Below are 57671 nucleotides of genomic sequence, written 5' to 3' on the forward strand. Positions count from 1 at the left end.
CCGAAAGGCATGACTTCCTTGGCTTCAACAACAAACCGCCCCTGCTTGAGCCAGATATTTTTAAGCACCCTTTTATCCAGCATGCTTTTGCGGACATCTTCTTTCCAGATGCGATAGGCTTCCTGCTCTCCATAAACACCTATAACTTGTGAAAAAAGCAGCTGCCCGAAAGACCAGATAATAGCATAAACCACAAAAAATTTAAGGAACCAGATCAGCGAAAGCCCTCCGGTCCGTAACGCCAGCAATTCCTTGTTACGGGCCATTACACAAAGCTGCACGATCATGGAGATCAAAAAAACAGCGGGCAGAATCTGAGAAAAAATGAGCGGCATCTTAACCAGAAAATACTTGAGAATCGTGCCCATGCCGAGTCCGGCCTCAATAAAATCATCCAGACGATCAAAAAGGTCCGAAAGTAAATATATTCCGGTCCCTACGCCAAGACATACAGACATAAGGAACAGATTCTGCTTCAAAACATATGAGGCAAGGTATCCGGGAAGAAGTCTGCGAATCATGCTTCTTTCCTCCTGAATTTACTAAGGAACGGAATCCTTATGCTAAACGAATGTTCCATAACCGCCATTTTCAGCAGAACTGCTGAAATAATCGCAAAAGTCACATTGGGCAGCCAAAGCCCGATGACCGGCGCAAGCACTCCGCTTTCTCCGAAAGTCACTCCGAGTGAAAGCATCGTGTAATAGACAAGGAAAAGTCCCATGGAGATTATTAATCCGTACTGCTGTTTAAGGCCCTTAAAAATACAGGCAATAGGCACGGCGAATATTCCTAGGACCAGACAGGCCACAGGCAAAGCCAATCTTTTTTGAACTTCTACTTTAACTTTTTGGATAAACCCCGGATCAAGCTCCCCTGCGCGATCACCGGCACGACTGATGCGAACCAGTTTTTCCCATGACATTTCCTTAGGGCGCAGTTCAGCAACATCATAGCCTTGCAGGATATTGGCAAGCGGGATCCTGACATCATAGTTCTTGAATTTAAGAACGCTAAGTTGTTCATTTTCCTGCTGGTAGATGCGTCCATTTTCAAGATGAATAAGGAGCCGGCCCATCTTGGGATCAGTACGAATTTCACCAAGCGGAGCAACAATTGTAGCTGTCATGTCACCACGCGTATTATCACGCACGAAAACCGATCGCATTACTCCGTTCTTCTCATCCACACCGTCAGCATAAAAGACCAGCCCGGGAAAATTCTTATTAAAAACCCCGGGTTGAATGGCCAGCTGACTTTGAGTTCTGGCAATTTCCATGAGTGCGCTCCGAAAATTTTCAGTTCCCCATGAAAGTCCGTAGAGCGAAAAATAAAAATCCGCCCCGGTACAAAGCAGGCAAAAAATTATCGGGGCCGGAAGCAGTTTATACAAACTGATGCCGCCTGATTTTAGCGCTGTGATTTCATTATCAGCATTCATCCTCAAAAAAGTCAGGAAAATAGAGATCATAGTAGCAATTGGAGTAAGCATGAGCAGGAAAAAAGGACATAGATATATAAAAAGCTTACCCATTTCCAATGCGCTAAGACTCTGCCCCATAAAAAGATCCCGGAACTGGAGCAACCGGCCGATGAGGATCAAGCCCATGAATCCTGAAAGACTCAGGGTAAATATTGAAATTAGTTCTTTAAAAATATTGCGATGAAGAAGCTTCAATTTGATTCCCGCAAATTATGCAGACAATAAAAGTTAATCATATAGAAATCAGAACGGGCGGCATACCCCACCCGCTAAACACGAGGAATAATAAAAAATCCAAATTAGCAATCAGGTGCTTCGCCTTTGTTCTCAGCATAAAAACGTTCCATGAATTCCATATCTTTCGGGGAAAGATTGAATCTCATCGCAGCCTCTTCAAGCAGTGATTTCAGAGGTTTATCAGTATCAGCATGCTGCTGGGATATCCATTTAACAGCTTTTTTGATCAATTCACATGGAGGCACTACAGTAGCCATATATTTATTCCTTTGTTTTAGACGTAATTAATTAATATTGCAGTACACCAGCTTGCCGCCCCTTGCAACTTTATGCAGGCTGGCTTACCCAAAGCTGATCTTAATCTAAATTAGGCCAAAACTTTCGGCAATCATAAAGGAATACCCATGTCATCACTAGTTACAGCCGCCATACTCGGCATTGTTGAAGGACTGACTGAATTTTTACCGGTATCCAGTACCGGACATCTGATCATCACCGGACATCTGCTCGGATTTACCGGGGATAAGGCCGCCTCCTTTGAGGTGGCCATCCAGCTAGGTGCCATACTTGCTGTGGTTGTGCTTTACTGGTCCCGTTTCTGGGGACTTATCGTCCCGAACCCAACCCAGCGTTTTTCCGGTATCAGGGGGCTATACCTGCTGTTTCTGACCAGTCTGCCCGCCTCCGTGCTCGGGTTGATCGCCCACGATTTCATTAAACAGCATTTATTTAATCCCTATACTGTAGCATGGGCGCTGGGAGTTGGGGCAATTATGATTTTAATCGTCGAGAAAAGAGACATCCGCCCTTCCTGCTATTCTCTTGATGAGGTCACTCCTAAGCTTGCTCTGGGAATCGGCTGCTTCCAGTGCCTCGCACTCTGGCCCGGTTTCTCACGTTCAGCAGCAACCATTATGGGCGGTATGCTGCTGGGTGCTAAACGCAAAATAGCGGCCGAATACTCATTTATCGCAGCAGTTCCGATCATGTTCGCAGCCACGGGATACGATATGCTGAAAAGCTACAGTTTATTCACCATGGCGGATATGCCCTTTCTGGCGTTAGGATTTATAATATCTTTTCTTTCGGCATGGGCGGCGGTAAAAGGCTTTATCTACCTGCTGGGTAAGTTAACCCTTCGCCCCTTTGCCTACTATAGGCTGGTACTGGCTCCGCTGGTTCTTTATTTCTGGAGTTAGAAAAACGTAAATCTGCCATTTTTTGGATAATTTAAAAAAAATTCTTAAAAAGTTTATTTTTTACTTGCCAAGCATCAGCAGAATGTATAGAAAGTCACCTCGTTGGACGCAAAGTCCAGCACTGAAAAACGTGGCGAGGTAGCTCAGTTGGTTAGAGCATGCGGCTCATATCCGCAGTGTCGGGGGTTCAATTCCCTTCCTCGCTACCACGAAAATTTAAAGACCCTGTAATTCATTACAGGGTCTTTTCTTTATTTAGCCCAATAATCCAACATATAATTATTATACTGTTTTTTTTGTCATTTTTTACTTGCCAAGCATCTCAAGAGTGTATAAACACTTTCCTCGTTGGACGCGAAGTTCAACACCGAAAAACGTGGCGAGGTAGCTCAGTTGGTTAGAGCATGCGGCTCATATCCGCAGTGTCGGGGGTTCAATTCCCTTCCTCGCTACCACGAATATTCATAAGGCTCTGTAATTTATTACAGGGCCTTTTCTTTTTATCTGTCCCGTCCTGAAATAGGTTTACACCCAAAGGACCTATTTTATGAAAAAGGAAGAAAGTCAAAGAGTAAGGCGAAGTCAGCGCGATTACACAATGGGCTTTAAATTAGCGGTTGTTGCGATGGTAGAAGAAGGCGAAATGACCTACAAGCAAGCCCAAAAGACATACGGGATTCAAGGCCGCAGCACTGTTTTAGTCTGGCTGAGAAAGCACGGAACCCTTGACTGGAGCAAACCTATGGTACATCTGAAAAGAATGCCAAAATCTAAAGAGACTCCAGCACAAAAGATCAAGCGTCTTGAAAAAGAGCTTCAGGAAGAGAAGATCAAAACTATGCTTCTCAACGAAATGATTGATATTTCTGACAGAGAACTGGGTACTTCCATAAGAAAAAAACTTACCCCCGAGCTGCACGAGGTCTTCAGGAAACAAAGCAAATAAGTTTATCTGCTTGCTGTAGACAGCTCGGGGTGAGTCGGCAATCGATATATCAGGCTGAAAAACGCCATAAGGTACGGGAAAAACAGTTCCAAGAAGTAAAGAAACTTGTTTTGAGTCTGCGGGCCAGAATGCCTCGGCTGGGAACGCGTAAGCTTTATTTTTTATTGCGTGAGAAATTTGTAGCTCGTGGAATCAAGCTTGGACGGGATGCCTTTTTCGCATTATTGCGCAGAGAGCATTTACTGATAAAAACAAGAAAAAATTACACAAAAACTACAAATTCAAAGCATTGGCTCAAAAAACATCCTAATTTATTGAAGGAGTTTAAGCCTCAGTATTCAGAAGAAGTCTTTGTTAGTGATATAACTTACGTAAAAACGTTAAATAAAACATACTATCTATCACTAATTACAGACTCTTTTAGCAGAAAAATTGTAGGTCACAATTTGAGTTCTGATCTTAGTGCCGAAGGGACCGCTAAAGCTTTAGATATGGCTATCAAAAACCGAAAAACGCGAAACAAAACAATCCACCATTCAGATCGTGGATTGCAGTACGCATCGTCCATTTATCAAAACAAGCTCAAGAAAGCCGAAATGGTCCCATCTATGACAGATGGGTATGATTGTTACCAAAATGCGTTAGCTGAACGTATAAATGGAATTTTAAAACAAGAATTTTTGGTGTTTAAATGCACTAGTTTTGATGAGTTAAATTCACTCGTAAAAGAGTCTATTGAAATATATAATTCTGAACGTCCTCATCTTAGTTTGAAAATGAAAACACCGAACCAAATACATAAACAGGGCTGTGGGGGTACCCCCACAGCCCTGTAGTAAACCAATTAACCGTCAATCTATTTTAGGACGGCTCAATCAGCATTGTTCATCGAACCTTCTTTGAGGAAGAGTCCTGTCTTTAAATGAGAAGAATCATTTGCAAAAGAAACCCTTTATGCTAACAATTAAGGTACAATAAGACTTAAACACAGGACTTATGCTTTGAACAACCACCTAATTAGCTCGAAACATACAGATATACGCACGACTTCTCTACTAGTACCTATATTTTACGCAGTTGCTGCTGTCATTCTCATTACTTTATTTTCCGGCAACAGTTGGGCAGCTAAAAACCTTGATAAAGTAACTCTGCAACTCAAATGGTTTCACCAGTTCCAATTCGCCGGTTACTATGCCGCCCTCGAAAAAGGATATTACAAAGATGAAGGGCTTGATGTAACCTTAATCGAACGGGACCTGCGCTATAGTCCCATTGATCAGGTATTGAGTGGAAAAGCTGATTTCGGAATAAGCAATTCGGAAGTACTGCTCCGCTATATGCAAGGAAAAGATGTCGTCCTGCTTGCATCAATATTTCAGCACAGTCCTCTGGTCTTCATTTCCAAAACAAAGCCTCTGATTCATAATGTGCAGCAATTCAAAGGAAAAACCATACTTATGAATTCAGCTTCACAGGATATTGAGTTAAAGGTAATGCTGGAGACAAATGGAATTTTACCTAATGATATTAAGCTCATAGATAGATTCGCAGTCCCCGAAGATTATTTTGACCCGAAAATAGACTTGATAGCGGCATATATTACCAATCAACCGTTTTACCTGAATAAGGAAAATACACCTTATTCAATCATATACCCTTACACCCATGGTGTTGATTTTTACGGAGACACCCTTTTCACCTCACAGTCACAGATAAAAAAACATCCGGAACGGGTTAAGAAATTCCTAAAAGCCAGCTTGAAAGGATGGCAATACGCTCTCAAGCATCCCGACGAATTAATTGAGATCATCACCGATAAATTCGGTTCCCTGAAATCAAAGGCCCACCTGAAATACGAAGCCGCAACAATGCAAACACTGGTTCTACCAGAACTGGTACGTATCGGACACAGTAACCCCTTCCGCTGGGAAGAAATCGGTAAAGAATTTCAGAAGCAAGGGTTGATAAAAGAAACCAAAAACCTTTCAGCATTCTTTTTCAACCCGGCTGAGGGAAAAGTAACCATCAACAAAAAAACAGCCTTAATTACAGCCGTTATATTTGCGATAATTATTATCGTACTACTTGCTTCAGTCTTTATTGCTAGAAAATTCCAGAAAGAAATCGAAAGCCGCAGAGAGGTAGAGGAAAGGCTGAAAAAGAGCGAAAGGTATTATCGGAGCCTCTTTGATAATACGGGAACTGCAACCATTATAGTCGCCGACGATTTTACCGTAAAACATTGCAACGAAAATTGTGCGCAGCTCTGCGGAATCACAAGAGACGAGATTGAAAATAAACTTAAATGGACGGCTTTTATTGCACCGGAAGAAGTGGACAGAGTTACCGGATATGCAAAATCAAGGCATAGCGTGAACAATTCCGCTCCCAGATCATACGAGACAAGGCTCTTACGGAACAACGGAGAAATCAGATATATTCATGTGAACGTTGAGGCAATTAACGACAGCACGGACCATGTTGTTTCAGTTCTTGATATGACAGAAAAAGTCAAAACACAGGAACTGCTTATTCAAACAGAGAAAATGGTTTCTGTAGGAGGACTGGCTGCCGGCATGGCCCACGAAATCAATAATCCGCTTGCCGGAATACTGCAGGCTGTTCAAAATATTTACCGCAGGATTTCAGCTGACGTACCTGCCAGCGTTAAGGTAGCTGAGAAGCACGGCTGCACTTGTGAGCAGATAAACGCTTTTCTGGAAGAACGAGGTGTAATAAGGATGCTTGCGGGTATACACAGCTCAGGAGAACGGGCAGCAAATATAGTCCGCACCATGCTAAATTTTACCCGCCAAAATGACGACGGCATGAGCAGCTGCAACTTGAACCTGCTTTTTGATGACATCATAGATATCATCACCTGCGATTATGACCTGAAAAAGAAATACGACTTCAAACATACTAAAATAATAAAAGAATATCAAAAAGATCTAGGCATGGTTCTTTGCCGCAGGACAGAAATCGAACAGGTGCTGCTTAATCTCGTTAAAAATGCCGCTCACGCAACAAACGATGTAGCTGAAATCAGAAAACCGACCATAACGCTAAGGACTAAAAATGATGGTAAATTTATCATTGCCGAAGTGGAGGATAACGGTCCTGGCATGACTGCTGAAGTAAAAAGACGTGCTTTTGAACCCTTTTTCACGACAAAATCTCCTGGTTTAGGTACCGGGCTTGGACTTTCTGTCTCATATTTTATAATAACCCAGAACTATAACGGGGTATTTGATATAGAAACCAAAATTGGGCAGGGAACAAAATTTATTATCAGAATGCCTCAAATTTAATTAACTTGGACGAAAATTATGACTAATAAAATCATATTCTTAACTGTTGTAATTATGATGCTGGCATGCTCTGCATGCGCCAAAAAACCGGTTCTTTACCCCAATGAACAATACAAAGTCTCCGGAAAGACCAAGGTTTCCGAAGATATTGAGTACTGCCTCGCCCTTGCGGAAAAAAGCGTCGGAAAAGAATCCAGAGGAAAGACATCCGCCAAGACCGGCCTTCAGGGAGGACTTATCGGCGGTGCAATTGGCTTCGGTATAGGAATCATTACAGGAAGCCCGGGAACCTCCGCACTTGCAGGGGCTGCGGGAGGAGCAGCAGGCGGAGCGGCGAGCGGTGCGCTTCAAGACGACTCCAACTCACTCTACAGAAAATTTGTAGAACGCTGCCTGAAAGAGAAAGGGTACGAACCCATGGGCTGGAAATAGCTACGGGATTAAAAAAAATCGAGAACGGGAAGATATCTTGAAGCGATCTTCAAGTATGTACCGTCCAGCTTCATCTTTTTCAGTTCGGCACTTACTTTTCTAAATGCCACGGGGTTCTTTTTACGCGAAAAGGCAAGGTAGGTATCAGACTGTGAGAAAAACACCGGTCGCCCGGTATCGGAATTGGTTATAACCTCTAACTTTCCAAACAGATTATTCTTATTTAGAAAATGGAGCGCAGGATAGTAATCGGCAAAAAAGAAATCAATCCTGTCAAGCAGCAGTTTTTTTGTATTAAGATTAATATTCGGAACTTCTTCAATCCGTTTAAATCTATGTTCATTAATAGCTTTATCTACTTTTTCACCGTAGTAGAAGGCTCTTCCTACTCCCCCTATATATTTTTTTGCGTCTGAAAAATCCGGTGAAAAATACACACCAGATCCGCAATGACGCAGCGCGACAACCTTTTCCGTAATTAAAACAGTATCGGGATAGCGCAAAAATTTATTTCGCTCCTCATTATATCCGGCATTGAAAACAGCATCCACCTGCCCCTTTTCGACCAAGACCATAGCTCTTTTCCATGGTACAATACGAACAACCGGTGAATATCCGGCCCTTCTTGCCGCTTCGGATACGATATCAACCAAAAATCCGGTAGGTTTGCCATCTTTTAGAAAAGTCTGAGGGGGAGTATCAAGAGTGACAAAGACTAACTTTTCAGCATGCAGAATAGAGGGGAAAAACAAAAACAAAAATACAACAGAAATAAAGAATTGGCGCACTAATTATCAACCTCCCATAATAAGCTCATTAATACTAACATAATTAACCAGCTGAAACAATCAACCACCCGGATCTGTAAAAATAAAACCCATTGTACTTGCTGAAAAAAGCAAAATTGCGCTATATTAATACAAAAGAATACATTCCGGTATTAAGTTTATGCTGTATATGCCGATCATATTTTTAATAAGCACTGTATTTAACCTAAAAAAAAGATCAACTTATGCTGAGATTACTAACCATTCTTATCACCATTCTTCTGCTCCCAGCCATGGCTCTGGCATGGCCGGGTAAAATTGTAGCAGTGGAAGGTGCAACGACATTCGTTGTTCTCAAGGATGGACAGACTCCGGTAAAAGTAAATATCGCCGGAGTGAAGCCTTCTAAAAATATGGATCCCGCCAAAGCCCGCATGGAAAGCAGTAATCACGTGCTCATGCGAGATGTGGAAGTCAGAGAACTCAGCAAAGCAGCAGACGGTACAATAATAGGCGATATTACCGTAAACGGAAAGTCTTTATCAAAAGAACTGATTGATGATGGCATTGTTGAAAGTTCAGCTCAAACAGCTCCTGCGATCGACACTGCCCCGGTTGAAATTCCCGAAGAAATCAATAATCCTGTTCAAAAAGATGCGGCAATGCAGCCCGCTGCCGAAGCCAGCGCTTCAAAAATAGTTGATGAACTTTCTCCGCAGGCCGCTCCGCCGAGTCAGCCCGTCATTTCGCAGGTCAGCACCCGGCAAGCTGTAACTCCCCCCGCGCAGACCATGCCTGCTCAAATCCGTTATGTGCAGACCTATCAGGCTCCGCAGCCGCTGGGACTCTGGCCTGGTCGTCCGACTCAGGTAGCAGCTCCTCAGATGGCAACTCAGATGACTCCCGCACAACATTCCGGATTTGAAGCTGCGCCAAATTCAGCACAGGCTATAAATACTCAGCCCACTACGCAGCAAATGCAACAGCCAGGCGACGTGGCCAAGCGCGAATACGACCTCGCGGTTAAGGTTCAGGAAAAATCACGCAGAACCCGTAAGCCGACAGGTTTCTTCACAAAAAAGCGCCAGTCTGAAACTTACCTAGGCCTGAACTCCGGGGCCCACGCAGTCATAAAGCCAAAGTCAGATGTTCCTTATCAAAGCTGGGGCACAAATGACGCCATTAGCGTCCGACATTTTTTCCCTTCAGGTTTCGGAATTGGCGGTGAATTTAAATATTCAGTAAGTAAAGGCCGTTCAATCTCGAGCTATGACAATGCAACGAACTCAACATCGACCTATGATTACAAAAAAAAGGACTTTACTACATATTCACTGACAGCTTCCTTACTTTACCGTTATTACACAGGACGAAATCTTACCGCTTACGTAGGTGGGATTGGTGGATATGCGATATTTTCTAACCCCAGCACAGTGTTTCATCTTTCTGATGGTGCGGCAGTGCTTGGCGGTGAAACCGGGATTCTGTATAAATTTGATTCAGGTTTTACCCTCGGCGGTGACATCAAGTACACAGCCCCGATTGGAACAAAATCTGACGATCCTTCCGGCTATCTCGGTTCGTCGATTAATATAGGCTACACATTTGACTGACCCCCATCGAAAAAACTGTCCACTTAAAAGGCCTTAACTTTTCATAAGTTAAGGCCTTTTTTATATTTTACTATTGACTTCATTATTCCTTCATAATACCACCTTTTAAAAAAGGGTAACACACACTAAGCATTGATTTTCATTTACCATAACCGGAGGAAATAAATGTCGTTGGCAAAACTATTCCGCACTCTGACTGTTATTTTCATAATCCTTACAAGCACGACGGCCTTCGCCCACAGGGTAAATCTATTTGCCTATGTTGAAGGGAATACAGTTTTTACTGAAAGCTATTTCAGCAAAAGCCGGAAAGTCCATCAGGGCAAGCTGGAAGTTTTCAGTACGAAAAGCGGCGATCTTCTTCTAAAAGCAAAAACGAACGATGAAGGCAACTTCAATTTCCCCATTCCCGAAGCAACAAAAAAAGAACGTAGCGGACTTCTAATCTACCTATACGCTTCGGAAGGACACCGGGCAGAATGGACAATTAATGCTGATGAAATATTCCCGGATTCCACTGAGGCAACTTCAGAAGAAATACAGCCAGCCCCTGAAGTTCAAGCCCAACCGTACGACACAGAAACAAAAGTATACTCCACTGATATAGCAAAACTTAATGAACAGCTAAGCACGCTGACGGATAAAGTCGAAACCTTGAAACGACTGATCATAAGCCAGCAGGAAAAGGGCCCCGGTGTAAACGAAATTTTCTCGGGACTCGGCTATATCCTTGGTCTTTTCGGAGTTGCCGCTTTTTTTCTTTCGAGAAAAAAATAGCCTTCCACTAACCTTTTCACACGGAGCTTTTTCATGCGAAAATTAATTGTGTCTACCCTCACACTTCTTCTGATTATGGCCTTCTGCGGATCAGCATACGCCCATTTCGGCATGTTGATCCCGGAAAAATCCGTCATCACCCCCGATAAAAAAAGCGCGGAAATTCAACTTTCCTTTTCCCATCCGTTTGAAATGCACGGCATGAATCTGGTAAAACCGAAAAAATTCAGTGTTTTTTTTAATGACAAGGAAACCAACCTCCTGCCTGCATTGAAAAAAAACAAGGTTATGAATCACGATTCCTTCAAAGCAGAATACAAGTTCAAACGTCCCGGCATGTATACTTTTTTCATGGAACCAACCCCCTATCCGGAACCGGCAGAAGACAACTACATAATCCATTACACCAAAACCGTTGTCTCCGCCTTTAACGAAGGTGAAGATTGGAATACTCCCCTTGGTGTAAAGACAGAAATTGTACCGCTGACCCGCCCGTGGGGAAATTACGCCGGTAACGTCTTTCAAGGCATTGTCCTCTTAGATGGCAAACCCGCTCCCTTCACCCGTGTTGAGGTGGAATACTACAATAAAGACAACAAATTTGTAGCTCCTTATGAATGCATGAATACTCAGGAAGTTCTTTGCGATGAGAACGGCGTTTTCACATTCGCATGCCCCAAAGCAGGATGGTGGGGATTTGCTGGCTTAAATGATGCTGACTACAAGATCAAAGGTAAAGATGTGGAGCTTGGAGCAGTGCTCTGGATTGAAATGGTTCCTTATAAAAACAAATAAATACGGTTTCCGAATTTAATTTAAAGACCGGAAACAATATGTTTCCGGTCTTTACTTTTATCATCAAGGTATTTATGAATATATATGTGAAGAATAACACTCATACCCGCAAAGGTTTGTTTTATAACCAAATTTATCTGTAACCGGAGATAAAATGCTCAACCCTCAAGTTTTGATTGTTGATGACAGCAAAACGATAAGGACAGTTATCAGTTCAGAGCTGAAAAAGCATTCTATCGATGTGACTGAAGCTGTAAACGGCCTTGAGGGACTGAACCTTGCCCGTGAGCAACATTATGATCTGGTAATCACTGATATAATCATGCCGTGCATGGACGGTTATCAACTCTGCACCGAAATTAAAAAAAATCCCAAAACCCAATCCACTCCGGTTATAATTCTTTCCAGCAATGACGAGGATGAACAGATCGAAAAAGGCTTTGAAGTCGGAGCTGCGGCTTATGTAACCAAAAACAAAGCCCGCAAGGATCTGATTCCTTATATTAAAGACATTCTGAATCGATCCAAAATCCTGCGTGATAAAATAGTGCTGGTTGTTGACGATTCCAGATATATTATAAATGTCGTGGAATCAGGACTCTCATCAGCCGGATTTAAGGTGATTACCGCCCGCAATGGAGCAGAAGCTTTTGAAATAGCGTGTGAAATAGCTCCCCATCTGATTCTTTCCGATATCAATATGCCTGAAATGGATGGCATCAGGCTCTGCGAAAAAGTTCAAAACCACCCCGGCCTGTCCCATATTCCATTCGTAATAATGAGTTCAGGCACCGATAGGCGAACCATGCGGGAACTGCTGCATAAAGGAGCTGCTGCCTTTCTGGTTAAACCTTTCAACATCGACCAGCTCGTCATAACGGCAGAGAAACTTTTGAGTGATCATTTTCAGATGGTGCTGCAGCAGCGTGAGCTCTTCAAAAAAGAACGCACTCTGCTCATGGGCAGTATCACCAGTCTTGTTCAAGCTCTGGAAGCAAGGGATTCATACACAAGAGGTCACTCGGATACTGTCTCAAAAATTTCAGTCAACATTGCCAAAAAACTATCTTTAAATGAATTTGATTGCGAAAGGATTGCGTTCGCGGCCAGGCTGCACGATCTGGGGAAAATAGGAATCCGTGACGATATATTGCTGAAAAAATCTGCCTTAACCGAATATGAATTTTCCAAAATTAAAGAGCATCCGGTCCTTGGTGCGGATATCTTAAACCCGATTCCAAGTATGGAAGACATCATCCCGGCTGTACTTCACCATCATGAAAAGATGAATGGTAAAGGGTACCCACATGGACTGTTCGGCAATGAAATTCCTCTCTGGGCGCGTATAATATCAATTGCCGATGTTTATGATGCCCTGACAACAGACAGGCCTTACAAAAAAGCTTTCACCCATCAGGATACAATGCAGTTTATTGCAGAAAAATCTCAGGATGAGCTTTGTCCGGAATGTGCCAAGGCTTTTCAAGAAGTTATGCTTGAAGACAACTCACATCTTTCTTAAAAAATTAAGCAGGCTGAAGTTTATCGAGACCGGAAATTTCCCAAGCCTTATCCTTATCAACTTCCTCTCCGTCTTGTAAGATCAACGTTTGAGTCTCACTGTCTACATCAGCACTCTCATCTACTCCCATCCTGAAAATAAGCTTCTGATTGCTATCATAGATGTAAGCCGCTTCTTCATAAATATAAAACTTAAAAGGATTCTGCATAGTTCCTCCATTAAATTATTGTTAATCAACACCCGGCTTTTACCACTTTGTTCAATGACAAGGAAGGGATATTGTTATAACAATTCAGCTTACTGAAATAAAATTTTACATCAAACATACGAGAGAGACATGAAACGCACCCTAAAAATTCTCATGATCCCCGCAATTTTGATCTTCACGTTTATGAGTACGGCAAGCTACGCAGAGACCAACACATATACATGTGATGAGGGACCATACTGCATTGATGAGCGTGTTAATTTCGGCTCGGTAAAAATTCAATGCATGGACGTTAACGGGGATCTGCTTTCAGACTGGGTTTGCGAATACGAAATGGAATATTCCTGTAAAAATGAACTGACCGGGGAAGTGCGCAAAGGCGGATTCGATCCCATGGAGACGTCACTTTGTTCAGAACTTTGCGGACCATGCAAAGAAGGCTGGAAATAATTCCCGTTATCCGGGTCACAACACTTGCCAAGCACCAGCCAATGATATAGTTAATTTCACTTCACCTGAAGGGGCTGAAATATTTATTTTACATAAACCCCTTGCATCATAGTCCTGCGTACATATTATATGTGCAGGAAGTGTTCTTTGAAAATGGGGGCGCATTGGTTTCGACGGGGGTGAAAGAAGCCAAGATCGCAGGTCGTGGCGCCGCTGGCCACGTAAAAAGCGGCACAATCATAATTGCAAACGACAATTACGATTACGCAATGGCAGCTTAATTAAGCTTGCCATGTCATAGCTTTGATGTCTGATATTAGCTTTGACAACAAACCCATCAGGCTGGCTATCTTTCCGTTGCACGTCCGGAAAGAGGCGAGAACCTAGCACGCGCTGGTCCATTTGTTGCCTGTTCAGGGGCGTTCATTTGGACGAGAAACAATACTTGAACTAAACCTGTAGACATCTTGGTGGAGCATTCTCGGACGGGAGTTCGACTCTCCCCGCCTCCACCATTTCATTGATTTCATACTGTCCCATACAGTTTCACAAAGAACGTTAAACCCTTGTTATTCATACGAATAGCAAGGGTTTTTTCGTTTCTTCTACGTTCGTTATAGTTCGCTTAACACCGTTGACATCCGTGGTTCTATGTGAGTTAGGATGAGCTTACTCACCACCTGCAAGGTTGCCGTACTCACAAAACACATGGAGGTCTCATGGCTTAACTGTGAAGCAGGATCAAACCGTAGAAGATGGCGATTACGGCCCTCCCCTACACCGTTCGGCCTGCGGTCTGTCCGTTAAAGCAGTAACGACCATGGTCGCTCTCGGTGCTGATATTTATGCTGAACCTTCAGACGGAGGATTACCGGCAATATATAACACCTTTCTTTCGGACAACTGCAAAGCCATGCTGCTGGCGTTCATCTCAATGGGCTTCAGTGTTGACGGCATAGAGGGCCACCCCCTGCTTCACTATGCTTACGGGAGTGAGAGACTTGAAGCGGTCAAGTTACTTCTAAAGCTTGGCGCAGACCCTACCCTCAAAGACGAAAACGGTAGAGACTTTGAAGCCTTTAAGGAAATGGTGAAAGAGCGACGGAAAGCAGCCAACAGTCAGTCCACCGAAGCAGAACATAAAGTTAATCCTTTACTTGAGGAATTGGAAAAGCAACTGGTTGAAACCGCGCGACTGAAGGAAGAACTCAACAATTAAGGCTAAAAAGCTCTCGATCAGAAAGTTGACTACAATGTATACAATGTCTACATTGTCTAAAAGGAGTTAACTATGAGCACAGTTACCGCACGAGTTTCAGATGAAACAGCATCAAAGCTTGATGCCCTTGCCAAGGCCACGAATCGCAGCAAGTCCTTTCTTGTTGCAAGCGCGCTGGAGCGTTTTCTTGAAGAACAGGCATGGCAGATAGCCCAGACGGTTGAAAGCCTTGAACAGGCCGATAGAGGCGAATTCGCTACAGCATCCGAAGTGGAAGAAGCTTTCGGAAAGTGGGGATTAGAGGTTGAAGCTGACTAGAATCAATTGGACAAAGAACGCAATTAGAGATCTTAATTCTATCCGCCGCTATCTAGCCGAGCAAGCTGACGAAGAAGTCATGGAGTCCGAAGCAAAACGTATATGGGACGGCTGCCAGCGATTAAAACAGTTCCCAGAAAGTGGCCGTCCCGGTCGAGTTCCAATGACACGAGAAGTTGTTATCTCACCTTACATCATCCCCTACCGTATTCAGGGTGATGCTGTGGATATTCTTAATATTTTTCATTCTTCTCAGAAGACTTAATCAATTGTTGAAAAATATCCATAGACTATGCACAACGTTTTTTGATTAATCGATACTAATACAAACAAAAAGACCCCCTTCAACGAGCTGAAAAGGGTCTCTTAAAATGATTCTTTTATAAATTGTTGTTTGTTAGTATTCAGTACAATACTAACATTTCAAACAATTTCCCAACTACATGCCAGACATACCCTTCACTTCTTTAAGGGACTTCTCCATCTTCTCAAGGCCGTTGTCCATCATCTGGAAACCTTTATCATCGCCTTTCTTGACCAGTCCCATACCTTTCATCATTTCCATCATACCCTTGTTGGCGTGGCCCATTGAGCCTTTAACCATGGAATGATGATTACCGTCCTCGGCACCCTTTTCAATCATCTTCATTCCGTTATGCATGGGCATCATTTCCTTATTCATGAGTCCCATACCTTCTTTCATGGTAGCCGGGTCGTGCATGAGCTTTGCGCCGTGCTTCATTTGGGCGAGACCTTTTTCCATCATGGCAATACCGTCATGCATGGAGCCTTTCATTTCTCCCTTGCCGTGACCGGAATGATTCATATCCATAGCGAAAGCCGCGCTGGACATTACAAGAATAAAGGCCATTACTACGCTGATATTCAAAATTTTCTTCATGTTACAACTCCTATGGTGTTTTGTTTTCTTTCTTTATGACCACTACGGTCAGATCATCTTCCTGTTTAACTCTTCCGGTAAAATCCTGAACAGCAGCAAAAATACCGGATGCTATGGACTCAGCTGAAGAATTCTTCTTCAAATCAATCAAATCCCACAGCCTTTTCTTACCGAAAAATTCGCCATCCTTGTTGGATGCCTCCCAGATTCCATCAGTACCGAGAATGAGAATTTGACCATCCGTAAGCTCTGCACAACAATTCTCGGAATACTCAACATCCTCAAAAGCGCCGAGAACAATCCCTTCTCCCTCAAGCTTTATGAAATCCTTATTTGCCGGATCAAAAACCAAAGCCGGTTCATGCCCAGCCCTTACCCAGCGCAATTCACTTTTGGCAGGATCAAGCTCAACCATGAGCATGGTCATGAATTGACCTGTCTTATATGTATCCTGAGCAACAAGTCTGTTGACGTCAGTAACTATCTCTCCAAGCTGTCCGCCACTAAGTGTCCGCGCTCGCAGATATCCTCGCACAGACCCCATAAGCATTGCCGCCGGAACTCCATGCCCACTGACATCACCGATGGCAAAACGCATGTTATCGCCATCGCGATCAGGCCGGATATAGTCGAAGTAATCCCCGCCCAGCTCATCGCAATATCTGCTTTCTCCATAAATATCATATCCCTTAATGTAGGGAGAATTCTGCGGCAGTAAATTGGTCTGGACTTCCATAGCCACATCAAGGGCACTCTTAATTTCAATGTGTTCCCTTAATGACGGAGCCATCGAGTTGAAATCACGGGCCAGCTCGCCGACTTCATCCTCTCCGGAAATTTCAACACGGGCAGAAAAATCTCCGGAGGCAATACGTTTGACTCCTCTGGCAAGAATCAAAATATTTTCAGTAAATCTTCTTGAAAGCAGAAACGCGAGCAGGGACACCAACAGTACTACAAGGATCAAGACGAAGACCGTTTTCAGATATTGATCATTAATTGCCAACTGAACATAAGATTTTGCTTTGTCAGCCGGAGCCACAACATCGTCATGGGGAAGTATCAAAACCAGTGAGACTCCTCGTTCATCCGGGGCGGAAAATGCCCAGATACTATCCCGTTCTTGGTAAGGCATACTTAGAACACCGGACTTACCGCTCTCCAAATACTTGCGGAATCGGGAGAACAGGTGTGCATCAGTAGAAGAAAGGAGCATCTGAGTAGATGGGGGCTCCCACATATGCATCATGCTTTTACGGCTGGAAGCAGCGACCTCTTTTGCGACCACCTCAACTCCATTGGTCCCATTACCGTTCGGCTTAAGACGCACCAGCAAAGAATCAATGTTATGTGAAAAGACATCAAGATGGTTATAGCCATGCAGAAGAGTATCAAGCGGGACATCAATGGAAACACTCCCAACAGGCACCTTGTTTACAAATACACCTATAGAGGCTGTAAGAACGGTATGGCCGGTGAGAATATCCTTCTGCGGCATAGACCAAGTTGGAACCGGACTCTCATTTATTACCGGAACGGTCTTGTGCATATTCATCCTCATTCCGGTTGTTGCCGGGTAATCAAGGCTTTCACCGGAATTGAACACCGCCCTGATCCACAGGGTGAGTTCTGGATTTTTGAATTCAACAGCTTTCAGTAAAGGCAGAACGGAATCCGATGTTCCATAGGGAAGTATGGGATTCCGGCTGAAACGATGTGCCGCGGTGTAACGAACCGAATCAAAATCAAGTACATAAGATCCATGCATCATGTTTTGATCACTCTGTTCATATTTTTTTTCTAACCGTTCAATATCACCTTGACTTGAGCCACTACCCAAAAAAACTTCAGGAAGACTGAATTCGTTGCCATCTTCAATCCATGCAGAAAGTTCTGCTGAAATCTGCTGTAAGTTCAGCTCAACTATCCTACGCTGCTTGGATAGAACGCGAGCATGGTCCTCAACCAGCCTTTTCAGCTCCACACTGCTCTTATTGACCAGTTCCCTGCGTACCTCTCCCCCGATCTCATCAGAAAGCGAACGCAGGGAATCAAGAACCCCGGCCTGAACTAGCACAAGGGGCAGTATCGATACCGTAAGTAGGAGCAAGAGCAGTTTAAAACGTATCTTCATATATTAACCTTCGAATATGATTATTTATCAAAATAGAGAATTCTAGCAGTCTATAGGATACACTTTTACACGCTTAACTCCCAGAATTAAGGTCAACATTTTCACATTGCATTCCATCATAAAATAAACATTTAATATCGAATAGTTAAACTCAAATTGAGCATCTATAGCAAATAACTGGGCCAACCTATGTGAAAACAATTGCACTTAATTGATCTTAGACAAAACATTCAAAATTTACTATACTATTTTAGTATGATTTTATTGCCATTTATACCGTTGTCATGTGCAAATAAGTGCAACTAAACTCTCCAACAGGCCGCAATTATTAATGATGCACAAACAAATATTGCACAAATATATTCAAAGATAAAAAACGCTCCAACAACAGATGAATTATACTGATTCTTAATGTACAGTATTCGTTATTATCATTAGCATGGAATAGTATTTGCTCAATGCAGAACATCTTTTTTCTCAGCAGGAGAGCTTCATGATCAAAACAACCAACTTTAAATATATAATCACCATCATTTTCAGCGCGCTTATAATTATGCAATCCACCACGGCATCAGCGCAAAAAATGGCATCTAACAGCACCACAAACACTCAAGCTCCTCATACTGAAATTTCTGAATTAACAGATTATCTGGTGGAAGCCGCCCGTAACAACGATGATGTGTATGCAGCTTTTTACAGTTGGAAAGCGGCATTGCAGCGAGAAACAAGCGTTTCCAGCCTGCCTGACCCCAGATTTAATTTTGCATGGTTTATCCAGCCCGTAGAAACCCGGACCGGACCTCAGGAATTCAAATACGGCCTGAGCCAGACCCTGCCGTGGTTCGGCAAGCTCGGCCTCAAGGGTGAACAGGCTCTGCGCGATGCGGACATCAAAAAAGCCCGTTTCGATAATCTCAAACTAAAAATATTCACCGAAGTAAAGAAAACCTACTACGACTATGCCTACCTTGCACAAGCCATCCGCATTACCCACGAAAACATCGAACTTATGAAATACCTCGAAAGCGTAGCTCGAGCCCGCTATACTACGGGAGCAGGCGCTTATGACGGCGTAATCAGAACTCAGGTTGAGTTGGGAAAACTTGAGGACAGACTGCGCTCACTGGAAGAACGCAAAGGCCCAACCGTTGCCAAACTTCTTGCTGCCATGAACAGGGCTGACGATCAGACCCTGCCCTTTCCCAAATCAATACCTGTTATGCAAATAAGCATGTCTCCAGATCAATTGAAGGAAGAATTCAAAACCGGAAACCCCAGATTAAAAGAGCTCGACCATTCTGTTAACAGAGAAAAGATTTCGGTAGAGCTGGCTAAAAAGGATTACTACCCGGACTTTACCTTCGGTGTTGAATACATTCAAACCGGAGAATCAAGATCTCCAAATGTCACCAACGAGGACCGCGACCCGATAATCACTGCAATGTCCGTCAACCTGCCTATCTGGATGGACAAACAGGATGCTCAGCTCAATGAAGCAGAGAACAAAGTAAAATCAGCATCACGCAAAAGAGCCGGTCTTGAGCGCAACCTGACCGCCGAACTTGAACTCGAAATATATAAATATCAGGATGCCATCCGCAAAGTCAGCCTTTACAGGGACAGCCTTACTCCCAAGGCAGAGCAATCCCTTGGCGTTTCAATTGAGGCATTCCAGTCCGGCACAGCCTCATCAAGTGACTTGATTGATGCCGAACGGACCCTCATTGAGTTTCAACTGGCCTACTATCAAGCCCTTGCCGAACAGGCAAAGCGCGTAGCCACAATCGAATATCTGGTCGGTCGGGAAATTCCCTGCAGCATCCACGGCCAGACCATGCCGCAATCAAATATTTCCATCCCAGAAAATTAAATACACGGAACCACCATGAGTAAATTTAAACAGATACTGATCCCGGTCATCCTTGTTGCTATCGCTGCATTTGCAGCCGGATACATCCTTTCCGGCTCAAAGGGACAGCAGGTAGAAAAAGAATTAGTTGCCGAACACGAAGACCACGGACTTGAAGCAACCGTTACCGAAAAAGGCGAGATAGTCTGGACCTGCTCTATGCATCCCCAAATCCAGCTACCTGAACCGGGCAAATGCCCAATATGCTTTATGGATCTCATCCCGCTGGAAAAGGGCGGTGAATCAGGTGATGAAGCAGTCAGCTTACGCCAGATCAGCCTGACCGCATCCGCCCGTAAGCTGGCCGGTATAGCTACTACCCCGGTAACAAGGCAAAGCATCAATGTGCAAACCCGCATGCTCGGCAAGGTGGACTACGATGAAACCCGTATCGGCACCATCACCGCATGGACGGGGGGGCGCATCGACAAACTATACATAGACTATACCGGAAGCTCAGTGCGCAAAGGGCAGGCTACGGCTTCCATCTACAGCCCGGAATTGCTTACAGCACAGGCTGAGTTGATTCAGTCGGTCAAGGCCAAGTCTGCACTGAAAGGCAGCTCCCTGAAAGTGGTTAAGGATACTGCAGCCCGCACCGAACAGGCCGCACGGGAAAAGCTACGCTTGCTGGGACTTTCCAAAAACCAGATAGAAAATATCATCAAACGGGGAAAAGCCGCTGAACACATAACCCTCTACTCGCCCATGAGCGGTATCGTTATCAAAAAGGATGTTGTCGAAGGTGTTTATGTCAAAACCGGAACCCCCATCTATACCATTGCCGACCTTTCAAGGGTCTGGGTAATTCTTGAAGCTTATGAATCCGACCTCCCGTGGATCAAGATGGGCATGAAGGTAAGTTTCAACACTGAAGCTTATCCCGGTAAAAACTTCGAGGGCAAGGTGGTCTACATTGACCCGGTGGTTAATGAGAAAACCCGTACGGTCCGGGTAAGGCTGGAAGTCCCTAACAAGGGACTGAAGCTCAAGCCGGGAATGTTTGTACGTGCTGTAAATACTGACGATAAGCAGACGGCAAAAGAACTGGTCATTCCGGCTTCGGCCCCACTCGTCACCGGTAAACGGGCAGTGGTTTACATTGCCGTTCCCGGTAAGGAAGGCGTCTTCGAAGGACGCGAAATAGTCCTCGGACCCAAGGCCGGAGACTTCTATGTCGTCAAATACGGTCTCAGTGAAGGCGAAGAGGTTGTCACCAAAGGTAACTTCAAGATCGACAGCGCCATCCAGATCATTGCCAAACCAAGCATGATGAACCCTGAAAGCGGCGTAAAAACCGTCGTCCATGACCACAGATCCGACTCTGCAGCCATGCAGGATATGGATCAACAGGCAAAGACTGATCGCACCCTGCCGCCTATCTTTGCATCAAAACTGGTCTTCCTGAAAAATGATTTTGATTCCCTCATGGAGATTGCCAAGACCGGTGACGTTGAGAACAGTCGCAAACAATTCTCCGCATTCTTTGAAAGTCTGGACAAAATTGATGCTTCCGGTCTCAAGGGTGACGCATCCCTTGCATGGAAAGAGCTATCCATGCTGCTCAGGAACGATGCCGTGCTCGGCAGTGGTGTAAAAGACCAACAAAGACTGAAATCAATCACAGCTGAAACTACGAACCACTTCAAGCGACTGGATACAACTTTCGGAATTTCAGCGCTCACCGCCAATTCTGCAAACAAGGCTGAATCTCCTGAAGCCTTCCAGATGCAACTGGGTAAAGTCTTTAATGCCTATTCAGCATTTACTGAAGCTCTTGCAGCCGACAACCTGCAAAACGCTCAGAAGCAATCCGCACTCATGGCTGAAGAACTGAAAAAGATAGATAACACAGCCCTCTCCGGCGATGCTCATAAAATATGGATGGATGCGCTGGCGAATATCAATGACGGCATATCCGCCATCCGCGAGGCCAAGGATATTGTTGGAGTCCGCGCCGGACTGGAACCTCTTTCATACGGCATGATTGATGCGGTTGAAAAACTGGGGATCAAGTCCACCAAACCGGTCTACGAAATATTCTGCCCCATGGCCTTTGATTTCAAAGGAGCCAAATGGATGCAATCCGATGAGGACATCCGCAACCCCTACTTCGGGGAAGCCATGCTTAAGTGCGGCGAAGTTGAACGCCAACTCAAGGCCGGAGAATAAGGTTCGGAGAACGATATGAGCGAAAAGAACACTCAAGATATAAACCGTCCCGAACCGAAAAGCTTCGCAGAGAAAACCATTCTTTTCTGCCTTGAGCAAAAACTTATCGTGGCCATTCTCCTGCTTATGGTTATCGGCGGCGGTATTTTTACCGCCCCCTTCAACTGGGATGTAGGCGGAATTGACCGCTCCCCGGTCCCGGTGGATGCCATCCCGGATATCGGTGAAAACCAGCAGATTATCTTCACCCAGTGGATGGGCCGCTCACCGCAGGATGTAGAAGACCAGATCAGCTATCCGCTTACCGTAGCCCTGCTCGGAATTCCCGGAGTAAAAACGGTTCGCAGCTACTCCATGTTCGGTTTCTCAACCATCTACGTAATCTTTAACGAAGACGTGGATTTCTATTGGTCGCGCTCCCGGCTTATCGAAAAGCTGAACAGCCTTCCTGCCGGGACATTGCCGGAAAGCGTAAAGCCGACCCTAGGACCGGACGCAACTGCACTTGGACAGGTATATTGGTACACTATCGAAGGACGCGATCCGCAGGGTAATCCCACCGGAGGCTGGGATCTTGATGAACTGCGCTCTGTACAGGACTGGTACGTCCGCTACGCCCTGCTCTCAGCAGGCGGGGTCAGTGAAGTCGCCTCTGTAGGCGGTTTTGTAAAGGAATACCAGATTGATGTTGACCCCGATGCCATGCGTGCCGCCAAGGTAACTCTCAATGATGTCTATCGCGCGGTAAAGATGTCCAACCTTGATGTCGGCGCACGGACCATTGAAATCAACAACGCTGAATATGTAATTCGCGGCATCGGTTTCATCAAAAAGCTGTCCGACATTGAAAGCTCGGTAGTCAAGGTGGTCAACAACATTCCCATCTACGTACGCGATGTAGCCCGTGTAACCGAAGGACCTGCACTGCGCCGTGGCGCACTTGATAAGGGCGGCGCGGAAGTTGTGGGCGGTGTGGCTGTTGTCCGTTACGGGGAAAACCCGTTACAGGTCATTGAGAATATAAAAGAAAAGATAAAAGACATTTCTCCGGGACTGCCTTCCAAAATCCTGCCTGACGGTACTGAAAGCAAACTGACAATTGTTCCGTTCTACGACCGTTCCGGGCTGATCCATGAGACTTTGGGAACCCTTAACACCGCACTGACTGAAGAAATCCTGATCACGATCATCGTGGTACTTATTGCGGTGATTCACTTAAAGAGTTCACTGCTGATTTCATCACTGCTTCCTCTTGCTGTACTTATGTGCTTCATGGGTATGCGGATATTCAAGGTTGATGCAAATATTGTAGCTCTCTCCGGGATCGCCATTGCCATCGGTACCATGGTCGATATGGGCATCATCATCTGCGAGAACATCCTCAAGAAGATTGAACACGCCAAGGAGGGAGTAAGTAGACTGGGGCTTGTGTATGAAGGCACAGCCGAGGTGGGCAGTGCGGTTATGACCGCTGTCGCCACTACCATCGTAAGCTTCATGCCGGTTTTCGCCATGGACGGCGCCGAAGGGAAACTTTTCAAGCCTCTGGCCTATACTAAGACCTTCGCCCTGCTGTCATCAATTATCGTAGCCCTGACCATCCTGCCCCCCATGGCTGAACTGCTTTTTACCGCCCGGAAAAAATTCCTCAAGAACAGGCGCACATATGTCACCGCCGGACTTTACCTGCTTTGCGGTATTGCAGTTTCCATAATGCTCAAATGGTGGGTAGGACTGTTCTTTATCTATGTTGGCGTAAAACATCTCGTGCTTCCTTTTGTCCCTGAAAAAATCCACAGATACGCAAACTATGCCGAAACATGGATCATAGTCCTTATGGTTGCCTATGTGCTGACCAAATCATGGTTACCTCTCGGACCGGAAAAAGGAATGGGGAACAACTATTTCTTCGTGGCGCTGGTCATAGGAGGGCTTATGCTCTTCTTCGACCTGTTTCGCCGCGGATATCCCCGTATGCTAGGCTGGTGTTTAAATCATAAGCTGCTGTTCCTGAGCCTTCCGACATTCATTGTCGCGCTGGGGCTTTCCATCTGGCTTGGATTTGCCAACCTGACCGGCTTCTTGCCCGAAGCAGTCAAGTCCTCTTCACCATATGTGAAGCTGGCTCATGTTTTTCCGGGCCTTGGCAAGGAATTCATGCCGGACCTTGATGAAGGTGCATTTCTGTTCATGCCCACAACCATGCCGCACGCCTCAATCGGCGAAGCCATGGACGTGCTGCGTAAACAGGACATGATGATCCAGTCCATCCCGGAAGTTGAATCCGCAGTTGGCAAATTGGGACGCGCAGAAACGCCCCTTGATCCGGCCCCTATCTCCATGATCGAGACAGTTATCAATTACAAGTCCGAGTATATGGTGGATCAGTCTGGAGAGCGTCTCCGCTTCAAATTTGATCCTGACCAGAAAGACTTCTTCCGCAATGTTGCAGGAGAGCTGGTTCCTGCCAATGATGGCTACCCCTATCTCGTGCAGGGATACTTTGAACGGGATGACAATGGGAAACTGATTCCCGATCCTGACGGAAAGCCATTTAGAATTTGGCGCCCGGCACTCAATCCCGGTCTTAACCCGGCCCGCAAATCATGGAAAGGCATAAGCTCACCCAATGACATCTGGGATGAAATAGTAAAAGCCGCAGAAGTTCCCGGCGTAACCTCCGCCCCGAAACTGCAACCGATTGCGGCGCGTATTGTCATGCTTCAATCCGGCATGCGCGCTCCCATGGGCATAAAAGTAAAAGGGCCGGACCTGCAAACTCTGGAAAAGGTCGCTCTTGACCTTGAAAGACTGCTGAAACAAGTCGGTTCGGTCCAGCCGGAAGCGGTTATTGCCGACCGCATTGTGGGTAAGCCTTACCTTGAAATCATTATTGACCGCGAAGCGATTGCAAGGCACGGGATCATGCTTTCACAGGTTCAGGATGTAATTGAAGTTGCTGTGGGCGGTAAGGTGGTCACAACCACTGTTGAAGGACGTGAACGCTATCCGGTCCGGGTGCGATACTTACGTGAACTCAGGGACAACATTGATGCCATCGGCAATATTCTGGTCAGTGCCCCCGGCGGGGAACAAATCCCCTTAAGCCAGCTCACCGAGATCAAATACGTGCGCGGTCCGCAGGTAATTAAGAGCGAAGATACTTTCTTAGTAGGCTACGTGCTCTTTGATAAACGGCCCGGTTTCGCTGAAGTAGATGTTGTGGAACAGGCCCAGAGCTTTCTGGACTCCAAAATAAAATCAGGAGAACTGGTTATCCCGGCAGGTGTGTCATACGAATTCGCCGGTAGTTACGAAAACCAGATTCGGGCCCAGAAGAAGCTGGCTGTAATCCTGCCGCTGGCACTGCTGTTCATCGTGCTGATTTTATATTTGCAGTTCAAATCTATGGCTACGACTATGATGGTTTTCTCCGGGATATTTGTAGCGTGGTCCGGCGGATTCCTAATGATCTGGCTTTATGGTCAGCCATGGTTCATGAACTTCACCATGTTCGGAACGGATATGCGCGAACTGTTTCAGGTCAGCCCCATCAACCTGAGCGTTGCCATCTGGGTCGGATTCCTGGCCCTGTTCGGCATCGCTTCCGATGACGGAGTCATCATGGCTACCTACCTTGATGAAAGCAAAAAAGACCGCAAAATGAACTCCATAACCGAAATCAGACATGCAATCATCTACGGCGCGCAACGCAGAATCCGCCCGGCCCTTATGACTTCAGCAACAACAATTCTTGCCCTGCTTCCAATCCTGACCTCAACAGGCCGAGGCTCGGACATCATGGTGCCCATGGCAATACCTTCATTCGGCGGAATGACTATCGCGATACTTACTGTTTTTGTGGTACCTGTGCTTTATTGCTGGGTTGAGGAGATGAAGATTCGTAAATAAATTTAACTCAACCGATAACTGGTACTCCGCCCCCCGCCGGGGTTCTGGACCAGTATTCCGCGCTCCTTCAAATCCTTGATGTCACGCAGGGCGGTATCTGTGGAGCACTTGGCCAGCTTGGCGTATTTGGATGAGTTCATGTAGCCTTTGAAGTTTTCATCGAGCATACGCTCAAGCACTGACCGCTGCCGGCCATTAATCGGCGACTGCTGGGAGATCCGTTCCCACAGGCTGGCTTTATGGAGTACATGGCTCAGCGTGGATTCGGCATTGATCAGGGCTTCTTTAAGGCAATCCAGAAACCATTCCAGCCATTTGGTGATTTCCTGAGTGCCGCGCTGCTGCCGCTCCAGATGGGAATAGTAATCCTTGCGCTTCAGCTCAATCTGAGTGGACATGCTGTAATACCTCTCCGCTGCCCCATCAGCACGGGCCAAGGCCATATCCGCGATGGTACGCGCAATACGCCCGTTACCGTCTTCAAAGGGGTGAATGGTAACAAACCACAGGTGAGCTATTCCGGCCCGCAAAACCGGATCAGTATCATCTTCGCGCTCGAACCATTCCAGAAATCTAGCCATCTCATCTTCAAGCCGATCAGCATGCGGTGCTTCAAAATGGACTTTCTCTCGTCCCATTGGACTTGAGATTACCTGCATGGCTCCAACCTCCGCAGGCCGCCAGTCTGCAACGGTAATACGCTTTATGCTGCTGCGTCCGGTCGGGAATAGAGCCGCGTGCCAGTCGCAGAGCCGATCTTTGGTCAAAGGCTCCGCATATCGCTGTGTAGCGTCAAGCATCATTTCAACTATGCCGTCCACATCACGCCCTGCCGGTTTCAGTCCGGCAATGTCTATTCCCAAACGCTGGGCAATAGAGGACCGTACCTCCTCAGGATTGAGGAGTTCCCCTTCTATGGCTGATGAATGAACGATGTCATTGGTGAGAGTCTTCAGGCCCGCCTCATTTCTCAGGTCAAAGCCCAGATTCCCGATATTACCCAGCAGCACGCCCTGCCGATGGCGCACGTCTGCCAGTTTGGAAATGAGTTTTTCAGCGTTCCATGAGAAGTTCGGCCAGTCTTGATGTTGATGGAGGGGCATTGCTTTTGGGGTTGTTTGCGGTGAATGCGAGAGTTATTCGCCGCATCTTTTGCGGTGATTGTAGGGGGATTTGGAGCAAAGGCAATGGAATCCTTACTTGGCATTAGGACTCTTCCCTATAACGCTTGACGTGACACCCTATGCGTTATATGCTTGGTTCATGATTAAGTCATTTAAGAATCGTGAAACAGAAAAGTTGTTTAAACGCGAGTATTCACGGATTATCCCTAATCAACTAGCTAGAGCGGCTTATAAGAAATTAATTCAGATTGATTCAGCTCATGATCTTAAAGACTTAAAAGTTCCTCCGGGCAATCGGCTTGAACTTTTACAAGGCAATAGAGCAGGACAATATAGTATAAGAATTAATAATCAGTACCGAATCTGTTTTGTATGGGAAACGGACCACGCTTTACAGGTGGAAGTAACAGATTATCACAATTAGGGAGGTAAATATGGCAGATTTTAGCCCAGTTCATCCCGGTGAAATTTTACTGGAAGAGTTCATGGAACCATTAGGACTAAGCCGCAACAAGCTTGCAGCGGCTCTTTGTGTCCCTGCACAGCGCATTGGACAGGTGGTGAAGGGACAAAGAAGCATCACAATTGATACCGCTATGCGGCTAGCTAAGTTTTTCGGAACAACTCCGCAATTTTGGCTTAATATTCAGCAGCGGTATGATCTTGAAGTCGCAAAGGATGATCAGCTTGTTACCCGCATTGATAGAGAAGTGCGGACTTGTGAAGAGCTTCATTTGTGCGCTTGAATTAAAGGTAATTAAACACAATAAAACCGGGGTTATCTGCTTAGATAGCTCCGGTTTTTTATTTGGAAATAAGCTTTTCAGCGTTCCATGAGAAGTTCGGCCAGTCTTGATGTTCGTGTATCCACATTGCTTTTGCCCTTCTTTGCGGTGAATGCGGTGGCTATTCGCCGCATATTTTGCGGTAATTATAGGGAGTATTTGAGGCAAAGGCAATGGACAAAAGAGAACTAGCTCGTATAACGATCCTCATCACTTGGTTCAAGCGACTCAGTAATCCAAGTTGTATCTGGACCTTGCGTTTCAGTATGGCGACTTAACAAAAACAGATCAGGATCAACTGGCTCAATCGTAAATGTTTGCATAGTTCCTTCAGCAAGTATTAAATCAGGATCTCCAGGCTCAATTGTCCGAGTCTCAACCGTTGAATCACTCAAATACAAATCTGGATCAGTTCCTTCAATAGATTTTGTCATTGTAGTTTCTAAATTTGAATTAGTTTGGTTTGAAGGAACCAACTTTACTGTCTGTGAATAGTTCATAATATAAGGCTTCATAATATATCTCCTAAAAATTTAAAATAACATTAAATGTATTGTTAACATCAACTATAAATATTTTTTTTACTAAATATGAGGTTGCTGCAGTTATAAAAAACCAAAATATTTTTTGTTCTAAATTTAGTACATAATTTGAAATACAATAATTCTGAGCTTCATTCATTACTTTGTTTGCGTAATACATTTCTGAAAGCTTTTGCTTAGAAGGATTTGTTTTCAGCTCTTTAAAAGCTGGCTTTTCATAACTTTTTGAAGCCATGTATTTAATTAGAAGATTTATTATGCCTACTAAAAAATATACTCCATACATTGATAGTGCAGCAAAAATGAAATCCCAAACAGAATCGAAATTATTTCCAAAAGCACTAGGCAACAAACTAATAAACAGAGGGATAAAGATTGAAAGAATAACGAGATATATAGATACTTTTGTATGGAAATGATTCTTGGTGTCTGTGGCTAAGCTAATTGAATTTTTTATGTAATCTAGCTCCGCTTCAACTCCTTCTTCATCTAGTCCCATTGAATGTTCTTGATATTTAGAAATTGCTTCATCGAATTTAGATAAGTTAGGCCAAGGGCAAATATCATCCAATGCTAGGCTCTTGAAAAATGAAAATTTTTTTTCATAGAAAGAAAAGAAGTAATAGATTTTAGTCCCAAATGAAAATCTGAGTAAAGATATCCGCAGCTTTGCCCCCAGACTATAATCATCATAAAGACGATCACAAGTGAAGGAAATTACAGGGACTGCACGTAGCAAAAGCAATAAAACTTTTTTAATAAATCTAAACATCGACGTAATCACTTTAGCAATTCCTTTATCAACTCTCCTGAAATATTCACACCAGTTTCAAATTCAAGCCAAGCCCATTGGCCATTCGCATTTAGCTCTAAGAAATAGTAATCATCATCTTTAACAACAAAATCAAAACAGCCAAATTGCATATCTACCTCATCCAGCATCTGGCAACATTTCAAATAAATATCATTAGGTATTTCTACGACAGAATATTTATTCTTAGCTTCCGGCTTTCTCCAATCAATATTATTAGTTGAATGTATTGCAAATGAAAGAGCCTTTCTGCCCACAAAAACGATTCGTACATCAAAGTCCTTAGCAACATAATGTTGAAAATAAGCCGGGCAAAACTTTAGTTGTTCTAAAGAAACAGAAGGATCAAACAAATTAGTTTGCACAAACTCTTTTTCATCTAAATGTATAACTTCACCATAGGAAATAGGCTTCACTATCGATTTTGTAGCACAAATATTTTGTACAATATCAATAGAATTAGTTATTGCCATATAAGGCAAACTCAATTCACATTTGCGGGCAATTCCAACCTGATATATTTTATTATTCGCTCTTCTAAGTATACTTGGTTTTGTTATACACATTCCAGTATGAGATTCTATAATTCCATCAATTACAGAAAAAATTTCTCTATAGGCAAATTCATGATATTCATTGCTCAAAACGTTATTAAGATCTGGCAAATTCGGTTTTCTATAGTAAATGGCATCCTGACAACTCAAAGTATATTCAAATTCATTACATGAAATTTTTATACTATCATTTGTGACAACAATTTTATATTCATAAAACAAGTCAACATTAAATCGAATAAAGCAAACATCTTTAAATTTAGACTGGATATAGTCAACCGTTCTATCGTTGGAACTTGTGACAACTAATATTTTTTTCATTATGTATATTAAGATTTAATCATATTTTCATTAACTAAGGGAGGAATTTGCCTTTTATCTTCCTCCACAATGCATTTATATTTATCCCTATGCCACAAAAATTTGGTTTAATATCTAAAACATCTTCTTGTACAATAGCATAATTAACTTTCTCTTCATTAGAAGAATACTCTAAAACATAAACATTTGACTGTTCAACAATATATTTATTGTACCCTTCAACATTATGAGCAACATCTCTAGCTTCTCCTTTCGTGAAACCATCCCCCATTAGCGATCGATCAACATCTACTGCCCTAATGTAAGCCCTTTGAACTAGATTATTCAATAAAGCAACAACTTCAGCAACACTCTGTTCAACAGAAACAGATGTACTCTTAGCAAGTTCAGCAGTCTTTTTTAATTCCTCACGAATCGTATGATCTAAAAGTGTAGGTAAAAATTCAAACCAAAAAATATGCTGTGGACTTCCATGGTATCTAATCCCTCTGTACTGAATATGCCTCCCATTGGGCAATTTAATGTCTAACCCCGGCCTTTCTGACATGAAAAGCCAACTTGTAATTTGGCGCTGAATTTCAGCATCTTTAATGATAAGTCTATCTAATACCCTGGGATATATCGACGTAGGACTAATACCTACTAATGGCAAAATTGGTAACGGCATAAAATGAAAACTCTCCAAGCCCAAACTCAGCTTTTTAATTTGCATTATCGAACAACAACTACTATTTTAAAGCAATAACAAAATCAACACACCCCATACAAAACTATTTCCCAAATTAAAAAATATGTTTTCCCGTACGAGTACCCACACGAGTACACCATTTCAACCAGCATAAAAAATCAATACATCCCGGGAACATACACCATCAATTCTATGCCCCCCGCCTCCACCATTTTTATTTAATAATTTATCCATGTTAGACATGACGGCAAGTTATTAAGCTTGATTTGGCCCCACTATAGCCCCACCTTTTTTAAATTGGTGGGGCTAACTTTTTTTACAGATTCACCTTCGGAGTTGTCCGTTTAACCTCGGCAATATGATCACTTCATGTGACATCAAACTGCATTTCGTTTTGACTTTCCCATGATCCGTACCGAGCCTTGCGGACCTTCTGCCAACTACAGCCTTGCTGAGACCAATCAATTTTATGTATGACCTGCGGCAGTTCATCCGGTAGATAGGAAACTGGTACTTCGCCTGTAATTCTCGCAATTCGAAGTGCGTACGTTGGTTGAATTCGCGGAACGGATTGATCTGGAAGGTATGTATGCAGTATTTCACCTTGCAGTCCTTGCGTATTCATGCAAGTTCCTTTTTTGCGACGCATTAAATCGTAATGGCAAGACGACAAGGCTAATTAAGGTTACTATATTAAAACTTACAGGAGTACGTAAATGACAAAAGCATCTGCACGCCATCTTTTGGTTAGTGATGAACAGACCTGTCTGGACCTGAAAAAACAAATTCAGGACGGCGCAGACTTTGGTGAACTTGCAAAAAAACACTCCAGCTGTCCTTCCGGTCAGCGCGGTGGCGATCTCGGTGAGTTCCGCCCCGGCCAGATGGTCCCGGAATTTGATACCGTTGTGTTCAATGAAGCCGTTGGCGAAGTTCATGGCCCCGTAAAAACACAGTTCGGTTACCACCTGCTGATCATCGATAGCCGCGAAGATTAAACAACTCTTCACCGCTATAATAAGAAAGCCCCCCTACTCAGAATTAAGTTGGGGGGCTTTTATACTAGCTGATTCAGTTAAATTCTATGTTGCCTGTTCAAGCGGCTTTTTGGCTATAAACAGAGCCCCGGCAGTGACTATTGTTCCGGCGATGATAGCTATGGTGTACGGAATCAGACCGGTAACGGCATTGGGAATTGGCAGCACAAAAATCCCACCATGAGGAACCATCAAGGTGCACTTCATGGTCATGGAGATGGCTCCTGTCACAGCAGAACCCAGCATGATGCATGGGATTACCCGGAACGGGTCACGCGCAGCGAAAGGAATAGCACCTTCGGTGATAAAGGATATTCCCAAAACAAAGGCAGCCTTGCTCGCTTCATGTTCATCTTCGGTAAAACGATTTTTGAAAAGAGTAGCAGCCAAAGCCAAACCAAGAGGCGGAGTCATGCCCGCAGCCATCACCGCAGCCATAGGACCGTAAATTTTTGCAGAAAGCAGCCCTACAGCAAAAGTGTATGCAGCCTTGTTTACCGGACCACCCATATCAAAAGCCATCATAGCACCAAGTAATAATCCGAGAGCTAAAGCACTTGTTCCCTGCATGGATTGCAACCATTCGGAAAGGGATGTCAGGGCAATTTTTACTGGCGGACCAATTACATAAATCATGAGCAAGCCGACTACGAGGGTAGATAAAAACGGCAGAATCAATACCGGCTTGAGTCCCTGCAAATTCTGGGGGAGCTTAATCTTATCATTGAGGAACTGGGTAAGGTAACCGGCAATAAAACCGGCAACAATACCGCCGAGAAATCCGGATCCGACATTGGTAGCCAGCAACCCACCGACCAGACCTGGTGTGATACCGGGTCTCTGAGCAATGGAGTACGAAATGAATGCGCCAAGCACAGGAACAAATAAGGAAAACGCCCCTGCTCCACCAATCTGCATAAGAGCCCAGCCAAGGGTTCCCTGTTTGTCTCCAGCGTAAATACCCCCGAAAGCAAATGCCAGTGCAATGAGCAAACCACCGGCAACAACGACCGGAAGCATGTAGGAAACACCGGTCATAAGATGGCGATATGGTCCGCTCCGTGCGGCGGAACGTTCTTTCTTCAGTTCCTCAACCTGTCCGGCAAGATCCTGCTGAACTACAGGAATAGCTGCCAACGCAGACTTGATGACCTGCTCCCCTTCCCTGAGAGCAGCCTTGGTTCCGGTCTCATAAAGTGGTTTACCGGCAAAACGCTTAGGATCAACAAACGCGTCAGCTGCAATTACAACAGCATCAGCACGCGCTATATCTTCTTCCGTTAGAACATTCTTGGCACCAACAGAACCTTGAGTTTCGATCTTGACTTCATAACCGAGACCCTCGGCAGCCTTGCGTAATGCTTCTGCAGCCATAAAAGTATGGGCTATTCCAGTCGGGCAGGAAGTTACTCCTACGATATATTTGCTACCACCCTCAGCAGCAGAAGACACCGTTTGTGCACTGAAATCCTCAGCTTCCTTCAAAGCGGCTTCGATAATTTCCTTTGTCTTGCGAATAGCATCACTGGTAGAAACCGCATGCATGGGCTTACCCTGAAATCTTGCGGGATCCACATGAATATCTGCGGCAATGATGACCACATCGGCTGCCTCAATGGCCTGCTGGCTAAGGACATCCTTTGCGCCTTCCGCTCCTTGAGTTTCCACTTCAACACTATGTCCCATGTTGGCGCCGATTTTCTTCAGAGCTTCGGCAGCCATAATGGTATGAGCAACACCGGTAGGACATGCCGTTACGGCAATGATCTTTGACATAAAAGTTCTCCCTTACAAGCTTATTGATTCAACAATTACCTGTTCTTCCAATCTCTTAGCAACATCAAGACTTTCCAGACTGGGACCAGCCTGGGCCACTGTAGCGGCAGAGAGGGATGTTGCAAGGCGCACCCGTTCCTTTAACGAAAGACCAAGCGCAACTCCCGCGACCAGCCCCCCTATCATGGCATCACCGGCTCCCACAGTGCTGACCGGCTCTATTTTCGGAGGTTTAGCCAAAAGTTCCTCTTCGCCATCAGTAAACAATGCTCCCCGCTCTCCCAGAGAAACTGCCACATTGGCAATGCCGGCCCTGTTCATATTCCTCATTTCATCAATAATGTCTCGCCTATCCCGAAGTGAACGACCGACCAACTCTGCCAACTCATCATCATTGGGCTTAATCAACCAAGGTCCGGACTTGATCGCACTGACAAGAGCCGGACCGCTGGTATCAACAACCGCCTTTGCTCCCTTGCTCTTGATGACAGCGACCAGCCGCCCGACCACATCCGGAGAAACACCGGAGGGCAGACTTCCGCCTATTACAACTATCAATGCATCCTCAGCCAGTTTACCGACCCTATGCATCAATTCCTCAACATGCTCCTCATCTGGAGACAAACCGGGGAAATTGATATCCGTGGTTGACTCCGTACTCGGATCAAGGACTTTAATGCCGATACGCGTTTCACCCGGAACACGGACAAAATCATCAACAAGCCCTTTCTCCGAGAATAAATTCTCAAATATACCAGCATTGTCCCGGCCGAGAAATCCAGTAACAATAACCGGCAGATCAAATTTACGTAGCAGAACGGCTATGTTTACGCCCTTGCCTGCCGCATCAGTCTGATACTGTGTGACCCTGTTGACCTTTCCAGCAGTGAAATCCGAAACCTTGCAGGCCAAATCAATGGCCGGATTCATAGTCACAGTAACTATATTAGATTTTATGGACATGTGCTTCTCCGCATTAAGGCAAGCTTAAAGCCCGCACTTCCTTGCCGTTGCGGCAGGCCAATGCTTTTCGGGCCAGTTCACGGGCCGAGTCCATACTCATGGAACGCATACGGGCTTTTACTGCGGCAATACTGGGCACAACCATGCTGAGTTCTTTAACACCCAGCCCCGCAAGGATAGCTGCTCCAAGCGGTTCCCCGGCCAATCCACCACATACGCCGGTCCATATTCCGGCTTCATCAGAGGCCTTGACCACATGCTCGATGAGACGCAGCACTGCAGGATGCAGGCTGTCCGCTTTGGCGGCCAGAATCGGGTGAACACGGTCGATAGCCATGGTGTACTGAGTCAGATCATTGGTACCTACAGAGAAGAAATTCACTTCTCTGGCAAATTCACGGGCCATAGCGACAACAGACGGGACTTCAACCATAATTCCGATCTCAACAGGCTCGGCTCCCACCTCAATACGAGCCTTCTCCGCAAGGCGTTTTGCCATATCAAGATCTTCGAGAGTCGTGATCATAGGGAACATGATCCTTACTGGGCCGTACTTGGAAGCACGATAGATAGCGCGCAGCTGGGTCAAAAACATTTCGGGTCTGTTCAGACAAAGGCGAATTCCGCGCTCACCGAGAAACGGGTTATCTTCCGGTGGAAGATCAAGATACGAAACAGCTTTATCCCCACCGATATCAAGAGTACGAATAATAATGGGCAAACCATTGAGCGCTTCAACCATAGCTTTATAGTTCTGGTACTGCTCTTCTTCATCAGGCGGGGTATCACGTTCCAGAAACAGGAATTCCGTACGCATTAGCCCAACACCCTCTCCACCTGCATTAACGGCCTTTTCCGCTTCGCTAACCTTGCCGATGTTGGCAACGACCTCAACTCGCTCACCGTCGGTGGTCAGTGCAGGTTCAAAACGGGTCCGGTATTCTTCATTACGCAACTCTTGCAACCGCAGCTTGGCCTCATCTGCTGTCTTGATGTCTGCTTCGCATGGTTCAAGGTAAAGATTACCGGAATCCCCATCCAGAATTGCCATAGTGTCATTAGCCACTTCAAGCAAACGGGGACCGGCGCCCACTATGGCCGGGATCCCAAGTGAACGGGCAATAATGGCAGAATGAGATGTCGGCCCGCCACTGGCGGTACAAAAACCAAGTATGAAAGCAGGATCAAGTTGTGCTGTATCTGATGGAGTTAAATCATCAGCGATGAGTATCACCGGGGATTCTGGAGTAAATGGTTCATCCTGAACAATTCCTGCCAAATGCTTCAGCACACGACGCCCAACATCACGCAAATCCATAGCCCGGGCTGCAAGCAACTCATCCGCATGCTGCTCCATGACATGGACACGATCATCAATCACCTGCCGCCATGCGTAACCTGCGCTTTTACCCTTGCGTATCAGGTCATGAGTTTCGGCAAGCATTTCAGGATCGTCGAGAAAAGCTTCATGAGCCTTGAAAATAGCCGCACGCGGTTCACCGGACTTGGACCGTACTTCTTCATATAAATGATGCAAATTCTGACGTGCAGCATTGATTGCATGGTTCAATTCATCTGATTCATGCTGAGGATCTTTTGCCAGTGCTTCGACCACAATACGCCTCTGCGTCAGCTGATGCACCGGACCTGAAGCAAGGCCGGGGGAAGCAGTACAACCGGGAATTGTTTTCTTTACATTTTCAGGAACCCAGCCATGCTCAACTTGCATATCAACAGTATCATCAGCCTCTTCACCGAGACCGGCATCCACAGCTTCCTTTAATGCAGAAAGAGCAATTCCGGAATCAACACCCTTAGCGTGGATACGAATAGTTTTTCCGCCGGAAACACCGAGCTTGAGCAATGAGGCAAGACTTTTTCCGTTGCCGGAACGACCATCAAACTCTACCTGAATTTCAGCATTGAATTGCTTGGCTATATCTACAAAAAAAGTTGCAGGACGGGCGTGCAATCCATGCTCGCCCATAACGGTCACATCAATAGACGAATCGAAATCTGTTATATCAAGAGTCGGAGCCGGACGGGATTCCGATTTGCACTCCCCGCTGAGAACACCCACGATATCTGCCGCATCATTGGTCACAACAAGGCGGGATACAGTCTCTTCATCATCAAGTACGTGGGTTAGGTTGGTAAGAATTTCGATGTGCTCATCAGATTTGGCAGCTATGCCTATGACCAGATTTACAATTTCTCCGGGATTCCAGGCTACTCCTTCCGGAACCTGCAAGACAGCGACACCTGTCTTAATAATTTTATCCCTGTTTTCGGGCAGGCCGTGCGGTATGGATATGCCGTTTCCGAGAAAAGTATTCGCAACGCCTTCCCTGCGTTTCATACTCTCAATATACTCAGGCTCAATATATCCCTGCCGCACCAGAATTTCACCCACTTTTTCAATAGCTTCAGTCTTTCCTGAAGCGGTTGCTCCCAACTCAATGCTTGTCTGGTCAAAACGGATCATGCCTGCCTCCTGTATCAATTCATACTTTTGAAATTTTTTTGTAATCGATTACAATTTGTTTCTAAAATACTTTCCCTTTTCCCTTCTCACTCACCGAGTAGAAAAATATCTTTTATTATACATACAATTTAAATCTTGTAAATAGGTTGATTATTGCAAATTAAAAAGATCAAAAAGTATTTTTATATAAGACGTTAGAGAAAAAATACCGGTGTTCTTGCATTGAAAAATTGTAAATTTCTATGAAATCGATTACATTAAATACAACAACGAGGTAAGATATGAGAATTAAAGATATTGCCGACGCTGCAGGAGTTTCTACTGCCACGGTTTCGCGGGTTTTGAGCGGTAAACCGAATGTCCGGCAGGAAGTCCGTGATAAGGTACTGAAGGTAGTCGCCAAAACTAATTACAGACCAGACAAGGCTGCCCAAAGGTTGCGCTCGAAGAAATCAACTTACATTGGACTCATCGTTGCAGATATTCAAAGCCCGTTTTTTGCTTCGGTGGCAAGAGCGGTAGAGGATGTAGCGCAAAAAAATAATTACAGCGTAATCTTATGCAATACTGATGAAAATCATGAAAAAGAGCGTATGTATCTTGAAATGATGCAGAGTGAAAACGCTGCCGGAATTATATTGGCTCCCACCCTGCGACTTTCAGACAATTTTGAGCTGACCAGATATTACACCTCGCCTATTGTCGTTATCGACCGACAGGTTAGCGGACAGGCTGCCGACATGGTTCTTATAGATAACCATCAGGCTGCTATGGAATTAACCCAACATATGCTTGCACATGGTTACAAACGCATTGCTGCTCTTTTCGGCGATAACAGCGCCACAGGACAGCAGCGTAAATCAGGTTTCGCCGAGACGATACGTGAAGCGGGACTTACTGAAGAAAACGTAATTATAAAGACCCTCCCAGCCACAGATCAAGCTGCCCATGAAGCTGTCACCGAATTATTGAATCTTGATACCCCTCCTGAAGCTATCATCACCAGTAACGGTAGACTTGGAGCTGGAGCATTTAGAGCCATAAGGGATAAAGAACTGCCCGTCCCCGAGTCTGTGGCTTTTGCAAGCTTTGACGAATCAATCTGGACTTCCATGACCCGGCCCTCCATCACTGTAGTGGAACAACCGACCTATGCCATTGGGCAGACTGCCTGCGAATTACTGCTTAAACGCATTGACGACCCTAAACGGCCGACACGGAAAGTGGTTCTCGAAAGCAGACTAGTGGTAAGGCAATCCTGTGGCGGAATAATCTAAGAAGAACGCTCAAAAACCTCTATTCAGCGTATCCCTGCGTGGCATGGAGAATTCATTTTAACCATACCTTCAACATCACGTTCGACCAATGCCGGATGTCCTGCCGTTTGGAACTGAACGATTCAATGGCTGATGATAATTTCAGCCAATCCTACTCTCCAGAACTTCATCTGCCTTTATACTGCGACACTCTCTCAATAGATTTTATCTATATGTCACATAGATAAAATCTATCAAAAATCTCTTAAAATCTTACATGTTAGCTCCAAAATGGAGCCAATTTCAGATAACACCTTTCCATTTTTTTTATACATGTTATTTTTAACATATTGTAATAACTGTATTTTTTGTTAAAGTTACCTCCCACATAAATGCATATTTATAATATAGCAGTGGCAATTACGCTACTGCTTAATCAAGGAGGCCATCCAATGAAATGTGACCGCCGAAAATTTTTGAAGCTCACAGCCTCGTCAGCAATGTGCCTTTCGCTGGCACAATTAGGAGTCAGCCTGACTCCGATTAAAAGCTATGCTGCCAGCCTAAAAATCGACGGAGCAAAAGAGGTCTTTACCGTCTGTCCATTCTGCTCAGTTAGCTGCTTTGCTATCGGCTATGTAAAGAACGGCAAATTAGTTGGGGTCGAAGGCGATCCGGACTACCCGATTAATGAAGGATCTCTATGCGCCAAAGGTGCAGCCATGTTTACCATGACGACTTCTCACCATCGGCTGCAAAAACCCATGTACCGCGCTCCGTACAGCGACAAGTGGGAAGAAAAAAGCTGGGATTGGATGATCGACCGCATTGCCCGCAAGGTCAAAGATACCCGCGACAAGAACTTTATCCGCAAGAACAAAGCCGGGCAGAAAGTCAACCGTCTGGAATCAATGTTTCTGATGGGCACATCACACGCCAGTAACGAGGAATGTGCGCTGACCCACCAATTTGCCAGAAGTCTTGGCGTGGTACACATGGACCATCAGGCCCGCGTCTGTCACAGCTCCACTGTTGCTGCACTCGGAGAAAGTTTTGGCCGTGGTGCCATGACCAACCACTGGATCGACATCGGCAACGCCGACTCCATTTTGATCATGGGCAGTAACGCCGCGGAACACCATCCTATTTCTTTCAAATGGGTACTCAGGGCCAAGGATAAGGGCGCAACCGTAATGCATGTTGACCCTAAATTCTCCAGAACCTCTGCACGTTCAGACTTTCATGTTCCTTTGAGATCAGGAACTGACATCGCTTTTCTCGGCGGTATGATCAAATACATCATTGAAAAGAAGAAATACTTTAATGAATACGTAGTGGAATACACGAATGCTTCATTAATCGTGGGTGAAGACTTTGATTTCAAGGATGGGCTTTTCTCAGGGTTTAACCCAAAGACACGATCTTATGACAAAAGCAAATGGGCTTTGGAATTTGATTCCAAAGGTAATCCTAAACGCGACAAATCTCTAAAGCATCCCCGCTGTGTTTTTCAGCTGCTGAAAAAGCACTACTCCCGGTATTCTCTGGACAAAGTAGCATCGACCACAGGTGTTCCCGAGGAAACCCTTTTGCGGGTATACGATACTTTTACCGCAACAGGTACCGGCAAAAAAGCAGGTACCATCCTCTATGCCCTGGGCTGGACCCAGCATACCGTCGGGGTGCAGAATATCCGCACTTCCGGAATCATCCAGCTCCTTCTTGGCAACATCGGTGTAGCCGGCGGAGGAATCAACGCACTACGCGGAGAACCCAATGTACAGGGCTCCACCGACCATGCCCTGCTTTACCACATCCTTCCCGGCTACATGGCCATGCCTCATGGTGAATGGTCAACCTACGAGGAATACAACAAGGCCAATACTCCGGTAAGCAACGATCCCAAGTCTGCCAACTGGTGGCAGCATAAACCGGAATACTTTGCTTCGCTGCTCAAAAGCTGGTTCGGCGATAACGCAACTCAGGCCAACGGTTTCTGTTATGAACTTCTGCCCAAAGTGGATAAAGGGGTGGATTATTCCTACCTGTTCATGTTCGACCGCATGTACAGGGGCGAAATGACCGGCGGTTTCTTTATGGGACTCAATCCCATGAACAGCGTCCCCAACACCCATAAGATTCGTAGGGCAATGGATAACCTTGATTGGGTTGTCTGTGCTGAATTGCACAACTCCGAAACAACGGAGAACTGGCATCGCCCCGGTGCTGATCCTAAGAAAATCAAGACAGAGTTCTTCCTGCTGCCCTCGGCCCACCGTCTGGAAAAATCAGGTTCCGTAACGAACTCAGGACGCTGGCTGCTTTGGCACGGTCAGGTAATACCACCGCAGTATGAAACCCGTCCGTTCGGCGAAATGTACATCCCGATCATGAACAAGATCCGGGAACTCTATGCAGAGGAAAAAGGAGCTTTCCCTGACCCCATCCTTAAAATCGATTGGCCCAAAACATTTGATCCCGACGATTTGTGCCAGCGCATCAACGGACGCTTTACCCGCGACGTAGTCGTTAAAGGTAAAAAATACAAAAAAGGACAGCAGGTACCGAGCTTTGTTTCCCTTGCTGACGACGGTTCAACTTCCAGCCTGAACTGGCTCTACTGCGGAAGCTGGACAGAAGAAAGTGGCAACAAAAGCCTCCGCCGTGATCCGAAGCAGACTCCGATGCAGGCGAAGATCGGTCTATATCCCAACTGGTCATGGTGCTGGCCCGTCAACCGCCGCATTCTTTATAACCGCGCATCTGTAGATCTCAACGGTAAACCGTTCAACCCGGATAAGGCTGTCATCGAATGGAAGGACGGCAAGTGGATTGGCGATATCCCCGATGGCGGATGGCCCCCGCTTTCCACCGGAAAAGGAAAATATCCTTTCATCATGCAGCAGCATGGTCTGGGACACCTCTTCGGTCCGGGCAGACAGGACGGCCCCTTTCCTGAACATTATGAACCGGTCGAGACCCCTGTTAAGAGCAACCTCTTCTCAAAACAGCTCAACAGCCCTGTGTATAAGTCAACAAAGAGTGCTCCGGACGTACTCGCTAAAGCAGCAGATCCGAAGTACCCCATTGTTCTCACAACATACAGTCTCACCGAACACTGGTGCGGTGGAGGTGAAACCCGCAACGTGCCTAACCTCCTAGAAGCAGAACCGCAGCTCTACGTTGAGATGAGCCCGGAACTGGCGAAGGAAAAAGGCATCAAGAACGGCGAGGTCATTAGCGTTGAAAGCGCCCGAGGCAAAGTTGAAGCCGTTGCCATGGTCACCGTGCGCATGCGTCCGCTCAAGGTCCATGGCCGCATCATACATGAGATAGGTATGCCTTACTGCTTTGGCTGGACCACTCCGGGATGTGGTGACTCCACAAACAGACTCACACCTTCAGTGGGGGACCCGAACACTACCATTCCGGAATACAAGGCGTGTTGCGTAAATATCCATAAGGTAAAGAAAATAACTGAGCTGGCTACGCCATAATATTAGGAGACTGTCATGTCCAAAACAATACTGATAGACACCTCTCGCTGCACGGCATGCCGCGGGTGCCAGATCGCCTGTAAGGAATGGCATGAACTGCCCGCAAACAAAACCTATCAGGTCGGCTGGGGCAGCCATCAAAATCCACAGGATTTAAATCCGAACAACTACAAACTGCTTCGCTTTAACGAACACCTGACTGACGGCATTATCCGCTGGAACTTCTTCCCTGACCAGTGTCGGCATTGTGAAATTGCCCCCTGCAAGGAAACAGGCGACATGTACATTGAAGAAGCAATCGTACAGGACGAAGATACTGGTGCAATTATCTTCACCTCCAAGACAAAAGGTTTCGATAAGGAACAATTTGAGGAGATTAAAGAAGCGTGTCCCTATAATATCCCGAGAAGGGATGAAAAGACCAAATTGCTCGCTAAGTGTACCATGTGCAACGACAGAATTCACAACGGTATGCCTCCGGCCTGCGTAAAAGTCTGCCCCACCGGAACTATGCAGTTCGGCGACAGGGAAGAGATGCTTGAACTGGGCAAAAAACGTCTGGCAAAGTTGAAAAAAGACTGGCCCGAAGCCCAGTTGGTTGATCCTGATTCGGTCAATGTCATCTATCTGATCATCGACAAACCGGAAAACTATCATGAATATGTCGTTTCGGAAGCTAAAATCGGTCCCGTGTCGAAGAAGCAATTCTTAGCCACACTGGCAAGGCCCTTCAAAGCAATGAAAGGATAACATCTTAAGCTGGTTAACGCACAGGGCGTCAAACAATGGCGCCCTGTTTCACCAAAAGATACGGAGCAACCGCATGGAAATAACTTCCGACCTGAAACAAATTGAATCCACACTGGAAAACATCAAAAAACGTGATACTTCATATGGTGAGCTTGTTGGCAGATTCGGTTCACTTTTTAAGAAAATTGATCAGGTCCGTACCCATCTGTCCATGACCAATCTGCACTATCCAGGCATCGAAACCGAACGTTTGGCTGCCGGTGTTCCAATCTTTGCCGAAGCTGATCTCTACTATTGGTCTGATGCTTTCAAACAGTCAGATGAAAGCCTCTTACCCGTTATTGCAGAAGTCCTGCAACTGGAACCCGATACACACCGTAAACTACTGGCCTATATGGATGTAACCGAGAACCTTCTTGGTCTTGCCCAGGCCAGTATAGACAAAAACCTGGACCATTTTGAGCAGATATCCGCACAACTCGGCATCAATCCGCCGACTATGCTGCTCTATATTTCTGATACTATTTCGGCCCCGGTATTAAACGCGATTGCGTTAAGTATGGGCGAAGAGCTTTCCTCAATTTCATGGGAACATGGCTACTGTCCCGTATGCGGCTCATCCCCCTCAATTTCACAGCTATCTCTCAAAAATATGGCTGATTCTGAATATCTTGTCGGAGGAGGGGGTAAAAAGTTTCTGCACTGTTCTCTCTGCGGGCACGACTGGCACCATAAACGAAACACCTGTGCTTCCTGTGGAAACGATGACAGCGACACCCGTGAATTTCTTTTTATGAATGATGTGGAACATGAAAGGATTGAAGTCTGTCATAAATGCGGTAAATATATTCTCAATATCGATATGCGCCAATATGCATCCCGGCCACATTTAGATACAATACAGATGGGTCTCATTCATCTTGATGTACTGGCGCGTGATAAAAAATTGGTCCCTGTTTCACCTACTCTTTGGAATAGCATCACATAGCGGAGAGACCAGCGGTATCTCAGTAATATCATCCATACTATTTATCATTTAACCCGTGTAAAATTTTACATCTTTAGGCTTACACTGTTATCTAAAATGAACATAAAAGAAGGGGCTGAGTCTATTCGACTCAGCCCCTTCCTTTTACGAGGTGACAGGGAATGAGGACCCTGCCGGCAGGTATATTATGGCTTACGCTATTCAATCATCTTACCGGTTACCTGTGACCTATTCAGCAGATATAAGATAAGATGCTCTCTCCAGTTTAAACTGAGCTTTAAGCAGGGGCTGGACCTTATGGCCCAACCCCATCTTTCACGAGGCGACAGGTAAGAGGTAACCTGTCCAGTAGGTGTTTATGGCTTACGTTATTTCTTCATCTTACCTGTGACCATGCTACGGACGAGTGCGAATATGCTCTCTCCGGTGGTGCAGAGATAGAGATGGATTACGATGAATAGGATCATCAGGAATGCTGCTCCAGTGTGAACCAGAGAAACAAGATGTTTGCCGTTCATGCCCATCAGTTCAGGGGGGATAACTTCAGGGATAAACAAAGCCAGCCCGGATGCAATCAGTACAGGGAACAGTACCAAGAGTACGGACAAATAAGCAGTCTGCTGTAAGGGGTTCAGGCGCTTTGCAGGATCATGTCCGGCCGGGTTCTCTTGTCCCCTGTAAATACCCAGCATGTAGTATTTGGCCTGCGCAAAGCTTGCGGAAATAAAATCCGCACGCGGCAGATACTGCATAAGCTGTCCGCTAAGGATCAGATAGAGTAAGTACAGAATCCAGAGAGCAACAAGTCCCAGTGCAAAGTAAGCGTGGGTGGATTGCGCAGGCTCAAAACCCATACCGACCCCGAAGTGCATGGCGAATCCACTCACAATCAGGATGGCGAACAGAATTGCGTTGATCCAGTGCCAGAGTCTTACAGTAAACGGGAACATGGTCACAGTTTCACCATGAACATGAGTAGCTTTAGATCCCATCATACGTAGTGCTGCATGAACTGCGATTAAAAGCAGCATAGCCGCCAGAATCTGGACAAACTTAGCATTCAGCCACGGAGTCTGGGTTACACCGAGTACGTACTTGTTCTCAAGCAGACGAGCATTCATGAAACCGAGCACAGAGTCAGCTTCACCCATGGACGCTTTGATGGCTTCAGCATTTTTGGCCTTCAATTCAGTGTCGTTAAAGAGACCTTTGTTAACCATTGCAAAGGCACGTTGTTCACTGCGGTATTTGTTGAGCTTGGTAGTCATGGCGGATGACTTGGAATGACAGCTCTCGCAGTTAACTTTGGTGTCTTTGACTTCCATGATTACGTGTACTTCAGTACCCTCTTTTCCTCCGTGGCAGGCTACGCAGCTAACGGATTCAAAATGCTTTTCCTTATTGGGCAGAAACCAATGGCCCATCTTCTGGTCGAGCAGTTTTTTATCAGTCAGTTTCTGGTATCCGCGCAGGTCGGAATGGCACTTGAAGCAACGTTCGTTTGTCTCAACAACAACGGATGCTATTTCTTCAGTCCTTTTCGGGAGATGGAAAGTATGGGCATCATGACAGGATGCGCAGCTGAATTCCTTACCCTTCTTAACGATGGCTTTGGTATGGTAGCTGTGGTCAACCTGTTCGTAGATATCCTTGAAGTAATCTCCGTGGCAGGACTTGCAGTCCTTAGGCTTTTGGGTTTTGAATTTATGGGGTGCGCTTGCAAAAGCGTCTTCAGTTGCACCTTCGTGACAACTTTGGCAGCTCTGCCCGCTATGCACTGAGTTGCGGTAGTCCACTTCATCAACATGCAGCTGAAGAGTGCGGCCCCGGTCAGTTACCCATTTTGCGGTAATATCAGCCTTGCCATGGCAGGAGAAGCATTTCTGATTCTGCTTCAGCGCACCTTGGCGCAACTGGGCGGCTTTTGAGTACAATTGCTCTGAGTGGACGGCTGTATCGTCCGCTGCATGGACTGCTCCGGCCATAAACAAGGCTAGAGCCAAGACCAGGCAAACAGAAGCCTGTTTAATAAACATACGAAATTCCTCCTGATTAATTCTTAGGGAACCTGGTAATCAAAGTGGTGGCAGTTTTTGCAGTAGAACTCAGATTTACCGTGCTCTCTATGACAGGTGTCACAGGGGAGTTCCGTCGCCCAGTGCGGGGATTTATGCGGATTTGGTTCAAGTTTTTCAGTGCGTTTGGCAACATCTTCGGGAGTGCCGTGGCAGTTGGCGCAATTGCGGGTATCCGGCGGTGCGGTGGGTGCTTTTACACCGTGGCATAATTCGCAGTTAGCACCGTTCTGGTGAACTTTCTTGTGGTAGCTTTTGACCGGAAGTTTGCCGAAGACGACATCGTCAATAATGTCGATGGTAAACTGTTTGGCCTTGTGCTGCTCCATATCAATTTCGGCAACACTTTTTTCTTTTTCAGCTTTATCCTGTGCGCGCAGTGCATTTGGCGCAAGGAAAATTCCCATTGCAAACAGAAGTAGAATCGCTCCGAAGGCGAATTTTTTACTATTTTTCATTTTCATGTCCTTTTTAACTAATAGGGATTCCAAAGAGGCTTAACTTCTTTGGCCGCCGAAGGCGAAATGCGTGCATCTAAAACGCGAAACGCATCAAATTCCTAGCTCGGCTCATTGCTGGCAACGCTGTTACCAGCGGTGCGTCCCATGACCAGGCAGTCGGTAATCGCGCAACTGCCAAGACGGCTCGCCCCGTGGGGGCCGCCGGTTACTTCACCTGCGGCATAGAGGCCGCTGATAGGCTTGAAGTTCTGGGAGTGAAGGACATGGCCTTTTACGTCGATTTCGACGCCGCCCATGCAGTGATGCACTTTAGGCCAGCCGCGAACAGCGTAAAAAGGAGCTTTAACAATGGGGGTTGCGGTGCTCAGGGGCTTACCGAATTCGGGATCGTGCTTGTCCGCAACGTATTTATTGTAATTGTTGATGGTCTCGGTCAGCTTTGCTGCCGGAATCTTATAGAAATTAGCAAGCTGCTCAATGGTATCAAAACCGTGAACAACCTTGTACTTGAGGCAACGGTCCAAGGTAGGACATGCTTCAGCACCCTTGCTGTCTACAATGATGATCGGGTAATCAGGATTACCGTTTGCATCAAGCTTCTTAAGCATAGCATCAGCACGGGTCTTACGGTCTGCCAGTTCGTTTACAAAACGGGTTCCTTTTGAACGGTCTACCATTACACCGTAGCGGAATCCGGACTGGATGTTAAACATGGAAGCAACACCGAATCCCTTTTCGTCCGGGGAAGCCCAAGGACCGAGCTGGATAAGGGAAATCTGTACAGGAATAGCCCCGGCACGAAAGGCCGCGCGCATGGCTTCACCTGTTGCACCGAGTTGGTTGGTACTGTCGATCTCACCGGCCAGACGGGGGTCCTGAGCAGCACGGTATTTTGCATCCTGACTGAAGCCGCCAGTAGCGAGGACCACTCCTCTACGGGCGCGGAACATGCGGACCTGTCCACTTTCTTCGTCCGGGAAACGGTATCCGTCGCGGACGCGGACGCCGACAATGCGCTCATCGTCGTTGACGATAAAATCAAGCATTTTGCAACCGGTGCGCAGGACTACGCCTTCAGCACGGGCAGTATCCACCAGCGGACGGACAATACCGGAACCGGAAGCATTGTGGGTCAGGTAGGTACGGGCTACAGAGTGTCCACCGAGCCATGAAAGTTTGGGCTTGAACACAGCACCGCACTGGATAACGAAATTGTAGGCATCCATGGAGCCTTCGGCAATGGCTTTGGTAAGTTCAACATGGTTGATACCACGTCCGGCCTTGAGCATATCCTTGACCATGGTATCGATGCTGTCTTTAACGCCTTCTTTCTTTTGCAGCTCACTACCTGCCACAGCAAAAAGACCACCGTTAATGCAGGAGTTACCGCCCAGCACTCTCATTTTTTCGACGACCATTACATCAAGCCCTTTGCGGCGTGCTTCAATGGCTGCGGACAAAGCGGCAAAACCACTACCGATGACCAGCACATCAAATTCGCCGTCCCACTTGGTGGTCGGAAGCTCGGAACGAACCGAGGGGGCTTTCTCACTGGCAAGACTGCCGGTAGCACCAAAAAGGACAGCTCCAGCCGCCATGGCGCCTCCATTCATGAGCAGCTTACGACGGGACATCATGGCTGCTTTTCCTTTTGTACCCTTAGAATCAGGCATACACTTCATCTCCTTTAAAATTGCACTCTAATTTTCAGGCTGCGGACGCTGTCACTACAGTTCCTCCGACTGTGCTTCTAACGCGACATCTCCCGCAGGCCCGCTGGCAAGCTCCCTGAGGTCTTCGAAATCTGCTGATCCTAAAAAACGGCGTTGTTCCGCGCCGGAAAAGAAAAGCAGAAAGGTCGGACTTCCATCCAACTTCAGACTCTTCTCAAAGTACGCACCGTATGCGGGATTCAAAATCGCACAGGTCACGCGCTTTGCAGCAGATTGCGCAAAATCCGCAAGGATCTGCATCTGCCTGCTTGAGATCAGGTCATCCGAAAGATACCCTACAACCAATAACCCCATGCTCTCCTCAAGCAAGGAGTGGTACTGGTCGGGAGTCAGCATTTTACATCTGTTAAGAGTCATAATTTACGCTCCTACGTCCCGTTAGCAGTTCGCGTGCCACAATTTTAAAGCATAGATAAGTATTTAATTTTAAAGAACTTATATTTTGTCTAAGCAATAGATAAAGTGTTTTAAACGTTTTGTTTGTTCTATATTTCACACAAAGTGTAACGTGTAACATTACACTTTATTTTACACTTTTCGTTACACAAAATCTGTAACAAACAATCCAAGAATGTCAAAATGCAAAGATAAGTGTTGCGATTTACACTTCAACGATCCCTGCCCTCTTCATCCAGCGATAAAGTGTCGGGCGGCTTATTCCAAGAATTCGAGCGGCCCGGGCCTTCTTCCACTCTGCCTGTTCCAAAGCTTCAAGCACCTTTTGCTTATCAAAAGCATGCTTTTTGGAAGATGGTTCAGAGGTTCCAACAGGCGCTACAGCTTCATGCCGAGCCACTTGTTTCACATCTGAATTGTCACAAAAAAGATTGAAATTATTTCTGAAATTCTGTGGTAGATGAATTGGCTGCAAGACCTCGTCAAGGCACAGGATTGCCGCGTACTCAATGCAATGCCGCAACTCGCGAATATTTCCCGGCCAATCGTACATAACAAGAGCATCCATGAATTCCGGAGAAATGGCTTTTATGGAACGGCCCAGCTCATTATTGAAGGTATTCATAAAACTTTCTGCCAGCAACGGAATATCTTCACGACGCTCTCTGAGCGGAGGAAGCTCAATCTGAAAGACATTAAGCCTATAGTACAAGTCCTTACGAAAGGAACCATCCTTAACCTTTTGCACCAGATTGGCGTTTGTGGCCGTAACCACGCGCACATTAGCCTTACGCGGCTTGGAGCTGCCAACGCGTTCGTATTCCTTATATTCTAAAAAACGCAACAGTTTAAGCTGAATGGCTAGCGGCAGATCGCCGATCTCATCAAGAAAGAGGGTGCCGCCTTCAGCCGCGGCAACACGCCCCTCAGCTTCACGAGAAGCGCCGGTAAAAGCTCCGCGCACATGCCCGAATAATTCACTTTCCAGCAGGGATTCCGACAAAGCAGCGCAGTTTACCTTCACGATCCTTTTCTCCGCCCTCCCCCCGGTGTAATGCAATGCATCGGCAATCAATTCCTTACCCGTACCCGATTCTCCGGTAATCAGCACGGTTGTGGCAATATCCGAAAGACTGTGCACCAACGTAGCAACCCGCTTCATAGCGTCGCTTTGACCAACCATATTGTTAAGCAGCCTGCGGTCTTCCAGCTGTTGTTCCAGAACCGCGAGACGGGTCATATCCTTAATAACCAACACGACACCGCCGAAGGTGTGTTCTCCGGTACGCAATGGTGCGGCATTAAGCTCCAGCTTGCACTCTTTGCCATCTGGTATTTTTGTATTGACTCGGAAGTGTGAAGTAATCCGGCCCAGCTCCAATGTCTGCCGGATAACACTATTATATGGCCCTGCGTTATGCCCGAAACATTGGTCCAGTGTCCGCCCTTTATAGTCAGCGAGAATTCCTCCGTAGAGGGAAAGGAAAGCTGCGTTAGCGGAAAGGATACTCATATCCTCAGCAACAGTAACAATTGCATCTGGAATACTGTTAAAAGAATTCTCCAGATTTAAACGCAAGCGGTAAACTTCATTAGTATTTTTCTGTAACTTCTGATTGAGCAGGAGAAAGGATATAGCACTGGCGCAGCGATCAATAACATATTGCAATATACGCTCATACTTCGGTGCTTGCGGCGAGTCCACCACGAGCGCAAATGAGAACTTTTCGTCTGTGCATTCAGACTGAAAGCTATCCTGAAAGGCTAAAATTTTTTCACTAAAATCTGCTTCTAAATCCAGAAAATCAATATCCTGTTTATTGGAATTTAAGAATGCGTAAACATCTGAATCATCGTTAAAAAAAACAATTTTAAAGGCAGCAGAAGACGGCTGAACCAATTCAACTGCGGCTCTTAAAACCACAGTAACAATGCGATTGATATCTATGTTTCGAGCCGCATCGATACGATTCAAGACATCTATTATTTCTAATTCACTATGATTGGAAAACGCCATATCTGCTCTTGCTTGTATTTTTAAAATTCAAATAAAAAGAATAAACTCCCGCCAACAATTTTCTATGAGACGGAAGGATATCAGTCAAGTTGCAGACACAGCAAATGCAAATGCTATTCCTTTAAATGCCGTATTCACGTTCATCGATGCAAAGCAAAATGTTAAGCCTTTTAACAAAAAGACGAAGCCTTTAATAATTCCATAGTATAGCCGTTTTCAGGAGCGGTAATTATTTTTTCTACCGGTCCGTATTCCACACACTGACCATCTTTCATCACCATCACTGTATGACAAAGGCCACTGACCAAGGCAATATCGTGAGAAATGAAGATCATACTCATATTACATTCCCGAACCAAAGAACGTAAAAGGTCTGCAATCCGTGCCTGAGAAGAAACATCGAGCGCGCTGGTAGCTTCGTCACAAATAAGAAGTTCAGGTTCGGCAATCAGTGCGCGGGCTATGGCTGCACGTTGACACTGCCCCCCTGATATTTCCCATGGATAACGATCCGCCAACTCCGGTGTCAGCCCCACTCTGTGCATTAGGTCGTTGATATACTCATCGGCTGCACTTTTCCTTTTCCGGTCGGTAAGGTTACGAGCAGCATCTCTCATGGTTACTCGAATCCTCTTATTCTGATCAAATGAGGTAAGCGGAATCTGAAACACCATCTGTGCCCGACGATAAAGATTACGCAGGCTCCGCCTGTTCATGGCCGTAACTTCTTCCCCTTCATACTTTATGCTCCCCTCATCAGTATTCTCCAACTGCAGGAGCTGCCTTGAAAGAGTGCTCTTGCCGGATCCTGACTCCCCCACAATTCCTAAAACCTCGCCGCGTGAAAGACTAAAACCAACGTTACGGACGGCATCTATCGTCCGTTCAGCAATACAGTACCGCTTTGTTACACTGCTCACTTCTAGAAATTTAGAAGAATAATTATAAGCAGGATAGGCCGCCCGCAAACAGGGAACATCAGATATCAATTTTTTCGTATATGAGTGCTGCGGTGACTTGAGAACCTCTCCGGTAACTCCACATTCGACAATCTCCCCACAGTGCATGATAGCCACCCTGTCCGCTATATGCGAAGCAAGAGATATATTGTGAGTAACTAAGAGGATTGATGCACCGCACTCTTCACGTAAAATACGAAATTCTTCTATAACCTGCCTCTGGTTCATCACGTCCAGAGCACTGGTCGGTTCGTCAGCAAGGATAAGGGTTGGTTCCATGACCATAGCCATAGCCAAAGCAACGCGCTGGCACATTCCCCCTGAAAGTTCAAAGGGGCAACAGTCCAGCACTCGGTCAGCATCACCCAGACCTATTTTTATGAAAGCGGTTCTTATTGCAGCGAGAGATTTTTCAGTATCAAACCGTTTATGGCTGCGCATGGTATCCAGAAACTGACTGCGTATCTTCCGTATGGGATTCATGGAAGTGGCAGGATTCTGAAATACTGTGCATAGCTTATCACCCAGCAATTTCCTGCGTTCTTCGGCGGATAGCTCAGTTAAATTCCGTCCGTTGAATTTTATAGCTCCGCCGGAAGTCCTTACTCCATTGGAAGGAAGTCCCATTATAGTCTTTAGAACCGTAGACTTACCCGAACCGGATTCACCTACCAACGCAAAGATCTCTCCCGCACCTACATCAAAGGAGATGTCGCGGATGACATTCTTCCCATTATATCCAGCGCTAAGTTTCTGCAGCTCCAACACTGTATTTTTCATACACGGTCCTCGCCAAGATCCTTAACATCGATGCGGTCACGCAAGGCATCACCCAGATAGTTAAATACCATTACAGTTATAACAAGGGCCGCAGCGGGATACATGACTGTCCAAGGGGCGGTACGTAGCATCCCCCTGGACTCGCTGATCATACTGCCCCATTCAGCCTGAGGAAGCTGTACACCGAGCCCGAGAAAAGAAAGTCCGGCAAACCCCAGCATGACTGTCCCGATCTGGGAAGTTGCAAAGGTGAGAAGCGAATTGAAAATATTTGGCAAAATATATTTGATCATGATCACGCTATCACTACAGCCTGAAATTCTGGCGGCCTGAATGAATTCCTCATTTTTCAGCGAAATGACGCGACTTCTGGCTAAACGGGCATAGGGTGTCCAACTGGCAAAACCCATGGCCAGCATGGCATTACCCATTCCCCCTCCTAGGATACCGGCAACGGAAATAGCTAAAACCATCTGCGGAAAGGCCATAATACCGTCGATAAAACGCATGACAATCCTATCGGCCGAACCACTGTAATAGCCACAAAGAATGCCGACAAAAGCCCCAAATACAGCAGTAATAAATACTAGGCTCAAAGCCGAGAAAACACTTGTCCGCGCACCGTATAACAATCGAGATAAAACACAGCGACCCATGGCATCCGTTCCCATCGGATACTCCATCCCCGGAGCCTGCCGCATACTCATTATATGTGTGGAATAAGGATCATTCGGAGCAAAGTGCTTCGCAAATAAACTTCCTACTATCAAAAAAAGGGCTATGATAAGAAACACCCTCAACCAGAAATCTTTATGTATTTTTTTCATAGGGATGCTCTCAGCTTTCGGTTACCCGTGGATCAAAATAGCGATAGGCCAGATCGGTCAGCAAGTTGATGAGTACATAGATGATCGCGATATAAACTACGAATCCTTGTATCACCGGGTAGTCTCTGGCTGTAATCGCATCCATTACCAGTTTACCCATTCCGGGCCATTGGAAAATTGCCTCGATAACAACGCTACCGGCAAATAAATGGCCCACGGCAAAACCTATAACCGTTAATATGGAAAGCATGGAATTATGAAGCACGTCTTTTACTAAAAGCGTACCGGACTTTACGCCTCTTGCCTGAGCCCCGGTTACATAATTATGACTCAGCTCACCAAGCACCTCCGCTCTAATCTGCTTGATAAACTTGCCTATTGTCGGCATGGCAAGAGCGACTGTAGGCAGGATAAGACCCTGAAAACTATTTTTCGCTAGAACTGGAAGCCACTGAAGATACACGCAAAAAAGATAGATCAACAGCAAAGCAGCCAAAAACGAGGGAATGGCGTTGGCTAAAAAAGTAAAAAACCTGACAAGATAATCTACAACTGTATTTTTTTTAACCGCGGTCCAGATTCCAAAAGGGATGGATACAATCAGGGAAAGTACCAGTGCAGAAACTGCCACCATCGCAGTTTTGCCCATAGCCTTCCACATCAGCCGTGATACCGGCAGCCCTTTTGAGTATGATTCTCCGAGATCACCCTGCAAAAAGCACCACAACCAGTTCCCGTACCGTACAAGAAAAGGATCATTCAAGCCCATGCTCTCCCGAGTGGCTTTAAGCACCTCATCCGTCGGGACTGTTCCCTGAGCTATCAATTTCTTTTGTGCCGGATCGCCTGAAGCAAGAAACATAAGGGAAAATGTAATGAACGTTATCACTAAAAGAACAGGAATGAGCCTCAGTAGACGACTTTGAATATATTTAAACATATTAGACCTGCAAGACACAAAAAGGCGTGTGGAAAATAAATCCACACGCCGTTAAAAACATATCATCTTTATGCATCAATCATTTACAGTGGTATTGGCATTCAGAAAATAGAAACTGATAGGGTTCCTTTCACTGCAGTTGGCAACCCCGGCTCTCATGACCGTAGTCTTATTAAGGATTGCCAAAAAGCCCATAGCTTCGTCGTTTACGATCTGCTGCTGGATTGCTACGGCAAGTTTCGCCCGTTGCGCTGCTACAGTTTCCGAATAAAGCTGACTCAGAAGCTCCTTGGCTCTGGCATTATTATATCTGCCTGAGGTATATTTTCCACCGCCTACGACACGTTCCATGAAGTAGTAGGGGTCAGCAGAAGGATTAGCAGTCATACAGTATACGCCGATATCGAAATCGCCAGAACTCATATATGTTCCGTCCGGGTCCTCGGAAACACTCAACTTGGCCTTGATACCAACAGCTCTTAACTGTTCCTGCATGAGCAGAACTATTTTATCAATTGAACGGGCTGCGTAGTAAGCAATATCCAGCTCGATTTCCTTTCCATCTTTGGCATAATAGCCATTCTCATCGATGGTATAACCAAGTTTTTCAATGATCCTTTTCGCCTCCACAGGATCAAAACCGTGTTTTGTGATGTTACCATATGCTGTGCCAGTACCATAAGCTCCAATAGTGGGGCTGGCCAGACCGGCGAGGAGGATGCACACATCATTAGGATTAATGGACATATTAATCGCGGCACGAAGTTCTTTAGACGGAAGACGCTCCATGCTCAAGTAATAATAATACAAACGGGAAGCCGGTATAGCGACAACCTTGTATTTTTCAGGAGAGGCGGAAAAGATGCTGAGATCATTTGTAGTGGGCCCGATATAGGCATCAATCTCTCCATTCTGAAATGCAAGGGAGAGAGTATCGGCATCAGCAATGTATAATCCTTCAACACCATCCAGATTCACTTTGCCACCCCAGTAATTATCGTTACGCACGAGCTTAACTGAAACGCCGGGGTCAAATTCACCTACTTTGAATGGTCCGGTACAAACAGGATCATTCACTATATCCTTTGAGGCATCGAGGTTTACCATCGCCATATAAACGTTGCACAGTTCGTTAAGCACCGTGGGCAGAATTTTAGGAGTGGTAATGGTAAATGTTTTCTCATCCACTACAGCTAAAGATGCGCCCTTAAGCATTCTGGATCTTTCATTTACCTTACAGGCACGCTCTATACATTTTACTGCGATATCAGCTGTAAGCTTGCTGCCGTCTGAAAAAACCACATCGTCCCGTAACTTAATTGTCCAGGTATTCCCGTCAACAGAAGCTGACTCAGCCAGCCAGGGGACAACAGCGTAACTGTCATCAATACGAAACAGAGTTTCAGAAAGACCCAGCGTAGAAGTATACCAACCAAAAAACGACTTATGAGGATCAAGACTGGTATATGTATTAGCGAACAGATCTCCGATACGAACGACCTTAGGCTTTGCAGCGGATGCGTGTGCCGCAGAACAGATCAAAACGGATATCAGCAAAGAAAATATGATCAAGCACTTAGAAAAATTCGTGCTTTTTTTGGAAAGCATCGTGCAATCTCCTTAAATGAAATAGTTTAAACAGGATGAATCGCTCAGCTGGATATTCCAATCTGAGCGAAGATATAAAAATCTCTGTGGAAGAATTTTAAGGCGTAATTATTTGTCGGCATAAACGATAAAGAACGAAGGCATTATGCTCATATCAAATTCATAGGGATTCGATCTAAAATACTTCCCGATATCCCATGATGAAATCTCATTAAACCCGGCACCTTGTAATAAATTCTGTACTTCGTTTTTCTTAACACCTTCGTATAAAGGTAAATCTTTCATCATACTGGCGTAATGAAGAAAAAAACGTAATGAAATTCTACTCTTCATCTGAAATAAACCTTTTACCAGATTCACCGGTATTTCATAGAATCTTCTCCATGTCTGGTTACTCCAGAAACCATCAGAAACAATAATCCGACCTCCGGGCTTCAATACTCTGTACCACTCTTTCAACGCCAGATCAGGATTTGGCAATGTCCAGATAAGGTTTCTGGAAACAATGACATCAAAGCTATTGTCTGCAAAATCCAGATGTTCCGCATCACCAGTGCGAAAATCAATGGACAGTTGCATTTCTTTCGCCTTTTTTTGCGCGCTGGCAATCATTTGAGAAGAAATGTCTAACCCGGTTACATTAAAACCGGCATCAGCAAGGTAGAATGCAAGTTGCCCCGGACCGGTACCAATATCCAATGCATCTTGATTTTGACCAGACTTTGCCAAAGTTTTTATGGTCGTATCCCAGGCCTTTTCCGTTTCCGGTGATTTCTCAACATCCAAAGCGTAACTTGAACTTCGCCAATTCCAGTATTTTTCGATCCTAGTCTTCACTTTATCCATTAGAAATTATTCCTTTAAAGCTTTATATTTTCTAATTCCGGGAAATATAAAAAATAACATTATGCTACTTCTTAAAAATCAAGACAATTTTAGTGGCACAAAAAACATATGTACACATAAAAAGAAGCAATAGGTTACACTCACATCAATACTATTAACTAATGGTTACACAAAGGTGAAATTGATGCTATCAGACTTATTGTTTGACTACAAGTATATTTATTCAATAGATTTCAGATCAATACACTCAGTATTCGACCTTTTCCGGGATTCAACTTTAGAAAAACTAACTGCGCAATTGGGTTGTTTATAATAGCTGTTTATGAAATATAAAATATGGCTTAACTATTAACTAACTTAGTGGAGAATATAAAAAAATGTATTTTGAAATGCGAACTTACACAATACACCCCGGCATGCTTCCAGCCTACATGAAACTCTTTGAAGATGTAGGGCTGCCCATTATTGGAAAATATGCAGAGCTAGTCGGGTACTGGTTTACGGAGATTGGTGAGTTAAACCAAGTTGTCCATTTATGGCGGTATGAAAGTTTGGATCAAAGAACTGTTAGCCGTAAAAAACTTTATGAGGATTGCGACTGGCAAACCAAGTTTCTACCCAACGCAATGCAAATGTTGGAAAAACAGGAAAATAAAATCATGCTCGCGGCAAACTTCTCACCAATAAAATAGTTAAGCTCGTTACCCGCGCAGTCGCTCTCTCACTGTGAACATATAAGGTCAACATCTCATATATTTCACTGGCCCATACGGTTACGCAAAAACCTACAAACCCTCGCTATTCATATGAATAGCGAGGGTTTGTAGGTTTTTACTGCTAATAAGCGGAAAGACTATAGATCAACAGCCCAGCTACAATGCTCCTCGAAGCTTCTCAATCACACTTTTAATCTGCGCGGCGTTGTCAGTATCTTCAAGGGCTTCATACACTTCGGCCAGCTTCACAAGCACAGCCAGAGCCTCTTCATGATCATTTTGTTCCAACAACACCCCGGCATAGAGCTGGCCGACCGCGATAATGCCATCCACTCGTCCAATATGGAGTAATATTTCGAAAGAACGCTTTAGTTGAGGCATGGCCTGTTCTTCATTTTCTCGCGCAAGAAAGATTTGAGCAATATCAAAAC

Annotated in this window: 49 protein-coding genes, 2 tRNA genes and 1 other RNA gene (2 of these 52 cut by a window edge); 26 read left to right on the plus strand and 26 right to left on the minus strand. The window is 45.4% G+C overall.

The window, feature by feature from the left end; all coding sequences use genetic code 11:
• From ACKU35_RS14020 to ACKU35_RS14030, 3 genes are all read right to left on the minus strand, one after another.
• Positions 1-521, minus strand: partial view of an LptF/LptG family permease gene (locus ACKU35_RS14020; protein ID WP_319760041.1) — the 5' portion only. Its footprint begins 607 nt before the window's first position; 521 of the gene's 1128 nt are visible here — the first part of the coding sequence; it begins with the start codon at positions 519-521; its stop codon lies off the left edge, out of view.
• Positions 518-1678, minus strand: a complete 1161-nt coding sequence (lptF, locus tag ACKU35_RS14025; RefSeq protein WP_319760043.1) for an LPS export ABC transporter permease LptF — start codon at positions 1676-1678, stop codon at positions 518-520. The genes ACKU35_RS14020 and lptF overlap by 4 nt, the downstream gene beginning before the upstream one ends.
• 104 nt (positions 1679-1782) lie before the next feature.
• On the minus strand, positions 1783-1977 hold the full coding sequence (locus ACKU35_RS14030; RefSeq protein ID WP_319760046.1) for a hypothetical protein: 195 nt from the start codon (positions 1975-1977) through the stop codon (positions 1783-1785).
• Between the two features lie 147 nt (positions 1978-2124).
• Here ACKU35_RS14030 and ACKU35_RS14035 point away from each other — a divergent pair, with 147 nt between their 5' ends.
• From ACKU35_RS14035 to ACKU35_RS14060, 6 genes are all read left to right on the plus strand, one after another.
• A complete protein-coding gene (locus ACKU35_RS14035; protein ID WP_319760048.1) occupies positions 2125-2919 on the plus strand; it encodes an undecaprenyl-diphosphate phosphatase in 795 nt (264 codons plus the stop codon).
• Positions 2920-3051: 132 nt separating this feature from the next.
• Positions 3052-3128, plus strand: a tRNA-Met gene (locus ACKU35_RS14040).
• Positions 3129-3297: 169 nt separating this feature from the next.
• Positions 3298-3374 (plus strand) — tRNA-Met (locus ACKU35_RS14045).
• 92 nt (positions 3375-3466) lie between these two features.
• Positions 3467-4701, plus strand: a protein-coding gene (locus ACKU35_RS14050) for an IS3 family transposase (RefSeq protein WP_319759405.1) whose coding sequence is annotated in 2 segments (ribosomal slippage) — positions 3467-3821 and positions 3821-4701 — 1236 coding nt in all. Because the reading frame shifts where the segments join, the coding sequence is not laid out codon by codon here.
• 165 nt (positions 4702-4866) lie between these two features.
• Complete coding sequence (locus tag ACKU35_RS14055) at positions 4867-7176, plus strand: ABC transporter substrate-binding protein (RefSeq protein ID WP_319760050.1); 2310 nt, start codon at positions 4867-4869, stop codon at positions 7174-7176.
• A gap of 18 nt (positions 7177-7194) precedes the next feature.
• Positions 7195-7608 (plus strand): hypothetical protein, encoded by a 414-nt coding sequence (locus ACKU35_RS14060; RefSeq protein ID WP_319760052.1) that lies wholly within the window; start codon positions 7195-7197, stop codon positions 7606-7608.
• An 8-nt stretch (positions 7609-7616) separates the two neighbouring features.
• On the opposite strand, the gene ACKU35_RS14065 is transcribed toward ACKU35_RS14060, so the two are convergent.
• Entirely contained in the window at positions 7617-8396 is a 780-nt protein-coding gene (locus ACKU35_RS14065; RefSeq protein WP_319760054.1) for a transporter substrate-binding domain-containing protein, read from the minus strand.
• Between the two features lie 224 nt (positions 8397-8620).
• Between ACKU35_RS14065 and ACKU35_RS14070 the strand changes: the two genes are divergently transcribed.
• The 4 genes from ACKU35_RS14070 (at position 8621) to ACKU35_RS14085 (ending at position 13082) form a co-directional block, all read left to right on the plus strand.
• Complete coding sequence (locus ACKU35_RS14070) at positions 8621-9988, plus strand: hypothetical protein (protein WP_319760056.1); 1368 nt, start codon at positions 8621-8623, stop codon at positions 9986-9988.
• A gap of 165 nt (positions 9989-10153) precedes the next feature.
• Complete coding sequence (locus tag ACKU35_RS14075) at positions 10154-10765, plus strand: hypothetical protein (protein WP_319760058.1); 612 nt, start codon at positions 10154-10156, stop codon at positions 10763-10765.
• A 33-nt stretch (positions 10766-10798) separates the two neighbouring features.
• Entirely contained in the window at positions 10799-11560 is a 762-nt protein-coding gene (locus ACKU35_RS14080) for a DUF4198 domain-containing protein (protein WP_319760060.1), read from the plus strand.
• Between the two features lie 154 nt (positions 11561-11714).
• Positions 11715-13082, plus strand: coding sequence for a response regulator (locus ACKU35_RS14085; RefSeq protein WP_319760062.1), 1368 nt, complete (start codon positions 11715-11717; stop codon positions 13080-13082).
• A 4-nt stretch (positions 13083-13086) separates the two neighbouring features.
• Here the strand turns inward: ACKU35_RS14085 and ACKU35_RS14090 are convergent, their stop codons facing one another.
• Positions 13087-13290, minus strand: a complete 204-nt coding sequence (locus tag ACKU35_RS14090) for a hypothetical protein (RefSeq protein ID WP_319760064.1) — start codon at positions 13288-13290, stop codon at positions 13087-13089.
• Between the two features lie 129 nt (positions 13291-13419).
• Here ACKU35_RS14090 and ACKU35_RS14095 point away from each other — a divergent pair, with 129 nt between their 5' ends.
• The 5 genes from ACKU35_RS14095 (at position 13420) to ACKU35_RS14115 (ending at position 15542) form a co-directional block, all read left to right on the plus strand.
• Positions 13420-13740, plus strand: a complete 321-nt coding sequence (locus ACKU35_RS14095) for a hypothetical protein (RefSeq protein ID WP_319760065.1) — start codon at positions 13420-13422, stop codon at positions 13738-13740.
• A 155-nt stretch (positions 13741-13895) separates the two neighbouring features.
• Positions 13896-14255: a transfer-messenger RNA gene (ssrA, locus tag ACKU35_RS14100) on the plus strand.
• A gap of 215 nt (positions 14256-14470) precedes the next feature.
• Positions 14471-14959 (plus strand): hypothetical protein, encoded by a 489-nt coding sequence (locus ACKU35_RS14105; RefSeq protein ID WP_319760067.1) that lies wholly within the window; start codon positions 14471-14473, stop codon positions 14957-14959.
• Positions 14960-15031: 72 nt separating this feature from the next.
• A complete protein-coding gene (locus tag ACKU35_RS14110; RefSeq protein WP_319760068.1) occupies positions 15032-15277 on the plus strand; it encodes a ribbon-helix-helix protein, CopG family in 246 nt (81 codons plus the stop codon).
• Complete coding sequence (locus ACKU35_RS14115; protein ID WP_319760069.1) at positions 15264-15542, plus strand: type II toxin-antitoxin system RelE/ParE family toxin; 279 nt, start codon at positions 15264-15266, stop codon at positions 15540-15542. The genes ACKU35_RS14110 and ACKU35_RS14115 overlap by 14 nt, the downstream gene beginning before the upstream one ends.
• A 174-nt stretch (positions 15543-15716) precedes the next feature.
• On the opposite strand, the gene ACKU35_RS14120 is transcribed toward ACKU35_RS14115, so the two are convergent.
• Together ACKU35_RS14120 and ACKU35_RS14125 are read right to left on the minus strand one after the other, a co-directional pair.
• Positions 15717-16178 carry a hypothetical protein gene (locus ACKU35_RS14120; protein WP_319760071.1) on the minus strand — a complete coding sequence of 154 codons (462 nt, stop codon included), beginning with the start codon at positions 16176-16178 and terminating at the stop codon, positions 15717-15719.
• A 10-nt stretch (positions 16179-16188) separates the two neighbouring features.
• On the minus strand, positions 16189-18312 hold the full coding sequence (locus ACKU35_RS14125) for a SpoIIE family protein phosphatase (protein ID WP_319760073.1): 2124 nt from the start codon (positions 18310-18312) through the stop codon (positions 16189-16191).
• 493 nt (positions 18313-18805) lie between these two features.
• Here ACKU35_RS14125 and ACKU35_RS14130 point away from each other — a divergent pair, with 493 nt between their 5' ends.
• Genes ACKU35_RS14130 through ACKU35_RS14140 form a run of 3 tightly spaced genes read left to right on the plus strand, consistent with a single transcriptional unit; the run spans position 18806 to position 26305 of the window.
• Positions 18806-20182, plus strand: coding sequence for a TolC family protein (locus tag ACKU35_RS14130; RefSeq protein ID WP_319760075.1), 1377 nt, complete (start codon positions 18806-18808; stop codon positions 20180-20182).
• A gap of 15 nt (positions 20183-20197) precedes the next feature.
• A complete protein-coding gene (locus ACKU35_RS14135) occupies positions 20198-22393 on the plus strand; it encodes an efflux RND transporter periplasmic adaptor subunit (protein ID WP_319760077.1) in 2196 nt (731 codons plus the stop codon).
• A 15-nt stretch (positions 22394-22408) separates the two neighbouring features.
• Entirely contained in the window at positions 22409-26305 is a 3897-nt protein-coding gene (locus ACKU35_RS14140) for an efflux RND transporter permease subunit (protein ID WP_319760079.1), read from the plus strand.
• A 2-nt stretch (positions 26306-26307) separates the two neighbouring features.
• Here ACKU35_RS14140 and ACKU35_RS14145 read toward each other — a convergent pair whose 3' ends face one another.
• Complete coding sequence (locus ACKU35_RS14145) at positions 26308-27408, minus strand: Fic family protein (protein ID WP_319760082.1); 1101 nt, start codon at positions 27406-27408, stop codon at positions 26308-26310.
• A 160-nt stretch (positions 27409-27568) separates the two neighbouring features.
• On the opposite strand from ACKU35_RS14145, the gene ACKU35_RS14150 reads away from it, so the two are divergent.
• Together ACKU35_RS14150 and ACKU35_RS14155 are read left to right on the plus strand one after the other, a co-directional pair.
• A complete protein-coding gene (locus ACKU35_RS14150; RefSeq protein ID WP_407944209.1) occupies positions 27569-27853 on the plus strand; it encodes a type II toxin-antitoxin system RelE/ParE family toxin in 285 nt (94 codons plus the stop codon).
• Positions 27854-27863: 10 nt separating this feature from the next.
• Entirely contained in the window at positions 27864-28175 is a 312-nt protein-coding gene (locus ACKU35_RS14155) for a HigA family addiction module antitoxin (RefSeq protein ID WP_319760086.1), read from the plus strand.
• 227 nt (positions 28176-28402) lie between these two features.
• Here ACKU35_RS14155 and ACKU35_RS14160 read toward each other — a convergent pair whose 3' ends face one another.
• Genes ACKU35_RS14160 through ACKU35_RS14175 form a run of 4 tightly spaced genes read right to left on the minus strand, consistent with a single transcriptional unit; the run spans position 28403 to position 30989 of the window.
• Positions 28403-28729: a hypothetical protein gene (locus tag ACKU35_RS14160; protein ID WP_319760088.1), complete on the minus strand. Its 327-nt coding sequence runs from the start codon at positions 28727-28729 to the stop codon at positions 28403-28405.
• Between the two features lie 10 nt (positions 28730-28739).
• Positions 28740-29528 carry a hypothetical protein gene (locus ACKU35_RS14165; RefSeq protein ID WP_319760090.1) on the minus strand — a complete coding sequence of 263 codons (789 nt, stop codon included), beginning with the start codon at positions 29526-29528 and terminating at the stop codon, positions 28740-28742.
• Between the two features lie 8 nt (positions 29529-29536).
• Positions 29537-30442 carry an MvdC/MvdD family ATP grasp protein gene (locus tag ACKU35_RS14170; protein WP_319760092.1) on the minus strand — a complete coding sequence of 302 codons (906 nt, stop codon included), beginning with the start codon at positions 30440-30442 and terminating at the stop codon, positions 29537-29539.
• 34 nt (positions 30443-30476) lie between these two features.
• Positions 30477-30989, minus strand: coding sequence for a hypothetical protein (locus ACKU35_RS14175; protein ID WP_319760094.1), 513 nt, complete (start codon positions 30987-30989; stop codon positions 30477-30479).
• An 857-nt stretch (positions 30990-31846) separates the two neighbouring features.
• Between ACKU35_RS14175 and ACKU35_RS14180 the strand changes: the two genes are divergently transcribed.
• Complete coding sequence (locus ACKU35_RS14180) at positions 31847-32128, plus strand: peptidylprolyl isomerase (protein WP_027722859.1); 282 nt, start codon at positions 31847-31849, stop codon at positions 32126-32128.
• Between the two features lie 84 nt (positions 32129-32212).
• Here ACKU35_RS14180 and ACKU35_RS14185 read toward each other — a convergent pair whose 3' ends face one another.
• From ACKU35_RS14185 to ptsP, 3 genes are read right to left on the minus strand one after another with little or no spacing between them, the layout of a single operon-like run.
• Positions 32213-33943, minus strand: coding sequence for a PTS fructose-like transporter subunit IIB (locus ACKU35_RS14185; RefSeq protein ID WP_319760099.1), 1731 nt, complete (start codon positions 33941-33943; stop codon positions 32213-32215).
• Positions 33944-33955: 12 nt separating this feature from the next.
• Positions 33956-34906 carry a 1-phosphofructokinase gene (pfkB, locus tag ACKU35_RS14190; protein WP_319760101.1) on the minus strand — a complete coding sequence of 317 codons (951 nt, stop codon included), beginning with the start codon at positions 34904-34906 and terminating at the stop codon, positions 33956-33958.
• Between the two features lie 13 nt (positions 34907-34919).
• Positions 34920-37391 (minus strand): phosphoenolpyruvate--protein phosphotransferase, encoded by a 2472-nt coding sequence (gene ptsP / locus ACKU35_RS14195; RefSeq protein ID WP_319760103.1) that lies wholly within the window; start codon positions 37389-37391, stop codon positions 34920-34922.
• 281 nt (positions 37392-37672) lie between these two features.
• Between ptsP and ACKU35_RS14200 the strand changes: the two genes are divergently transcribed.
• The 4 genes from ACKU35_RS14200 to ACKU35_RS14215 all read left to right on the plus strand — a co-directional run bounded on the left by ACKU35_RS14200 (position 37673) and on the right by ACKU35_RS14215 (position 43882).
• On the plus strand, positions 37673-38668 hold the full coding sequence (locus ACKU35_RS14200) for a LacI family DNA-binding transcriptional regulator (protein ID WP_319760105.1): 996 nt from the start codon (positions 37673-37675) through the stop codon (positions 38666-38668).
• Between the two features lie 431 nt (positions 38669-39099).
• Entirely contained in the window at positions 39100-42144 is a 3045-nt protein-coding gene (fdnG, locus tag ACKU35_RS14205; RefSeq protein WP_319760107.1) for a formate dehydrogenase-N subunit alpha, read from the plus strand.
• A 15-nt stretch (positions 42145-42159) separates the two neighbouring features.
• The gene (locus ACKU35_RS14210; RefSeq protein ID WP_319760109.1) at positions 42160-42894 is read left to right on the plus strand and encodes a 4Fe-4S dicluster domain-containing protein; all 735 of its coding nucleotides are present in this window, start codon (positions 42160-42162) and stop codon (positions 42892-42894) included.
• 73 nt (positions 42895-42967) lie between these two features.
• Positions 42968-43882, plus strand: coding sequence for a formate dehydrogenase accessory protein FdhE (locus ACKU35_RS14215; protein WP_319760111.1), 915 nt, complete (start codon positions 42968-42970; stop codon positions 43880-43882).
• Between the two features lie 368 nt (positions 43883-44250).
• On the opposite strand, the gene ACKU35_RS14220 is transcribed toward ACKU35_RS14215, so the two are convergent.
• The 10 genes from ACKU35_RS14220 to ACKU35_RS14265 form a co-directional block, all read right to left on the minus strand.
• Positions 44251-45918, minus strand: a complete 1668-nt coding sequence (locus tag ACKU35_RS14220; RefSeq protein WP_319760113.1) for a cytochrome b/b6 domain-containing protein — start codon at positions 45916-45918, stop codon at positions 44251-44253.
• A 23-nt stretch (positions 45919-45941) separates the two neighbouring features.
• Positions 45942-46415: a cytochrome c3 family protein gene (locus tag ACKU35_RS14225; protein WP_319760115.1), complete on the minus strand. Its 474-nt coding sequence runs from the start codon at positions 46413-46415 to the stop codon at positions 45942-45944.
• A 101-nt stretch (positions 46416-46516) separates the two neighbouring features.
• Positions 46517-48091 (minus strand): flavocytochrome c, encoded by a 1575-nt coding sequence (locus ACKU35_RS14230; protein WP_319760117.1) that lies wholly within the window; start codon positions 48089-48091, stop codon positions 46517-46519.
• A 54-nt stretch (positions 48092-48145) separates the two neighbouring features.
• On the minus strand, positions 48146-48508 hold the full coding sequence (locus ACKU35_RS14235) for a hypothetical protein (protein ID WP_319760119.1): 363 nt from the start codon (positions 48506-48508) through the stop codon (positions 48146-48148).
• Between the two features lie 244 nt (positions 48509-48752).
• Positions 48753-50564 (minus strand): sigma 54-interacting transcriptional regulator, encoded by a 1812-nt coding sequence (locus tag ACKU35_RS14240; RefSeq protein WP_319760121.1) that lies wholly within the window; start codon positions 50562-50564, stop codon positions 48753-48755.
• A gap of 170 nt (positions 50565-50734) precedes the next feature.
• Positions 50735-52303: an ABC transporter ATP-binding protein gene (locus ACKU35_RS14245; protein ID WP_319760123.1), complete on the minus strand. Its 1569-nt coding sequence runs from the start codon at positions 52301-52303 to the stop codon at positions 50735-50737.
• Positions 52300-53130 carry an ABC transporter permease gene (locus ACKU35_RS14250; protein ID WP_319760125.1) on the minus strand — a complete coding sequence of 277 codons (831 nt, stop codon included), beginning with the start codon at positions 53128-53130 and terminating at the stop codon, positions 52300-52302. The genes ACKU35_RS14245 and ACKU35_RS14250 overlap by 4 nt, the downstream gene beginning before the upstream one ends.
• 10 nt (positions 53131-53140) lie before the next feature.
• Entirely contained in the window at positions 53141-54070 is a 930-nt protein-coding gene (locus ACKU35_RS14255) for an ABC transporter permease (protein WP_319760127.1), read from the minus strand.
• Between the two features lie 75 nt (positions 54071-54145).
• Positions 54146-55678, minus strand: coding sequence for an ABC transporter substrate-binding protein (locus ACKU35_RS14260; RefSeq protein WP_319760129.1), 1533 nt, complete (start codon positions 55676-55678; stop codon positions 54146-54148).
• A 108-nt stretch (positions 55679-55786) separates the two neighbouring features.
• Entirely contained in the window at positions 55787-56524 is a 738-nt protein-coding gene (locus ACKU35_RS14265; protein WP_319760131.1) for a class I SAM-dependent methyltransferase, read from the minus strand.
• 377 nt (positions 56525-56901) lie between these two features.
• Between ACKU35_RS14265 and ACKU35_RS14270 the strand changes: the two genes are divergently transcribed.
• Positions 56902-57216, plus strand: coding sequence for an NIPSNAP family protein (locus tag ACKU35_RS14270; protein WP_319760133.1), 315 nt, complete (start codon positions 56902-56904; stop codon positions 57214-57216).
• A 180-nt stretch (positions 57217-57396) separates the two neighbouring features.
• On the opposite strand, the gene ACKU35_RS14275 is transcribed toward ACKU35_RS14270, so the two are convergent.
• On the minus strand, positions 57397-57671 hold the end of the coding sequence (locus ACKU35_RS14275) for a tetratricopeptide repeat protein (protein ID WP_319760135.1). The gene runs 4036 nt beyond the window's last position; 275 of the gene's 4311 nt are visible here — the last part of the coding sequence; its start codon lies off the right edge, out of view; the stop codon is at positions 57397-57399.

It is taken from the genome of Maridesulfovibrio sp., assembly GCF_963676065.1.
In the GTDB taxonomy this organism is placed as follows: Bacteria; Desulfobacterota; Desulfovibrionia; order Desulfovibrionales; family Desulfovibrionaceae; genus Maridesulfovibrio.

What these genes read in the sequence shown, in the direction of transcription:
- ACKU35_RS14030 (WP_319760046.1), bottom strand. Translation starts at nt 1,977, where the DNA reads ATGGCTACTGTAGTGCCTCCATGTGAATTGATCAAAAAAGCTGTTAAA.
- ACKU35_RS14035 (WP_319760048.1), top strand. Translation starts at nt 2,125, where the DNA reads ATGTCATCACTAGTTACAGCCGCCATACTCGGCATTGTTGAAGGACTG.
- ACKU35_RS14060 (WP_319760052.1), top strand. Translation starts at nt 7,195, where the DNA reads ATGACTAATAAAATCATATTCTTAACTGTTGTAATTATGATGCTGGCA.
- ACKU35_RS14070 (WP_319760056.1), top strand. Translation starts at nt 8,621, where the DNA reads ATGCTGAGATTACTAACCATTCTTATCACCATTCTTCTGCTCCCAGCC.
- ACKU35_RS14075 (WP_319760058.1), top strand. Translation starts at nt 10,154, where the DNA reads ATGTCGTTGGCAAAACTATTCCGCACTCTGACTGTTATTTTCATAATC.
- ACKU35_RS14080 (WP_319760060.1), top strand. Translation starts at nt 10,799, where the DNA reads ATGCGAAAATTAATTGTGTCTACCCTCACACTTCTTCTGATTATGGCC.
- ACKU35_RS14085 (WP_319760062.1), top strand. Translation starts at nt 11,715, where the DNA reads ATGCTCAACCCTCAAGTTTTGATTGTTGATGACAGCAAAACGATAAGG.
- ACKU35_RS14090 (WP_319760064.1), bottom strand. Translation starts at nt 13,290, where the DNA reads ATGCAGAATCCTTTTAAGTTTTATATTTATGAAGAAGCGGCTTACATC.
- ACKU35_RS14095 (WP_319760065.1), top strand. Translation starts at nt 13,420, where the DNA reads ATGAAACGCACCCTAAAAATTCTCATGATCCCCGCAATTTTGATCTTC.
- ACKU35_RS14110 (WP_319760068.1), top strand. Translation starts at nt 15,032, where the DNA reads ATGAGCACAGTTACCGCACGAGTTTCAGATGAAACAGCATCAAAGCTT.
- ACKU35_RS14120 (WP_319760071.1), bottom strand. Translation starts at nt 16,178, where the DNA reads ATGAAGAAAATTTTGAATATCAGCGTAGTAATGGCCTTTATTCTTGTA.
- ACKU35_RS14125 (WP_319760073.1), bottom strand. Translation starts at nt 18,312, where the DNA reads ATGAAGATACGTTTTAAACTGCTCTTGCTCCTACTTACGGTATCGATA.
- ACKU35_RS14130 (WP_319760075.1), top strand. Translation starts at nt 18,806, where the DNA reads ATGATCAAAACAACCAACTTTAAATATATAATCACCATCATTTTCAGC.
- ACKU35_RS14135 (WP_319760077.1), top strand. Translation starts at nt 20,198, where the DNA reads ATGAGTAAATTTAAACAGATACTGATCCCGGTCATCCTTGTTGCTATC.
- ACKU35_RS14140 (WP_319760079.1), top strand. Translation starts at nt 22,409, where the DNA reads ATGAGCGAAAAGAACACTCAAGATATAAACCGTCCCGAACCGAAAAGC.
- ACKU35_RS14145 (WP_319760082.1), bottom strand. Translation starts at nt 27,408, where the DNA reads ATGCCCCTCCATCAACATCAAGACTGGCCGAACTTCTCATGGAACGCT.
- ACKU35_RS14150 (WP_407944209.1), top strand. Translation starts at nt 27,569, where the DNA reads ATGATTAAGTCATTTAAGAATCGTGAAACAGAAAAGTTGTTTAAACGC.
- ACKU35_RS14155 (WP_319760086.1), top strand. Translation starts at nt 27,864, where the DNA reads ATGGCAGATTTTAGCCCAGTTCATCCCGGTGAAATTTTACTGGAAGAG.
- ACKU35_RS14160 (WP_319760088.1), bottom strand. Translation starts at nt 28,729, where the DNA reads ATGAAGCCTTATATTATGAACTATTCACAGACAGTAAAGTTGGTTCCT.
- ACKU35_RS14165 (WP_319760090.1), bottom strand. Translation starts at nt 29,528, where the DNA reads ATGTTTAGATTTATTAAAAAAGTTTTATTGCTTTTGCTACGTGCAGTC.
- ACKU35_RS14170 (WP_319760092.1), bottom strand. Translation starts at nt 30,442, where the DNA reads ATGAAAAAAATATTAGTTGTCACAAGTTCCAACGATAGAACGGTTGAC.
- ACKU35_RS14175 (WP_319760094.1), bottom strand. Translation starts at nt 30,989, where the DNA reads ATGTCAGAAAGGCCGGGGTTAGACATTAAATTGCCCAATGGGAGGCAT.
- ACKU35_RS14180 (WP_027722859.1), top strand. Translation starts at nt 31,847, where the DNA reads ATGACAAAAGCATCTGCACGCCATCTTTTGGTTAGTGATGAACAGACC.
- ACKU35_RS14185 (WP_319760099.1), bottom strand. Translation starts at nt 33,943, where the DNA reads ATGTCAAAGATCATTGCCGTAACGGCATGTCCTACCGGTGTTGCTCAT.
- pfkB (WP_319760101.1), bottom strand. Translation starts at nt 34,906, where the DNA reads ATGTCCATAAAATCTAATATAGTTACTGTGACTATGAATCCGGCCATT.
- ptsP (WP_319760103.1), bottom strand. Translation starts at nt 37,391, where the DNA reads ATGATCCGTTTTGACCAGACAAGCATTGAGTTGGGAGCAACCGCTTCA.
- ACKU35_RS14200 (WP_319760105.1), top strand. Translation starts at nt 37,673, where the DNA reads ATGAGAATTAAAGATATTGCCGACGCTGCAGGAGTTTCTACTGCCACG.
- fdnG (WP_319760107.1), top strand. Translation starts at nt 39,100, where the DNA reads ATGAAATGTGACCGCCGAAAATTTTTGAAGCTCACAGCCTCGTCAGCA.
- ACKU35_RS14210 (WP_319760109.1), top strand. Translation starts at nt 42,160, where the DNA reads ATGTCCAAAACAATACTGATAGACACCTCTCGCTGCACGGCATGCCGC.
- ACKU35_RS14215 (WP_319760111.1), top strand. Translation starts at nt 42,968, where the DNA reads ATGGAAATAACTTCCGACCTGAAACAAATTGAATCCACACTGGAAAAC.
- ACKU35_RS14220 (WP_319760113.1), bottom strand. Translation starts at nt 45,918, where the DNA reads ATGTTTATTAAACAGGCTTCTGTTTGCCTGGTCTTGGCTCTAGCCTTG.
- ACKU35_RS14225 (WP_319760115.1), bottom strand. Translation starts at nt 46,415, where the DNA reads ATGAAAAATAGTAAAAAATTCGCCTTCGGAGCGATTCTACTTCTGTTT.
- ACKU35_RS14230 (WP_319760117.1), bottom strand. Translation starts at nt 48,091, where the DNA reads ATGCCTGATTCTAAGGGTACAAAAGGAAAAGCAGCCATGATGTCCCGT.
- ACKU35_RS14235 (WP_319760119.1), bottom strand. Translation starts at nt 48,508, where the DNA reads ATGACTCTTAACAGATGTAAAATGCTGACTCCCGACCAGTACCACTCC.
- ACKU35_RS14240 (WP_319760121.1), bottom strand. Translation starts at nt 50,564, where the DNA reads ATGGCGTTTTCCAATCATAGTGAATTAGAAATAATAGATGTCTTGAAT.
- ACKU35_RS14245 (WP_319760123.1), bottom strand. Translation starts at nt 52,303, where the DNA reads ATGAAAAATACAGTGTTGGAGCTGCAGAAACTTAGCGCTGGATATAAT.
- ACKU35_RS14250 (WP_319760125.1), bottom strand. Translation starts at nt 53,130, where the DNA reads ATGAAAAAAATACATAAAGATTTCTGGTTGAGGGTGTTTCTTATCATA.
- ACKU35_RS14255 (WP_319760127.1), bottom strand. Translation starts at nt 54,070, where the DNA reads ATGTTTAAATATATTCAAAGTCGTCTACTGAGGCTCATTCCTGTTCTT.
- ACKU35_RS14260 (WP_319760129.1), bottom strand. Translation starts at nt 55,678, where the DNA reads ATGCTTTCCAAAAAAAGCACGAATTTTTCTAAGTGCTTGATCATATTT.
- ACKU35_RS14265 (WP_319760131.1), bottom strand. Translation starts at nt 56,524, where the DNA reads ATGGATAAAGTGAAGACTAGGATCGAAAAATACTGGAATTGGCGAAGT.
- ACKU35_RS14270 (WP_319760133.1), top strand. Translation starts at nt 56,902, where the DNA reads ATGTATTTTGAAATGCGAACTTACACAATACACCCCGGCATGCTTCCA.